At 67.8% G+C, this 43,379-nt stretch carries 29 protein-coding genes; 20 read left to right on the forward strand and 9 right to left on the reverse strand.

What is annotated here, in order from left to right; all coding sequences use genetic code 11:
* The coding region (locus HOP12_01345) for a hypothetical protein (protein NOT32792.1) at positions 1–830 on the forward strand (830 nt) is incomplete at its 5' end.
* Positions 831–1,443: 613 nt separating this feature from the next.
* Here the strand turns inward: HOP12_01345 and HOP12_01350 are convergent.
* Positions 1,444–2,232, reverse strand: coding sequence for a hypothetical protein (locus tag HOP12_01350; protein ID NOT32793.1), 789 nt, complete (start codon positions 2,230–2,232; stop codon positions 1,444–1,446).
* Positions 2,233–2,417: 185 nt separating this feature from the next.
* Positions 2,418–3,107 (reverse strand): hypothetical protein, encoded by a 690-nt coding sequence (locus tag HOP12_01355; protein NOT32794.1) that lies wholly within the window; start codon positions 3,105–3,107, stop codon positions 2,418–2,420.
* Between the two features lie 527 nt (positions 3,108–3,634).
* Between HOP12_01355 and HOP12_01360 the strand changes: the two genes are divergently transcribed.
* The 3 genes from HOP12_01360 to HOP12_01370 are packed head-to-tail and all read left to right on the forward strand — an operon-like array spanning position 3,635 to position 9,491.
* Complete coding sequence (locus tag HOP12_01360) at positions 3,635–4,843, forward strand: TolC family protein (GenBank protein ID NOT32795.1); 1,209 nt, start codon at positions 3,635–3,637, stop codon at positions 4,841–4,843.
* Entirely contained in the window at positions 4,843–6,351 is a 1,509-nt protein-coding gene (locus tag HOP12_01365) for an efflux RND transporter periplasmic adaptor subunit (protein NOT32796.1), read from the forward strand. Before HOP12_01360 ends, HOP12_01365 begins: the two co-directional genes overlap by 1 nt.
* A 14-nt stretch (positions 6,352–6,365) precedes the next feature.
* Entirely contained in the window at positions 6,366–9,491 is a 3,126-nt protein-coding gene (locus HOP12_01370) for an efflux RND transporter permease subunit (protein NOT32797.1), read from the forward strand.
* Here the strand turns inward: HOP12_01370 and HOP12_01375 are convergent.
* Entirely contained in the window at positions 9,439–10,494 is a 1,056-nt protein-coding gene (locus HOP12_01375; GenBank protein NOT32798.1) for an EamA family transporter, read from the reverse strand. The two genes, HOP12_01370 and HOP12_01375, sit on opposite strands and share 53 nt — an antisense overlap.
* Positions 10,495–10,680: 186 nt before the next feature.
* Between HOP12_01375 and HOP12_01380 the strand changes: the two genes are divergently transcribed.
* The gene (locus tag HOP12_01380; GenBank protein ID NOT32799.1) at positions 10,681–13,113 is read left to right on the forward strand and encodes a heavy metal translocating P-type ATPase; all 2,433 of its coding nucleotides are present in this window, start codon (positions 10,681–10,683) and stop codon (positions 13,111–13,113) included.
* Between the two features lie 87 nt (positions 13,114–13,200).
* Here the strand turns inward: HOP12_01380 and HOP12_01385 are convergent, their stop codons facing one another.
* The 4 genes from HOP12_01385 to HOP12_01400 all read right to left on the reverse strand — a co-directional run bounded on the left by HOP12_01385 (position 13,201) and on the right by HOP12_01400 (position 19,259).
* Positions 13,201–16,413, reverse strand: coding sequence for a CusA/CzcA family heavy metal efflux RND transporter (locus HOP12_01385; GenBank protein NOT32800.1), 3,213 nt, complete (start codon positions 16,411–16,413; stop codon positions 13,201–13,203).
* Positions 16,414–16,428: 15 nt separating this feature from the next.
* On the reverse strand, positions 16,429–17,514 hold the full coding sequence (locus HOP12_01390) for an HlyD family efflux transporter periplasmic adaptor subunit (protein NOT32801.1): 1,086 nt from the start codon (positions 17,512–17,514) through the stop codon (positions 16,429–16,431).
* Positions 17,511–18,809 (reverse strand): TolC family protein, encoded by a 1,299-nt coding sequence (locus HOP12_01395; protein ID NOT32802.1) that lies wholly within the window; start codon positions 18,807–18,809, stop codon positions 17,511–17,513. The genes HOP12_01390 and HOP12_01395 overlap by 4 nt, the downstream gene beginning before the upstream one ends.
* A 108-nt stretch (positions 18,810–18,917) precedes the next feature.
* Positions 18,918–19,259 (reverse strand): hypothetical protein, encoded by a 342-nt coding sequence (locus tag HOP12_01400; GenBank protein NOT32803.1) that lies wholly within the window; start codon positions 19,257–19,259, stop codon positions 18,918–18,920.
* A 1,036-nt stretch (positions 19,260–20,295) separates the two neighbouring features.
* On the opposite strand from HOP12_01400, the gene HOP12_01405 reads away from it, so the two are divergent.
* The 5 genes from HOP12_01405 to HOP12_01425 are packed head-to-tail and all read left to right on the forward strand — an operon-like array spanning position 20,296 to position 27,425.
* Positions 20,296–21,462 (forward strand): TolC family protein, encoded by a 1,167-nt coding sequence (locus HOP12_01405; protein ID NOT32804.1) that lies wholly within the window; start codon positions 20,296–20,298, stop codon positions 21,460–21,462.
* On the forward strand, positions 21,459–22,964 hold the full coding sequence (locus HOP12_01410) for an HlyD family efflux transporter periplasmic adaptor subunit (protein NOT32805.1): 1,506 nt from the start codon (positions 21,459–21,461) through the stop codon (positions 22,962–22,964). The genes HOP12_01405 and HOP12_01410 overlap by 4 nt, the downstream gene beginning before the upstream one ends.
* A 2-nt stretch (positions 22,965–22,966) precedes the next feature.
* Entirely contained in the window at positions 22,967–26,131 is a 3,165-nt protein-coding gene (locus HOP12_01415; GenBank protein NOT32806.1) for an efflux RND transporter permease subunit, read from the forward strand.
* Positions 26,128–27,027, forward strand: a complete 900-nt coding sequence (locus HOP12_01420; protein ID NOT32807.1) for a hypothetical protein — start codon at positions 26,128–26,130, stop codon at positions 27,025–27,027. Before HOP12_01415 ends, HOP12_01420 begins: the two co-directional genes overlap by 4 nt.
* Positions 27,024–27,425, forward strand: a complete 402-nt coding sequence (locus HOP12_01425) for a hypothetical protein (GenBank protein ID NOT32808.1) — start codon at positions 27,024–27,026, stop codon at positions 27,423–27,425. Before HOP12_01420 ends, HOP12_01425 begins: the two co-directional genes overlap by 4 nt.
* Before the next feature lie 5 nt (positions 27,426–27,430).
* Here the strand turns inward: HOP12_01425 and HOP12_01430 are convergent, their stop codons facing one another.
* A complete protein-coding gene (locus tag HOP12_01430; protein ID NOT32809.1) occupies positions 27,431–28,249 on the reverse strand; it encodes a hypothetical protein in 819 nt (272 codons plus the stop codon).
* Positions 28,250–28,695: 446 nt separating this feature from the next.
* On the opposite strand from HOP12_01430, the gene HOP12_01435 reads away from it, so the two are divergent.
* The 10 genes from HOP12_01435 (at position 28,696) to HOP12_01480 (ending at position 42,288) form a co-directional block, all read left to right on the forward strand.
* Positions 28,696–28,860 (forward strand): hypothetical protein, encoded by a 165-nt coding sequence (locus HOP12_01435; protein NOT32810.1) that lies wholly within the window; start codon positions 28,696–28,698, stop codon positions 28,858–28,860.
* A gap of 48 nt (positions 28,861–28,908) precedes the next feature.
* Entirely contained in the window at positions 28,909–30,144 is a 1,236-nt protein-coding gene (locus HOP12_01440; protein ID NOT32811.1) for a hypothetical protein, read from the forward strand.
* A 106-nt stretch (positions 30,145–30,250) separates the two neighbouring features.
* On the forward strand, positions 30,251–31,690 hold the full coding sequence (locus tag HOP12_01445) for a hypothetical protein (protein NOT32812.1): 1,440 nt from the start codon (positions 30,251–30,253) through the stop codon (positions 31,688–31,690).
* Between the two features lie 140 nt (positions 31,691–31,830).
* A complete protein-coding gene (locus tag HOP12_01450) occupies positions 31,831–33,216 on the forward strand; it encodes a pyridoxal-phosphate dependent enzyme (GenBank protein NOT32813.1) in 1,386 nt (461 codons plus the stop codon).
* A 64-nt stretch (positions 33,217–33,280) separates the two neighbouring features.
* On the forward strand, positions 33,281–34,456 hold the full coding sequence (locus tag HOP12_01455; protein NOT32814.1) for a cystathionine gamma-synthase: 1,176 nt from the start codon (positions 33,281–33,283) through the stop codon (positions 34,454–34,456).
* A gap of 711 nt (positions 34,457–35,167) precedes the next feature.
* The gene (locus HOP12_01460; protein ID NOT32815.1) at positions 35,168–36,754 is read left to right on the forward strand and encodes a polymer-forming cytoskeletal protein; all 1,587 of its coding nucleotides are present in this window, start codon (positions 35,168–35,170) and stop codon (positions 36,752–36,754) included.
* A gap of 90 nt (positions 36,755–36,844) precedes the next feature.
* On the forward strand, positions 36,845–37,381 hold the full coding sequence (locus tag HOP12_01465; protein NOT32816.1) for a hypothetical protein: 537 nt from the start codon (positions 36,845–36,847) through the stop codon (positions 37,379–37,381).
* Positions 37,378–39,399: a hydantoinase/oxoprolinase family protein gene (locus HOP12_01470; GenBank protein NOT32817.1), complete on the forward strand. Its 2,022-nt coding sequence runs from the start codon at positions 37,378–37,380 to the stop codon at positions 39,397–39,399. Before HOP12_01465 ends, HOP12_01470 begins: the two co-directional genes overlap by 4 nt.
* A complete protein-coding gene (locus HOP12_01475; protein ID NOT32818.1) occupies positions 39,396–41,024 on the forward strand; it encodes a hydantoinase B/oxoprolinase family protein in 1,629 nt (542 codons plus the stop codon). Before HOP12_01470 ends, HOP12_01475 begins: the two co-directional genes overlap by 4 nt.
* Before the next feature lie 76 nt (positions 41,025–41,100).
* On the forward strand, positions 41,101–42,288 hold the full coding sequence (locus HOP12_01480; GenBank protein ID NOT32819.1) for a hypothetical protein: 1,188 nt from the start codon (positions 41,101–41,103) through the stop codon (positions 42,286–42,288).
* Here HOP12_01480 and HOP12_01485 read toward each other — a convergent pair.
* On the reverse strand, positions 42,285–43,379 hold a 1,095-nt coding region (locus tag HOP12_01485), incomplete at its 5' end, for a glycoside hydrolase family 3 protein (protein ID NOT32820.1). The two genes, HOP12_01480 and HOP12_01485, sit on opposite strands and share 4 nt — an antisense overlap.

Raw genomic sequence — 43,379 nt, forward strand, 5'->3', positions numbered from 1 at the left:
GCGAGTGGAAGGCGGCGCGTGAAGCGCTCGCGGCACTCGCGCCCGCGGCCGGTGCGCCGCGCGCCTGGGCGGCACTCGGAATCGCGCATCAGCGGCTCGGCGAGCACGCCGAGGCCGAAGCGGCTTTCGACCGCGCGCTGCTCGGAACGCCGGCGGAGTCGTCGCTGCGTCTCAATCGCGGCGCGCTGCGCGCCCGCCGGCTCGACTTCGATGGCGCGCGCGCGGACTTCGAACCGGCGGGCGAGCGCCACGAGGCACGCTGGAATCGTGCCGCGCTGCGCGTGCTTGAAACCGTCGCGACCACGAGCGGCCCGGCACCGCGAGCGGCGATCGAAGCGGCGCGTACCGACGCCGGCGCGCCGTCGTCTTACTGGAGCGACCACACCGTGGGGCGACTGCTGTTCTCGGCGCTGGTCGAACGGTCGCATCGTGAGTACAACGCTTCCGCCGAGGCCGAGCTGCGTGATGCAGAACAGTGGATGGAGTTCGATACGTTCTGGGATCGCGCTCTGATACTCCACGGTTACGCTTCGCTGGCCCTCGCCACGCGGGTCGAAGCCCTGGCGAGTGAAATGGCACACTCTCAGCTCGTGACGCTACGCGCGGAACCCCCGGTTCGGGGAGCGAGCGGAAGTTGGATCGCGGCCCCGCTCGAAGCCGTGGCCGCGGATCTCGAGCACGGCGAACCGGCCGTGGCCGCGCGACGACTCGCGACGCTCATGGAGCTGCCGGCACTGCGTCACTATCGAGTGCCATGCGTGGCCTGCGGGCGCGGCGCGCTCGGGGTCGAAGCGTGCGAAGAGGAAAGCGAGGAGTTCGAATCGGAGTGAGGCGTTCGAGGTAACCGGGACGCAGGCTCGTTCGTGAGGTAGTTGGTCTCGTCCGAGTCAGCGAGCCGCAACTCGCAGAGGGGCTTGCAAACTTGTTCGTTCGTCACAGTGTGATGGTCGCCGGCGTGACCTTGCTGCTCTCACTCGTCGTGCGACGGGTTCCGTGCTCGGGCAGTCGGGCGGAGGGAAAACCGCGCACTGGGAGCGGATGCGATTCTTCGTCGGGGCGTGGACCGGTTCGGGCACCGGCGAGCCAGGAATCTCCACGATCGAGCGAGAGTACTCCCTTGCGCTTCGCGATCGCTTCATCGAGGTTTGGAACACCTCGACGTATGCGCCTCAAACGAAGAATCCGAAGGGTGAGAGGCACGAGGATCGGGGCTTCATCAACTGGGATCGGGCCCGACATCGATTCGTGCTGCGTCAGTTTCACGTCGAGGGATTCGTGAATCAGTACGTCGCGGACTCGCTCGGCGTGGCCTCCGATTCGAGATCGCGGAACCCGACCGGCCGTTCTCGCTCTACTCCGAGGCGAGATTCACGCGGAAGCCGTGACCTCACTCGAGTTCGGTGCCGGCTGCAGTGCGGGAGGACCGAACGCAGTGGTCGGGTGCTAGTGGGTCCAGCTCAGCGAAACGATGAGCGGGTACGCGACCTGCTCACCCGTCGACCAGGTCTTCAGCGGGATCTGCGCTCGGAGCCCGATCGCTCCCAGGTGCGCGATCGGCCGTGAGACTCCCGCCGTGAGCATCAGATCCGTGCGTCCGAGATTCCCCTCGTCCCCGATCCGGCCATCCCACCGTTCGGGACTCTCGCGCTCCAGCGCAAGACCGCCGGTCGCGCCCCACGCGCCCCCGGCCGTGCGACTCGCGCCGAGCCGCAGGCCATAACGGTTTCCCGCGCGATAGCCGTGCGAGTTTTCATGAAGCGTGAGTTTGAAAGAAGCCGACGCGTGAATGCCGATGGCACCGAGCGGGCGCGCCGCAGTCACACTCAGCAGCGGATCCCAGGTGCCGGTGCCGAATTGAATGTGCTGGTGGGGAAGCCCGAGTCTTCCGAGCTCGAACGGATTGGACTCGGTGCGCCCCACCGGGATCGAAATTCCGAAGCTCGCGGCAAGTGTCCACGCGCTCGCTGCCCGGGTGACGAGGGCGGCGACCTGTGGATCTGCGATGTGCAACAGCGTCTCGTTGCGATGATGCGTGTCGGGCGCCGGAGGCACGAACGGATTCCCCGCCAGGTCCTCGAAGCGGATGCGGTCGCGAAGACCTCGCACCGGTACCGCGAAGGCAAGCCCCGGTCCCGGAGCGATCCCGCGCGCCATCGCAATCCCGAGCTCACCGACCAGCAACCGTTGGCGATGCCAGTAGGGCGTGATGAGCCCCGGGTCCTCGGACTGCACGTGCTCGATGCGAAGCGAGGTCGTGGTGAGTGTCGCTCCGTAGCTCCACGCCCCGGGTTCGGGTGCGATCCACGCGGACCCGCCGACCGGCAGGTTGGGATTCGATCAGCCCGCTCAGGTCGCTCCGGCGACCGGCGAGAATCCGAGCGCCACGCCGATCAGGCCGGCCAAAATGGAACGACGAGTCATCGCGAGCGCAGCGCGGAGGCGAGTTGCCGAATGTTCGCACCGACCAGATCCGTGCGCTTGCCGTCGGGTGAAAAGACCACCAGGTAGGGCAGCGCCTTGAGCCTGGCACCCAGCTCGCGCGCGAGCGGTGACTTGAAGTCCACCACGTCGAGTTTTCGGATCGCGAGATCCCGGCGTTGCTCGGTGAGCGTGCGAAGCTCGGCGTCCACGACGCGACACGGACCACACCAGTCGGCATACACGTCGAACACCGTGTACTTGCCCGCGACCCTGAGCCTCTCGAGCGGACCGACGACGGAGCCGTTCTCTGTCAGGACCACGACATCCGCGCCGGCGGGATACATCCCGAACGGAAGATAAGCACCTTGGCCCGCTCCCACCGTGCCACTGAACCCGGCTCCCGAGCTCGCGATCACAATCAGCACGGCTTCATCCGTGACCTGATCGGCCAGCGTCACCGTGAGCTCGGCCTTCTGAATGTCGAAAGCGGTTCGCTTCACGCCATCGACTCTCTTGAGTGTCGAGCGGATGACGTTGCCGCAATCGCCGCAGTCCAGGCCCTGGATCGAGTAGACACGAATCCGATCGGCGTGGGCGGATGCAGCGACCAGCAGCGCCCCCAGCGTGAGGACCGTGATCCAGCGTCGGGTCGGAAGCGACGCAAGGCCGCGCGAGCGAAGCACCATGCGGGAAGGCTAGCACAGGCTCCCGGGTGCGAGCCTTCGGCCGATGATTGACACCCTTCTGCTTCTGGTCGAGACTGCGCGCCTCATGCTCATCACGCTCCGCCGACTCGCGATCTTCGTGCTCTTGTTCGCCGCCTTGCTCGCTCAGGCCTCGAACGGATTCGTCCACTTGCACGTTGCTGCGGCCCACGTGACGGCGACGGAACACCACCACCATGATTCGCAGCCGGCCGATGCGGAACGGTCGGCTGATCCGGATCCGGATCACTCACACCAGCTGAGTGTTGCGGGCAGCGCGGTGGTGCGGGTCACGGGCAATGCCAGCCCGATTGAGCCGGCCGCAGAAGCAGTTCAGCGGTTCACGCTCGCGCCTCCGCCGCGCGCTCTGACCTCGCGGCGCACCGCCTCGCAGTGCACCGCACCCTCTTCCCGAGAACGACACTCCATCTTGCGCCTCTGATCGAACGGGTCGTCGTCGCACCTCGACCGTGCTCGAGTGTGCCTTTCCCGTTCCGTTCGGAGGATCCATGTGCAGGGGAGTTTTCGTGCTGCTGGCGTGCCTTGCCGCCAGCGAGGTTCGCGCTGCTGCGGAAGTCTCGGAAGATTCGTTCCTCGACGCGGCCACGCGTGACGTGCGGGTGCGAGCCGTGCTCGACGAGCCGCTCCGGGCCGCACGTGCCGTGCGAGCCCGAGCGAGCGTCCTGTCGAACCCGGAAGCGGGCTTCGATCGCGAAGCCCTGAGCGGCGAGCCTCGCCAGGACACCTGGAGTGTGTCGTGGACGCCGCCACTCGACGGTCGGTACTGGGCGCAGGATCGCGCAGCGCGGGAGGGCCTCCGCGCTGCCGAGAACCAGCGCGAACTCTCCGCACTCGCGTTGCGTTCCGAGTTGCGCGAAGCGTTCGCCGCATGGGCGGTCGCCCAGGACGGCGCAGTGCTCGTCGAGCGCCTCGCGAACCTCGTGGACCGGCTCGCAAGCCGGACCGAAGCTCAAGCATCCCGAGGTGAGGCGTCGGTCCTGTCGGCCCTGCGCCTTTCGCTCGCTCGCACCGAGATCAGAAGCGAGGCTGCTCGACTGACTGCCGAACTCGCGCGCACGCGCGGACGGGTGCGGGCATGGATGCCGGGACTCGCGCCGGAGGCGCTCCCCGTGCATCCACCACTTCCCCCGGTCCCCACCGACACCTCGCTCGGAGCGACTTCTCCTCGCCTCGCGGTGCTCGAGCACGTACTCCTTCAGGCCGAGGCTTCGGCGAGCGTCGCGACTCGCTTCTGGTCGCTACCTGAGTTCGTCGTCGGACGTCAGACGGTGCGCGGCAACCTCGTGGATCTTGACGGCGAGACCTACGGAGTCCGCTGGAGGGTGCCGTTGTTCGATCGCCAACGTGGAGAGCGGATCGAGGCTCGCGGGCGGGTGGATGCAGCCCGCGCTCGCCGCGAACTGGAGACCGTTCGGGTGCGCGAGGGACTCGCGGCTGCGCGATCCGCCTACGCCACATTGCGCGGCTCCGCGGCGCTGGCAGCCGGCGCGGAGTCGGCCGCCAGCCGTGTCCTCGAGAGCGCGACGGCGATGTTCGGGGCGGGCGAGAGCAACGTGACGGATTTGCTGGAAACCCTGCGCGGAGTACTGAGCGGCCAGTTGGCGGCACTCGAGTGCTACGCCGAGGCACTGAGCGCTCACCGTGAACTCGAGGTCGCGGCCGGGAGGCCGCTGCCGCTGATCGAAGGAGAAAAGTGATGCGGCGGACCGGCTGGACGATCACCGCCCTCGCGGCGCTTGCATGGCTCGCGAACGGCTGCAGCACGAAGGGAGAGGAATCGCACCCGCACGACCACGAGCCGTGGGCGGTGACCTCGTGGGGCAAGCGCTACGAGATCTTCGCCGAGGCCGACCCCCTGGCGGTCGGTGAGACCGCCAAGTCGCACACGCATGTCACGATCCTCGACGGCTTCGCGGCACTCACGGAGGGAGTCGTCTCCGCCGTGTTGATCGACTCGACCGGTGCGAGTTCAGTGTTCACCCAGCCCAAAGCGCTACGGCCCGGCATCTACTCGATCGAGATCAAGCCGAAAACCGAAGGCGTGTTCGCACTCGTCTTCCGCATCGAGAGCGCGGCCGGCACCGAAGAAATTCCATCAGGCCGGGTTCAGGTCGGCTCGCACGATCGGCCCGGAGGTCTCGTCGAGGCGCCGCCTCCGCCGGCAGTAACCAGCGCTGCGGCCGCAACGGGCGGTGATCCTGTCGGCTTTCTCAAGGAACAACAGTGGCGCATCCCATTCATGACCGCATGGGCAGAGCCCGGGTCGTTGCGGGCGTCGGTGAGCGGGCCGGCTCGAATACGTCCCGCCGCCGGCGGAGAGGCAGTGCTCACCGCCCCGCTCGACGGTGTCGTCGTCCCCTCGCGTCGGCTTCACGTGGGGCTCGCGGTCGCCCGCGGCGGCACAGTCGTCGAGTTGCGCCCGCGTGCGGGCTCGGGTCGCAGCTTCGCGGAGATCGAATCCCAGTGGAAGCTGGCGAGCGATCGACTCGCGCGACTCGAGGAGTTGTTCGCGGCCGATGCCGTCAGCCGTGCCGAGCTGGATCGGGCGCGAGCGCTCGCAGCCACGCTTCGATCGGAGCTCGATGCGGTGAGCGGTACCGGGCGCACGATTCCCGTGCGCGCGCCGTTCGGAGGCCGCATCGCCGAGGTAATGATCACCCCGGGTGCGGCGGTCGTGGCCGGTGCGAGCCTCGTGCGGCTGGTTCAGACCGACCCGCTGTGGGTCGAGATCGGACTGCGTCCCGAGATTGCAGGATCGCTCGATACCGCACCGGTCGGTCTCGTCATCCAGGGCGGGCCGGAGCAGCCACCCGTGGTGTTCGAATCCCGATCGATGCGTCTGGTCTCGCGTTCCCCCGAGGTGGATCGAGCGACCGGGCTCGTGCAGGCCATCGTCGAGGTGCGAGGTGCCGGGGAACTTCGCGTCGGAGCCGCGGTTCAGGCCGAGATTCTCCTGTCCGGAGCGCGAATCGGAATCGTCATTCCGCGGGAGTCCATCGTTGACGACGCGGGAGTCACGGTCGTCTACGTCCAGTCCGAAGGGGAGAGCTTCGTGCGGCGCGAGGTGCGAATCCTCGGGCGGCAGGGCGATCACGTGATGGTCGAGGGGGTCGGGCCCGCGGACCGCATCGTCACCCGCGGTGCTGCGGCGGTCCGACGATCCGCACAGATGTCATCGGGAGAGGTCGAAGGTCACGTTCACTAGCCGGCGGAGGAACCATGCTCAATTCGATCATCGCCGGCTCGCTCAAGCACCGCGTCCTGGTGCTCGCTGCCTCGGCGATCCTGCTCATCATCGGGATGTTCGTCATCCCAGGCATTCCCGTCGACATCTTTCCCGACCTGACTGCTCCGAGCGTCACGGTGTTGACCGAGACTCGCGGAATGGCGCCGGAAGAAGTCGAGCTGCTGGTGACGTTTCCGCTCGAGTCGGCACTCAACGGCGCGTCCGGTGTGCGTCGGGTTCGATCAGTCTCGGCCGCTGGCATCTCGGTAATCTGGGTCGAGTTCCAGTGGGGCCAGGATGTCTATCGGGCACGGCAGGTGGTCGCCGAGCGCGTTCAGGGCGTCGCGCTGCCGGCCACCGTGAGTGCTCCGGAGCTGGGACCGGTCAGCTCGATCATGGGGGAGATCACGTTCATTGCACTCACGTCCTCCGACCCCCAGCTCGGTTCGCTGGAGTTGAGGCGTATCGCCGAGACCACGGTGCGCCGGTCGCTGCTCTCGGTGCCCGGCATCTCTCAGGTCAAACCGATCGGCGGGGACCTGCGCGAATTTCAAGTCGAGGTGGATCCGCAGCGCTTGGCGCAGCTCGGTGTCTCTCTCGATCAGGTTGCCGACGCGCTCAACGATGCCACTCGCGATCCGGCGGCGGGATTCCATGTCGACCAGGGACAGGAATACCTGGTTCGAGGTCTGGGCCGTGCACGCGGCTCCGAAGATCTCGCCTCCGCCGTGATCGACTCACGAGGCGGCACTCCGATCACGGTCGGGAGCGTCGCGACGGTTCGGGTCGGTCCCGAGCCCAAGCGCGGCACGGCTTCCTACGGGACCCGCCCGGCCGTGATCCTGAGTGTGCAGAAGCAACCGGGCGCGAACACGCTTGCGCTCACCCGTGAAATCGACGGCGCGCTCGAACGGCTCGCCCCCACGCTCCCGGCCGGCGTCACGATCGAGAAGGAGAACTTTCGCCAGGCCGACTTCATCGAGATCGCGATCCACAACGTCACCGCTGCGTTGCGCGACGGTGCCCTCCTGGTCGTTGCCGTCCTCTTTCTGTTCCTCGGCAACGTTCGCACCACCTTCATCATGGCGCTCGCGATCCCGCTGTCGCTGGTGGCTGGCATTCTCGTGTTCTCCGCCTTCGGCATCACGATCAACACCATGACGCTGGGCGGGCTCACGATAGGGATCGGTGTGCTCGTGGACGATGCGATCATCGACATCGAAAACGTCCTGAGGCGATTGCGACTCGAGCACCAGAAGCCCGAAGGGACGCGGCGAAACGCCCTCGAAGTCGTGTACGGCGCCTCATCCGAAGTGCGCGGCGCCATCTTCTACGCCACGCTGATCATCGCGCTGGTGTTCGTTCCGCTGTTCCTGCTGCCGGGCATGGAGGGCCGCCTGCTGCGCCCGCTGGGTCTCGCCTACATCACGGCGCTCGTTGCGTCGTTCCTTGTGTCGCTCACCGTCACTCCGGTCCTCTGCTACCTGATGCTGGCTAACTCGCGCGTGGTCGAGACCGGTGAGCCGTGGCTGCTGCGAAAGCTCAAGGCCCTGTACGCGCGAAGCCTCGAGAGCGCAATCGCCCATCCGCGCCGCGTCTATGCATTCACGCTCGTGCTGCTCGCCAGCGCGCTCGCCATCCTGCCGTTTCTCGGCCGCGGCTTTCTGCCCCCATTCAACGAGGGATCGCTCACCGTGTCGGTGGTGAGCGCGCCCGGCATCACGCTGGACGAAAGCGATGCGATCGGTCGCGAGGTCGAAAAGGCGCTGCTCGCGTTCCCGGAAGTCGTCTCCACCAGTCGCCGTACCGGCCGCGCCGAGAAGGACGAACACGTGCAGGGCGTCAACGCCTCGGAGATGGAGGTGGTGCTCCGCAGCGGGCGACCGAAAGAACGCCTGCTCGAAGAGATGCGGAAGTCGGTCGCCGCTCTTCCCGGAGCACAGGTGAGTTTTGGCCAACCGATCAGCCACCGGATCGATCACATGATCTCCGGCAGCAAGTCGAGTCTCGCGGTCAAGATCTTCGGGCCCGATCTGTCGGTGCTGCGCGGACTGGCGTCCGCGGCGCAGCGCGTGCTCGCCGAGGTGCCCGGCATCGTGGACCTCGGCAACCAGGAGCAGGCGAGCATCCCGCAACTTCTGATCGAATTCGATCGTGCCGCCATGGCACGACACGGAGTGACCGCCGCCTCGCTCGCTCGAACGGTCGAAGCGTCGTTCCAGGGGACCGAGGTCGGACAGATCACGGAGGAGGGGGTGATCTCCCGCGTGGTTGCTCGCTTCCCTGCGGGCCTTCGACGAGACCGCGAGCAGATCGCGAGTCTGCCGGTGACGAAGCCGAACGGAAGCATCATTCCGCTCGGCGAGGTCGCACGCGTTCGCTTCGACCTGGGGCCGAGCCTGATCCGACGCGAGGACGTTCAGCGTGTCGCGATGCTCACCGCGAATATCGCGGGGGCAGATCTGGCAGGCACCGTAGAAGAGGTCGCGCGACGGATCGACGCCGAGGTGACGTTGCCTACCGGCTACCGCCTCGTCTACGGCGGCCAGTTCGAGGAAGCGGCGTCGAGTGTGCGAAACCTGGCACTCATCTCGGTGCTGATTCTGGTCGCCATGTACGGCCTGCTCTTCATCGCGTTCCGACGCCTCCGACACGCGACGATCGTACTCGTCAACCTGCCGCTCGCGGTGATCGGCGGCGTATTCGCGATCTCACTGGGAGGCAGCGGGCTCAGCATCGCGGCGCTGGTTGGATTCATCACGCTGTTCGGCATCGCAACGCGTAACGGTGTGCTGCTGGTTTCGCACTATCAGCATCTGATGGGTGAGGAAGGCCTGCCGGTCGAGGAGGCGGTGCGTCGCGGGTCGATGGAGCGCCTCGCACCGGTGGTGATGACCGCACTGGCAGCGGGGCTCGCGCTCATCCCGCTCGTGATCGCGGGCGGCAAGCCCGGTAACGAGATCCAGAGCCCGATGGGGCAGGTCATCCTCGGGGGGCTCGTGACCTCGACGTTCCTCAACATGGTGCTGGTGCCGGTGCTGTTCCTGCGTCATGGAGAAAGGCGAGTCAGTGATCGTGGCGGTGATGGAGGTCCGGCGCATGCGGATGCGAATGGGTAAGGGGATCGTGCGCGTGCGCGTGCGTGTGTCTCACCCACGCCGGTAGCCCGGGATGAACGTGCAGGTGGTGCCCGTCATCGTGCCGGTGCTCGTGCGTGTGCGACAGGACCTCATGAGTGTGCTCGTGTTCGTGGCGCGAAGTCAGCATGAGCGCGATGCCCGCGACCATGAGCCCGGCGGCTCCGAATTGAACGATCGTGGCCGACTCGCCGAACATGAACCAGGCGAGCAGCATGCCGACGAAGGGCGAGGTCGAGAACAGCAGTTGAGAACGACTCGCCCCGAGCTGTTGCGCGCCCGAGATGTAGAACATGATCGAAAATCCATAGCTGAAGGCGCCGACCACCAGGGCGATGAGCGCCGAGGTGAGCGGTGGAACGTGCCCCTCGACCGAGAGCCCGATCGCGAGGTTGACCGTGCCCGCGCCGATGCCCTTGATCACGGTGGTCTGCGCGGGCGTGTAGCCGCTCACGAGTGCGGTGAGATTGTTGTCGAGGCCCCAGCACACACACGCGAGCGCCACCAACGTGCCAGCGCGCCATCCCGCGGCACCTTCCGGGGCAGCCAGCAGCACACCTCCGGCGAGCACCACGGCCGCAGCCAGCACCGTTCGCCGATCGAGATGCTCGCGGAACAACCCCCACGCGATGATCGCGGTCGCCACCGTTTCGACGTTGAGCCACAGGGCGACCGAGGCCGCCGGGGCGGCCCGCAGCCCGAACAGCAGGAGCACGGGACCGAGACCCCCGCCGAAGAGCACCGCGAGCGCGAGCATGCGGTGCTGCCGCCGATCGCGTCGCAATTCGGGCGAGCCGCCGCGGAATGCGAATGGCAGGACGCCGAGCGCTCCGCCCAGGTAGAGAAGCCCGGCAAGCGTGAACGGGCCGACGGAGGTAAGGAGGGCTTTGGCGATGGGCGTTGAGGCGCCGAACAGGATCGCCGCCAGCAGGCAGACGAGCGCCGGCAACAGCGTGTGAATGCGGGGGGCTGTGCGCTCGATCATGACGGCATTGAAGCATGCGACGACGCCCGAGGCCATCGGTTCCATCGCGGCGCCGACGATCTGGGGAGTCGAGGCGAAGAGTTGCCTCGCATCGATTCCCAGGTACAGGATGCATGGTCGGCGCTGCAGCATCGGAGCGAAGCCGAGCAAGATTGAGTGAGTGACCGATTCGACTTTCACTACCCAATGAGCCAGCAGCAGGAGTCACCGATGACTCGCCGCCCACCACCAGTCTCAGCAGAGACGACGAGAACCGAGCGCGATCTGGTCTGTGGCATGACGGTGCGCAGCGACTCGCCGCATCTCTACGTGCACCTCGGAACGAAGTATCACTTTTGCTGCGCGGGCTGCCGCACCAAATTTGCGGCCGACCCGGCCCGCCAAATTGCGAGCGCGCTGGTCGAATCCGCAGCGGTACTTCCGCTCACTCAGGTCGCGATTCGGCCGCAGTCTCATCCTGGCTCCACGGACTCCGCGACCGCGGTGTCGACCTGGACCTGTCCGATGCATCCCGAGGTCGTTCGTGCCGCCTCGGGCTCGTGCCCGATCTGTGGCATGGCGCTCGAACCGGCCGAGGTCACGCTCGAGGAGCCCGAGAACGCCGAGCTGAATGACATGAGCCGCCGCTTCAAATGGTGCGCACTCGTCACCGCGCCGCTGCTCGCCCTGATGGTCGGCGCGCTGTTGCCCGGCGAACCGCTTCATCGCCTGATGCCACCGGTCGCGATGGGCTGGTTCGAACTCGCACTCGCCACGCCGGTCGTCGCGTGGGGCGGCTGGCCGTTCTTCGTGCGCGGCTGGCAGTCGATCACGAACCGCAGTCCGAACATGTTCACGCTCATCGCTCTCGGCGTCGGCGTGGCGTTCGTCTACAGCGTCATCGCCGTATTGGCGCCGCATGCCTTTCCGACCTCGTTTCGCGATGATTTCGGACGAGTCGGTACGTATTTCGAGGCCGCTGCCGTCATCGTCACACTCGTGCTGCTCGGCCAGGTCATGGAACTGCGGGCACGCGGCCACACCGGCGCCGCGATTCGCGCGTTGCTCGGTCTCGCGCCCACCACCGCTCGCCGCATCGGGGCCGACGGCACCGAGCACGACGTTCCACTCGAGCACGTTCAGGTGGGAGATCGGTTGCGAGTGCGGCCGGGCGAGAAGGTTCCCGTCGACGGCATCGTGGTCGAGGGGCACAGCTCGGTCGACGAGTCACTGGTGTCCGGTGAACCGATTCCAGTGGAGAAGCAGGTGGGAGCGCTCATCATCGGCGGCACGGTCAACGGCACGGGATCTCTCGTGATGCGCGCCGAGAAGGTCGGGGCCGACACGCTGTTGTCGCGCATCGTGCAGATGGTGGCGCAGGCACAGCGCAGCCGCGCGCCGATCCAGCGGCTCGCCGATCGCGTTTCCGCGTGGTTCGTACCGTCCGTGGTGCTGGTCGCGATCGGCAGCTTCACCACGTGGGCGCTGGTGGGCCCCGAGCCGCGGATGGCGTACGCGATCGTCAATGCCGTCGCCGTGCTCATCATCGCGTGCCCATGTGCGCTCGGTCTCGCCACCCCCATGTCGATCATGGTGGCGACCGGCAAGGGCGCCAGCATGGGAGTGCTGTTTCGCAACGCCGAGGCGATCGAGCTGTTGCGAGCGGTGGACACGCTCGTCGTCGACAAGACCGGCACGCTGACCGAAGGCAAGCCGAGCGTGCTCCAGGTCGTGCCGGCGATCGGACAGCGCGAGGACGAGCTGCTGCAGCTCGCGGCCAGCCTCGAGCAGGGCAGCGAGCACCCGCTGGCCGCTGCGATTCTCGGCGCCGCGAAGCAACGCGGCGTGGCACTGGAACGGATCGACGGCTTCGCCTCTCACACCGGTCGTGGCGTGACCGGCGTGGTCGGCGGCCGACGGGTCGCGCTGGGGAACGCCGCGCTCTTGAAGGAACAGGGGCTCGCGTCTCCGTCGCTCGAGGAGCAGGGCGAGGCGCTTCGGCGCGAGGGACAGACCGTGGTGTTCCTCGTCGTCGACGATGCCGTGGTCGGGTGGCTCGGAATCGGGGATCCGATCAAGCCGACGACTCCACAGGCGATCGAGGCCCTGCACGCGGTGGGCGTGCGGGTGATCATGCTGACGGGGGATAGTCGCACCACCGCCGAGGCGGTCGGGAAGCAACTCGGGATCGACCAGGTCATTGCCGGGGTGCTGCCGGAGCAGAAGGTCGCGGTGATCCAGCGACTTCAGTCCGAGGGGCGTGTCGTCGCCATGGCGGGCGATGGCGTCAACGACGCGCCCGCTCTCGCTCAGGCACAGGTGGGGATCGCGATGGGCAGCGGCACGGACGTCGCCATGGAAAGTGCGGGCGTGACGCTCGTCCAGGGCGACCTGCGTGGCATCGTGCGCGCCCGGCGCTTGAGTGAAGCCACGATGCGCAACATTCGTCAGAATCTGTGGTTCGCGTTCCTCTACAACGCACTCGGAGTGCCGGTGGCCGCGGGCTTGCTCTATCCCGCCATCGGTCTGCTCCTGAGCCCGGCGATCGCGGCCGCGGCCATGAGCTTCAGCTCGGTCTCGGTGATCGGCAACGCACTCCGCCTGCGCGGATTCGATGCGCGAAGTGGAGCAGACGCATGAGTCGCCGTGTCCGCCCCGGCCGGGAGTCGTGCGAATGACCGAGGACCACCGGCATCATGAAGGGTTGAACGATCGCTTCGGTCTCCTTCATGCCGACTCTCCCGCAGGTGCTGTCGCCTCGTGATCGGTTCCGGCCGCCTTCGCTCGCGAAGCGAGCAGGCGATAGAGGACGGGGATGACGATCAGAGTGAGCAGGGTGGATGAGATGATCCCGCCGATCACGACGGTCGCGAGCGGTCGCTGCACTTCGGCGCCGGTGCCGTGGGCGAGAGCCATCGGGACGAAGCCGAGGCTCGCAACGAGGGCGGTCATCAACACGGGCCGGAGTCGGGTCACCGATCCTTCTCGAATCGCCTGATCGAGTGGTACTCCGCGATCGCGCAGTGCGTTGATGAAACTGACGATCACGAGGCCGTTCAAGACCGCGACCCCCGAGAGCGCGATGAATCCGACGCCGGCCGAAATGGAAAGCGGCAGGCCGCGGATGGCGAGGGCGATGATTCCTCCGGTGAGTGCGAGCGGCACGCCGGTGAACACGAGCAGAGTCTGCGGAATCGAGCCGAAGGTCATGAACAGCAGCACGAGGATCAGAAAGAGTGCCAGCGGCACGACCACGGCGAGCCGGTTCCGGGCGGCCGCCAGATTCTCGAACTGGCCGCCCCACCGAATCCAGTAGCCGGGTGGGAGTTGCACCTCCTGCTGAACGCGTCGCTGAGCTTCCGCGACGAAAGTGCCGAGGTCGCGGCCGCGCACGTTCGCCTGCACGACAACGCGTCGCTTGCCGTCCTCGCGGCTCACCTGGTTGGGACCTTCCAGCAGAGAGATCCGGGCGACGGCCCCGAGGGGGACGTGTGCCCGATGGGCCTCCGAGTGACTCGAGGAAGCGAGCGCGAGTGCCTGGGGCTGCGGCTCGGAGGCTGGAATCGGAACCGGAAGGCTCTCGATCGCGTGCAGGTCACGTCGGATGTGCTCCGGCAGGCGAACCACCAGATCGAATCGCTGATCGCCCTCGAGCACCTCGCCGACCGTGCTTCCGCCGGTCGCCGTCGAAACCAGTTCCTGCACGTCTGCGACGCTGAGGCCGTAGCGCGCAATCGCTTCGCGGTCCACGTCGACGGTCAGCACCGGTAGTCCGGCCGTCTGCTCGACCTTGACGTCAGCGGCGCCCCGAATCGAGGACAGAATTCGCGAGATGCGATTGGCCGCCACGGTCATGGTCGCGAGATCGTCGCCGAAGACCTTCACCGCCAGATCGCTGCGCACGCCTGCGATGAGTTCGTTGAACCGTAGCTCGATCGGCTGGCTGATCTCGAAGTTCTGCCCCGCGAGGAGTTTGACCTTCTCTTCGATCGCCTCGGCGAGTTCCTCCTGCGTTCGAGCCTTCTTCCACTTCGATCGAGGGGTCAGCATCACGTAGGTGTCCGAAACGTTCGGACCCATCGGATCGGTCGCGATTTCGGCCGTCCCGGTACGAGCGAAGATGTCCGACACCTCGTCCGGAAACTCGCGCCGAATGAGAGTTTCGACCTGCTTCTGCATGGCGACGCTCGCCCTGAGGCTGATGGAAGGAATGCGCGCGGGCTGAATCGCGAGCGCTCCTTCTCCGAGCTTCGGAACGAATTCGCTGCCCATGCGTGAGGCCAGGAATCCGCATGCGACGACGAGTACCGCCGCCGCGCCGAGGATCAGTCCGCGGCGGCGTAGCGCCCACTCGAGCGCAGGCTCGTAGGCGCGGCGCGCGAATCGAAGCAGGAAGTTCTCGTCCTCGGCGACGCGGCCGCGCAGGAAGACGGCAACCGCCGCCGGCACGAACGTGAACGTGAGGATCAGCGCTCCGGCGAGCGCCAGGAGCACGACGGACGCCATCGGCTTGAACATTCTGCCTTCGATTCCCGACAGGGTGAGGATCGGCAAGTAGACGATCATGATGATGGCGACTCCGAACAGCGTCGGCCGGGCGACCTCCCGGGAACTCAGAAACGCTTCCTCCAGTCGCTCGCGATGGGAGAGGAGTCGGCCCAGGTCGCGCTGTCGATGCGCGAATCGTCGAACGATGTTCTCGACCATGACGACCGCGCCGTCGACGATGATGCCGAAGTCGATGGCTCCGAGACTCATGAGGTTGCCACTGATGTTTCTCTGAACCATGCCGGTGATGGCGAACAGCATCGAGAACGGAATCGCCATCGCCACGATCAGCGCAGCGCGAAGATTGCCCAGCAGCAGGAACAGCACCACGACGACCAGCAGCGCGCCCTCGAAGAGATTGTTGCGGACCGTCCGGAGCGTTGCTTCGACCAGATAGGTGCGGTCGTAGAGCGTGCGGGTGCGGAGTCCGTCAGGCAGCGAGCGGTTGACGTCTTCCATCTTCTCGGCGACGCGCTTCGAGACCGTCCGGCTGTTTTCGCCGATCAGCATGATGGCGGTGCCGAGCACCGCTTCCTCGCCGCGGTCGGTCGCCGCACCGGTACGCAGCTCCTGACCGATCTCCACGGTCGCAACGTCACGCACTCGCACAGGTGTTCCATCGGAAGTACGCAACACGACGTTCTCGATGTCCGCAAGCGTCTGAACGAGTCCGGTGGAACGAATCAGGTATTGCTCGTCGCCATGCTCGATGTAGCCGGCGCCCGCGTTCGAATTGTTGCGAGCGAGCGCCTCGAATACGTCGCGAAAGGACAGTCCATGGGCGAGGAGTTTCGCCGGGTCCGGCGTGACGTGGAACTGCTTCTCGAAGCCACCGATCGAGTTGACCTCGGTCACCCCGGGGACGGTTCTCACCTGCGGCCGGACGAACCAGTCCTGAATGGTCCGAAGATCGGTCAACGTGTAGCGGCGACCGTCCGGCCTTCTCGCGGATGTCTCGGCCTCGACCGTCCACATGAAGATTTCACCGAGGCCACTCGAAATGGGTCCCATCGTAGGCTCGACCCCGCTCGGCAGACTCTCTCTCGCCTCCTGCAGTCGCTGATTCACGAGCTGGCGAGCGAAGTAGATGTCGGTCCCGTCTTTGAAGATGACCGTGAGCTGCGAGAGCCCGTATCGCGACAGCGACCGCACCTGCTCGACGCCCGGGATTCCGCCCATCGCCCACTCGATCGGGAAGGTGATGCGTTTCTCGACCTCGAGCGGCGACAACGCCTCGACCGGAGTGTTGATCTGCACCTGAACGTTGGTGATGTCCGGCACCGCGTCGATGGGCAGGTGGCCGAAACTGTAGAGCCCCAGCGCAGCCATCCCGAGGGTCGCGAGCAGAACGAGCCAGCGCTGTCGAATCGAGAATGAAATGATGCGTTCCATGCGGTTGGCTTCCTTTCAATGCCCGTGGCCGGCTTCGGACTTCTGAAGTTCGGATTTGAGAACGAAGCTCGCGCGCGAGACGTACCGCTCGCCGGACTTCAGTCCCGACAGGATCTCGATCCACTCTCCGTCGGTGCGTCCCAGCTTGACCGCGCGCGCCTCGAAGCCGTCGGCATCCGCGATGAAGACGCAGTCCCGCTCTTCCACCCGCTGCACGGATCCGTCCGGCACCGCCACGGAAACCTCTCGCTCGTTCACCACGACTCGTGCGGTGACGAACATTCCGGGGCGCCACCTCAGTTCCCGATTGGGAATGGCGACGCGGGCCGTTGCGGCTCGGGTGGCTTCACCGACGACCGCTCCCACGTAGTCGATCACGCCTCGAGTGGAGGGTCCGACTCCGACGGACTCGACGAACACGGTCTGACCGCGACGGACTTGCGCGACATCGCGGGCATAGACGGCGACGTTGACCCACACGGAGGACAGATCGGCGACGACGTAGATGTCCTGATCGTCCCGCACGAACTCGCCGAGCGTCACATGCTTCTCGATCACGGTTCCGGAGATGAGCGAGTTCACGACGTAGGTCGAAAGGCTCTGGTTGCCTTCGATCACCGCCAGCTCTTCGCCCGCATGAACCTGCTGTCCGAGTCCCTTCTTAACCTCACGGACGATGCCGGGGAAGCGCGGAACGATGTGCGCCAGTCGATCCGCATTCGGAACGACTTCACCCGGAAGATCGAGCGTGACGCGCAGGCGGCGAGCGCCGGCGACTTGCACCTCGATGCCGGAGGCAATCTGTGACTCGCGAGACAGTTTGACGTGTCCTTCCTCGGGCTCCGCCTCGGAGTGCCCTGCCTCGGAGTGCCCTGCCTCGGGGTGCCCTGCCTCGGAGTGCCCGCCTTCAGAGTGCGCTGCCTCGGAGTGCTCCGGTTCCGTGTGACCGGGATCCTCGGCGTGTTCGTGAGCGTCTCCCTTCTCACTCGCGGCGCTCTCGGCGCCTTTCGATTCTGGCGCCTGCGATGGCTTGGAGCAGGAAGCAGCGAGGAACACGAGCGCCAGCAGCCCGATGATCCTGATCGTTGCGGCACGACTCATCGGTCGAGTCCTCTTTCTGGATTGGAATTCGCATCGAGTGGGCCACCCAGGAGTCGTTCGAGATCCGCGACCGCCAGATGCGCCACGAGAAGTGTCTGAAGTTCTTCGCGCTTTGCCCGGAGCCAGGTGCGTCGAGCGTCGAGCAGGTCGAGATAGGCAAACCGCCCGCGTTCGAATCCGACCCGCATCTCCTCGTACGCGCGCTGGGCTTCCGGAAGCACGTCGCGGCGCAGGGTCTCGAGCTTGACCGCCGAACGCCGAAGCGAGGCGTGCCCCTCGGCCAGCGACTGCCTCACGTCGAGTCGGGCTTGAGCCTCCGCGCTCGGCGCCTGTGACAGCGCGGCGGAGGCCTGTTCGATCGCTCCACGATTGCGATCGAAGAGCGGAACGGGAAGCGAGATTCCGGCGACGAAGGTGTGCCCGTCGGACTCGGAGAGTTGTCGAATGCCTGCCTGTGCCGTGAGGTCCGGAATCCGGCGAGAGCGCTCGAGCTCGAGCCGCATTTGCCGTGCGGCTTGCTCGGCGCGCCAGCGCGCGAGCACCGGGGAGGACTCTGCTCGAAGCGACAGCGAGTCCAGGTTCGGAAGCGCCGGCAGGCTGCCGAGAGTCCCCGACAGTCGCTCGAAGCGGGGCTGCGGTTCGCCCCACAGCAAGGAGAGTCTCGAGCGCGCGAGCAGGGCGTCGGATTGGAGAATCGTCCGATCCAACTTGAGATTCGTCAGCTCGACGTCGGCGCGTCGACGTTCGACCGGGTGGGCCGCACCCGCGGTGACGCGTTGTGCGGTCGTCGAGGAGGCCTCCTCGGCTGACCGCACCTCCTCCTCGGTGAGTGCCAACGACTGATCGACCGCGAGCGACTCAATGTAGCGCCTCGTCACTTCGCCCATCAGGGCGAACCGTTCGCCCCGAACGTCGAGAGCGAGGACCGATTGGTCCGCGCGTGCGACGCCAAGACGGGCCGAGCGCTTTCCGCCGAGTTCGAGCAGCTGTCCGATCGAAAGTGTCGTCTCGGAATTCGAGAGCCCGGGTTCGGTTCCCCCCGCATTCTCGAGCTCGGCTGAGATCACAGGATTGGGGCGCGCACCGGCTTGCAAGGCACGCCCCTCGGCGATTCGAACCTCCCAGCCCAGCGCTTGAAGTCTGGGATTCGAAGTGAGCGCGAGTTGCAGTGCGTCACTCAGACTGAGAACGACTGGAACGACGACACCGGCCGGCGCTCCATCGGCCGCTCGAGCGGGATGTGGGCGCGCAATCGCGAGCAGGCACAGCGTGAAGAGGAAAGCGGATCGCTTCATGGCTCGTTCCCGGTGAGTGAATGGGCGCGGTTGCGGCGTGGACCAGCCGTACCTCGCGGGGGATCGGAGTGGCGGCACCTGACGGTGAGTCGGTGCGGTGGGCCAGCCTCAGATCAGGAGCGGGCGTGCTCCGGGGCGCAGACAGGCGGGGACGTCAGGGCGCAGTTCGGACGATTGCGCCCACGACTCCATCGGGGCCAGCGTCTGGCAATGCAATTCGGCGGCGAAAGCGACGAGCAGTGCGGGGCTCGCGAGAATCTGCACTGGCGTCACGGCCGAGGTCGCCGACTTCGCGGTTGAGCAGGGGTCCGACCCGCAGTCGGCTTCGTGCGCGCAGCTGCTGGCATCCCCGCACGAGCAGGCGTGGTCGAGGACCCCCGCCCGGCACAGCGAAGGAATCGCGAGGATTCCAAGACTCAGAAACGCGATCACCAGGATGCGGCGAAGCATGCAACGAGCCTACGTTGCGCCACCGTCGATTGCAATCCAATGAGTGCTGCGGATCGCCGTGGGTGGTTCCGAAATCGCGCGGCACGGACGCTTGCGGTCCATGAACTGCAAAGTTCACGCCCTCGGACGATGCGATGCATGAATCGATGTGTCACTTCGGCCGATATTCGTCTTGACCCGCTGACGAGTGGATGCGCATGCTCGCTGCCGGCCCACTCTCATGAACTCGACCTTGATGAATTCCACGCTGCGCGCGATGTGCCGTCCGACCCTGTCGGTCGCGCTGGTACTGACGCTGGTCTTCGAGCTCTCCCATTGCATATGGATGGGAGTTCCGATGGCGCGAGCGGACGCGAGCGCCCGGCCGGGGATTTCAACCGGCGCCACGAGCGATGCCGCGATGACGCATGCCTGCTGCCGTGCGCGAGGCAGCGCGAGTGCGGCACCTGAGGCGCCGAAGTCTGATTCGCGGTCGCCGCGTGGTGCGAACTGTTGCCCATGCATCGACGCACCGCCCGCCGCCCTCTCGCCAGTTGCAGGCGTGGAATCCGGTTCGATCGCGGGAGTCCTCGGAGTCCTCGGACTCCTCGCGGCCGATGCGGCTTTCGTCCTCGAGCCTGGTCACTCGGGTTGGGTCGAGCAGTTCTCCGATCCCCCCGCGCGCGAACCGCAGTTCCTCCGCGCTCGCTCGCTTCGCGGCCCGCCGCAGGTCTGACCTCTCCGACGCCACCGAATCGCACTTTCTGATCGAAGTACGGTTCCTGACTGGCTCTGTTCGGAGCGCGATTGCGCTCCGGGAGGTGGACAGCGGATGGCCCCGTGGCCCATCGCTTCATCGGTTCGAACGAACGACGGCTCGGCCGCACGACTTGCGACTCTAAAGGCCGCGATTGCAGCGTGCGCGCGAGTCATGCTCGTCAGCGCGGTGACAACGTGTGTCTTCGCCGCATTGGCCTGCAGAGCGCGGGCGGCGACCCCAACCGACACCCTCACGCGTGACCGCGCGATCGCTCTCGCGCTCGAACGGCATCCGGCCATGGTGCGAGCACGGGCCGCGGTTGCCGGAGCCCGTGCCGCCTGGATCGTGTCGGGACCCGGCGCTCGACCGACGATGCTCGAACTCGAGCACGAGCAGCTCGGCGGCTCTGCCAGATCGGACGACGCGCGCTCCACGCTCGAGCTGTCGCGCGGGATCCCGCTCGCCAATGTTGCGGACGGACGGCGCGGCGTGGCGCTCGCGCGCTACGAATCGGCTCGCGCCGAGAGTGCAAGCCTTGCGCGAGCGCTGACGATCGAAGTGCGGGCCACGCTGGAGCGCGTTCGCGTGCTCGAGCGCGGCCGTCAGGTGTTCGACCGACTGGTGGCGCTCGATGCCGAGGTGACCGCGGCTGCGCGTGCGCGCGTGCGCGACGAACTGATCACGCCGCTCACCGCGCGACTGGTCGAGCTGGATCAGCTGCGCGTCGAGCGTCGCCGGGCGACCCACGCGATCGCACTCGAGGAAGCCCTCGTCGAACGGATCGGCTGGCTCGGTGCCGATGCCGGCGCGATCGTGTTGGCCTCCGAAGCCGTCGAGCCCGAGTCGCTCACGATTGCGGAGGACACGATCGCGGCGCGCGGCCGCGAGGACGCCCCTGCGGTGCTGCAGGCTCGCGCTCGGATCCGCGAGCGCGAAGCGGCCGAGCGACTGCTCGCACGCGAGCAGCACGGGGATGCGCACGTGGCGATCGGCGCGTTTCTCGAACGCCGGCCGTCCGAGACCGCGACGGCGGACGACGGCGGCACACGTGAGCTGGGATTCCGTGCGCGCGTCGGAGTGCCGTTGCCGTGGGGCACGATCGATCGCATGGCCGTCGAGCAGGCGCGCTCCGAGACCGGACTCGCCGTTCAAGATGAGCGGGTCGTGGCGCTCGCGGCGGCGACCGAAGCGCGCCGAGCGCATCGGCGGCTGCGACTGGCGTGGTCGCAACACACGCGTGATGCGTCGCGCGCAAGCCAGATCGACGCCGACCTGGTGCGGGTGCGCGAGGCCTATCGCGATGGCCGCATCGGTCTCGACGCCTACCTCGCCGAAAAGGACCGTCTCACCGAGTCGCGACTCGAGGGACTCGAATCGGAACTCACTTACTGGGAGGCGCGTGCCGCACTCGAACGAGCACTCGGGCTCTCATTCGAGGCGATCGCCTCGGGAGCGACGCGATGAACCTTGCCTTGATGCGCGCCGTGATCGGCGCCGCGCTGCTTGCCACGACGCTCGCAACCCCATCCGCTGCCGCCCCCGAGCACGCGCCGGCGCCGGGGACTCCCGTGAACCGTCACACGCTGAACGCGGTCTCGGAGCAGTTCGAGCTGGTGATCGCGAATGATCCGTTGCGGCCCGGCAAGATCAGCCGACTCGATTTCTACCTGAGCGATTTCGCGACCAACGAACCGTTGCCGGGCGCGCGACTCGAGGTCGCCTACCGCGCGCGCGGTGGCGATGGGCCGCTGTGGTCGGGGCAGGCCGAGGCCACGCCGAGCCCCGGGACGTATTCGGCGCCATGGCCGGCCGCGGACACCGGTGCCTACGTGGTGTTCGTCACGCTCGAGGCGCGCGGCCGGCGGGGCGAGTTCGCGCTCGCGGGTCTCGAGGTCGCCGCTGCGACAGCCGACCCGGCCGCTGCGTCGGCTTCCACCGAGTCCCGCGCCTCGCGATGGGCATGGTGGCTCGCGGTGATTCCGATCGCGCTGATGGTCGGGTGGCTCGCGCGCCGCCGATCGGCACCGGCGCTGCTCGCCATCGGGCTGCTCGCGCAACTGCCGCCCGGACCGTGGGCGGCGGGTGAAGCGCACGCGCACGAGGGTCACGACGATGCGACGACGCTGGCGCCGGGCGCCCCGCTCGGGCCCGGCGCGGTCGTGCAGCTGCCGAAGCCGTCGCAGTTCCTGATCGGCGTTCGCACGCGACCGGTGCGTTTCGCGCCGGTGCGGCCGCAGATCTCCGTGCTGGGTCGGGTGGCACCGCGCGGAGGTGCGGCGCTCGAAATGACCGCACCGCAGGGCGGCCGCGTGCAGTTCGACGGTGGTCGCACACCGGTGATCGGTCAGCGGCTGCGTGCCGGCGAACGCATCGGCGAACTATTGGTGGTCGATGCCCTCCCGTTGCGTGCCGCGATCGGCGGGGTGGTGACCGAGGTGTTCGTCGTGCACGGGCAGGCCGTTCAGCCGGGGCAGAAGCTGCTCGCACTGCTGGATCCCGCGGTGGTCTGGGTGCATGCCGACATCTTCCAGGCCGACCTCGCGCACGTCGCGCGTTCGACGCGGGCTCACGTCACCTCGGGATCGGCGCCTGAGCGGGTGTTCGAGGGCCGGCGCGTTGCGATCGGCGCCACCGAAGGCGAAGTTCCGGGTGCGGTCGAGGCGTGGTTCGAGGTACCGAATCCCGGCGGCGCGCTGCGGGTCGGGGCGGTTGCCGAGGTGGCGATCGAGTATGGCGAGCCGCAGTCGCTCGCCACGCTGCCGCGCGAGGCGCTTCACGAACGGCAGGGCCGCACCTACGTATTCGTGCACACCGCACCCGAACGCTTTGCGGCCCGCGAGGTCTCGGTAGTCTCGCGACTCGGCGACCAGGTCGCGGTGCGAGGCTCCCTGCTTCCGGGCGACCGGGTTGCGATCAGCGGCGTCGCCGCGCTGGCGGCTTCGCCGGTCGTGGCGCTGGAGCACTAAGCATGCACTTCTTCGACCGCCTGATTGCAGCGTCGCTCCGCCATCGCTGGTTCGTGGTGGCGGCGGCCCTCGTGCTGCTCGGCACCGGCATCGCGGCCATTCGTGCGCTGCCGGTCGACGTGTTCCCCGATCTCAATCGCCCCACCGTGACGATCCTCACCGAGGCTCCGGGACTCGCGCCCGAGGAGGTCGAGCCGCAGGTCCTGCGACCGCTCGAGACCGCGCTGCTCGGACTCCCAGGTGTTCGACACGTGCGCTCGACCGCCGGCATCGGTCTCGCGGTCTCGACCGTCGAGTTCGACTGGGGCGCCGACTTGCTGCGCGTCCGCCAGCAAGTCGCCGAGCGCCTCCAACTCGCACGCGCCGGGTTGCCCGAGGGCGTCATGCCGACGCTCGGCCCCGTCACTTCGATCATGGGCGAGATCATGTTGCTGGGTGTCGAGGCGGACTCCTCGACTCTCACCCCGGTCGAGTTGCGAACACTCGCCGACTGGGTCATCCGCCCACGCCTGCTCACCATTCCCGGGATCGCTCAGGTGATCCCGATCGGCGGTGGGGTGCGAAGGATCGAAGTGATCGCCGACCCGTCCCGGCTCGCGGCTCTCGACGTCACGCTCGATCAGGTCGAGGAGGCGGTCTCGGCGTCCGACGCGGTCAGCAGCGGCGGCTATGCCGAGTCGCAGGGTCGCGAGCTGCTGGTGCGCAACGTGGCGCGGCTCTCGAATCCTGCCGAGCTGGGCGGCACCGTCGTGGTATTGCGCGAGCGAGTCCCGGTGCGGGTGCGCGACGTCGCGGAAGTGCGCGAGGGGCGACTGGTGCCGCGCGGCGACGCGGGGGTGAACGGCCGGCCGGCCGTGATCCTGGCGATCCAGAAGCAGCCGGGTGCCAGTACGCTCGAGGTCACGCGTGCGCTGCACCGTGCATTCGACGAACTACGTGCCACCCTGCCTGGCGGCGTGGTGTTGACGCCGGTCTTCGAACAGGCGCGCTTCATCGAGGCCGCGATCCACAACGTGGAACACGCGCTGCGCGACGGAGCGCTGCTCGTGATCGTGGTGTTGTTCCTGTTTCTGTGGAGCGCTCGCACGACCGCCATCACGCTGACCGCGATTCCGCTCTCGCTGGTGGTGGCGGCGCTGGTGCTGCGGGCGTTCGGCGTCTCGATCAACACCATGACGCTCGGCGGCATCGCGATCGCGATCGGGGAACTGGTCGACGACGCGATCGTCGATGTCGAGAACGTGCATCGGCGATTGCGCGAGAACGCGCGACTCGCACAGCCGCTTCCGACGCTCCAGGTCGTGTATCGGGCGTCATGCGAGGTGCGAAATTCGATCGTCTACGCCACCGCGCTGGTGGTGCTGGTGTTCCTGCCACTCCTGTCGCTCGGTGGAGTCGAGGGACGGCTGTTCCAGCCGCTCGGATTCGCATACATCGTGGCCATCCTCGCCTCGTTCGTGGTCTCGCTCACGGTCACGCCGGTGCTGTGTTCGTGGTGGCTGCCGGGCTCGATCACTCGCGAGCGCTCCCACGACACCTCGATCGTGCGAGTGCTGAAGGGCCTCGATCGACGTGTACTCGGCTGGGCGCTGCCGCGGCCGGGCTGGGTGCTCGGGATCGCGACCGGGCTGGTGCTCGCAGCCGTTGCGGCGGTGCCGTGGCTGGGTCGCGAATTCCTGCCGCCGTTCAACGAAGGGACCGCGACCCTCAACCTGATCGCGCCGCCCGGAACCTCACTGACCGAATCCAGTCGAATCGGCGCGTTGGCGGAGCGGCTGCTGCTCGCCGCCCCCGCAGTCGTTTCGACCGGCCGACGCACCGGACGCGCCGAGACCGACGAGCACGCCGAGGGTGTGCACTACACCGAGATCGATGTCGACTTCCGAGCCTCGAAGCGCACCCGTGCCGAGATCTTTGCGGACCTGCGCGCACGGCTCGCCACGATTCCCGGGGTGCGTGTGAGCATCGGTCAACCGATCGCGCATCGACTCGAGCACCTGCTCTCCGGGGTGCGCGCTCAGGTCGCGGTCAAGCTGTTCGGCGACGACCTCGATGTGTTGCGAGCGACGGGTGCCCAGATCCAGAGCGTGATGCAGGACGTTCCCGGCGTGGTGGATCTGCAGCTCGAGGCGCAAGTGGAGATCCCGCAGCTCCGCCTCACGCTCGATCGAGAAGCGATCGGTCGCTACGGCCTGCGTCCTGAACGGGCGACCGAGTGGCTCGAGACGGCACTCCACGGGAGAGCGGTCTCGCAGCTCGTCGAGGGCCCGCGTGCGACCGCGGTGTGGGTGAGACTCGAGAATCCGAGCGGCGGAGATCCCGACGCGGTGCGCTCGATTCGCGTCGAGACTCCGGACGGCGCACGCGTGCCGCTCGGCGAGCTCGCGCGCATCGAGATCGTGCCGGGGCCGAACCAGATCCTGCACGAGGACGGTCGCCGCCGAATCGTGATTTCATGCAATGTGGCGGGACGCGATCTGGTCCGCACCGTCGAGCAGATTCAGCGCGAGGTCGGTCGGCGCGTGATTCTGCCGCCCGCCTACGAACTGGTCTACGCCGGACAGTTCGAGAGCCAGCGCACCGCCGGTCAGCGCATCGCGTGGCTCGGTCTGCTGGCATTCTCGGCCATGCTGGTGCTGCTCGTCATGCACTTTCGCTCGTGGGTGCTGGCCTCCCAGGTGCTCCTCAACCTGCCTCTCGCGCTGATCGGAGCGGTGGTGGCGGTGTGGAGCAGCGGCGGCACACTGTCGGTCGCGACCCTGGTCGGCTTCATCACGCTGACCGGCATCGCCGCACGCAACACGATTCTCATGATCACGCACTACCTGCATCTCATGACCGAGGAAGGCGAGTCGTTCGGCGTCGAAATGGTGGTGCGCGGCTCGACCGAGCGACTGGTGCCGGTGCTGATGACCGCGCTTGCAGCGGGACTCGCGCTGGTGCCGCTGGCGCTCGATGCGCACGCGCCGGGCAAGGAGATCCTGCATCCGGTCGCGGTCGTGATCCTCGGCGGTCTCGTCAGCTCGACGCTGCTTGACATGGTGGTCACACCGGTTGCTTTCCTGCGTTTCGGCCGAGCCGCGGCCGTCGCTCACCTCGCACGTCATCGCAAGCTCGGCACCAAGCCGGCCGGCGAACGCGCTTTCAAAAAGGGAGACATCGAATGAAAGACGGTTCCGCCTTCTTCTCGACCTCGATCGCGGTGTTCGCCTCGATCGTCGCGCTGCTCGCCGCCTCGTGCGGCGGTGGTTCGAGTCCCAAGTCCACCACGGGTGCGCCGCCTTCGAGCGCCGAGCATCACGCGTCGAGTGGCGGCGATACCGCGACGCCGAGCGCCGTGACCGCGCGTCCGGAGGGGCACGCGGCGGTCGGGGAGGGCATCGAGCCGGCGACGACCCCCGCGGCGATCCTCGAACAGCTCGGCCAAGTGCGGAAGACGCTGGCCTCCGCGATCGAGGCCGGCCGGCTCGACGAAGTGCACCAGCATGCGTTCGACGTGCGCGACCTGGTGGTTGCGCTGCACGAACGCGCACAGGGACTCGATGCGGCCGCGGCGAAGCGGCTCGACACCATCTCCGAGACGGTGAAGCAGCTCGCGATCCAGCTCGACGTGGCGGGCGACGCGGGCGACCTCGGCCGCACCCGCACTCACTTTGCGGCATTCGAAGCTGCGCTCGATGGCATCGGCGCGGTGCAGGGCCTTGCGTCCACCACGCTGGCGCCGGCGCGCCCCGATGCGCGCACGAAACCGCAGATCGTCTCGATGACGGGCGAACTGATCGATCCGCAGTGCTGGTTCACGCACGGGGGCGAGGGCGAAGCGCACATCGGTTGCGCCACGATGTGCGCGCGCGGCGGGCAGACGCTGATGTTCCTCGAGAAATCCAGCGGACGGACCTACCCGCTGATCGCGGTGACGCACGGAAAGGACCCCGACGACGAGTGGATTCCGTTCATCGGTCGCCCGGTCCAGGTGCAGGGCGTGCTATACGTTCACGGTGCGGACCACGCGCTGGTGGTTCGGAAGGTCACCTTCAAGGATGCCGATCGGAGGAAGTCATGATGTGTGCGGAGCTTCGGGTGGTGGGACTCGTGACGATGCTGCTGGCCGCCGGATGCGCCTCGCCGTCCTCTCAGTCGACGGGCGCTTCCACCGAATCGCAGGCGACGACCGCGACCGATGCGACGACCCCCGCGCCGACCGAAGTGACGGTGCTCGCGACCTCGCAGGGCTTCGAGCCCGCCGAGATCGCAGTGGCGAAGGGGCAGCCGGCGACCATCGTGTTCAAGCGCACCACCAACGAGACCTGCGCGACCGAGGCGGTGTTCGGCGGCGTGGTCGGAACGCACACGCTGCCGCTCGATCAGGAAGTCCGCGTGGAACTCGCCGCCGATCGAGCGGACTCGGTGCGTTTCGCGTGCGGCATGGACATGTGGAAGGGCGTCATCGTCAGCCGCTGAGCGGCCTACGCCAGTCCCCACTCCTCGAGGTCGTCCTCGTCGAGGCCGAGCAGGTGGCCGACCTCGTGCTGCACCGTCACGCGGATCTCGCGCGCCAGTTCTTCCTCGTCACGACACGAGCGGAGCAGGTTCTTGCGGAATAGATGAATGGTGCCCGGCGTTCCGGGTGGATCCGCGCCCGATCGATCGAGCAGATGGCGTCCCACAAACAGTCCCAGAATGTCGGGTGCGAGCGTTGGCGACTCGGCGGTGAGGATCTCGCGGCTCGGCAGCGGCTCCACCAGCACCGGAACGTGGTCGAGCTCGCGTCTCACGCGTTCCGGGAGTTCCTTCACGCACGCCTCGACGAGTTCATCGAAGCGTGCGTCGGCGACTTCGAGCGGCAGGGGGAACGCCTCGGCATCGAGTGCGGCGGCATTCTCGGCGTACTCGTGCGCTTCGTCGGGATTGCCGACGTGATCGGCGATGCGAGACAGCAGGTCGTGCGACTCGGCGAGCCCGGGCTGGATCGCGATCGCGCGCAACGCGTCCTCTCTCGCGACTTCGAAGCGCGCCAGTTCGTACGATGCGACGGCGCGCAGGTGGAAGAACGCGGAGGGGTCGGCGGAGCGTTCGGCGCCGACCAGCGTGCGGAGCGCCCCCTCCGGGTCGCTTTCCTCGATGCGCACCGCCGCGTCCACCATGCACAGATCGGCGTGACCGGGTCTCGAGAGCAGTAGCGTATCGATTTCGCGTCGCGCGGATTCGACCTCACCCTGATCGAGCAGGTCGTAGACCCGTTCGACCGACGACCACTCGTGTTCGCTGAGAGTCTCGAAGTCCATGAAAGCGCTCGGGTGGGATTGCGCGACGATCCGAAACTAGGGCTGTCGCTCACGCCTGTCGAGCGGTATCGGTGAGTGTGTGACGAATCGCAACAACCGTTTTTCGCTTCGCCACTGGCTCGATCATTTGCGAGCTGTGACGCGACTCGCGGCGATCGAGTTCGTCCAACTGCTCCGCCGAACTCAGCGTCTCGACTGATTCGGTCTTCCACGGCCTTGCGGCTTCAGGAAGCCGGGGTAGGTACGCCGAATCTCGGCCTGACGGGGCGCCCGGGTGCCGAGCGCCAGCCCGAACACCGATTGGGGCGAAGACGACATGGATGGGTCAAGCCCGAAGGGGGGTGCTGCCGATTCTTGACGGTGCCGAACCGGACTGCCTAAAATCCCCCCGCTCATTCGTTTCCGCCGCTTCCCCTCGCGCTGTTCTCAGGGAGCAAACACCCGACATGAAGATTCTCTCCGCGCGCTTTTGGTTCGCCGGTCTGCTCGCCCTCGTCGCGTGTCTCGCGCTGATGGCGGCGAGCACTCCGACGACCTCGATCAAGCAGCCAGACAAGCTCGTCATCCTCTCGACGACCGACGTCAAGGGGAAGACGAGCCCGTGTGGTTGAAGTACCCCCAAGGGGGGCCTCGCCCGGCGGGCGAGTTTCGTCGACAGTGTGAAGGCGGAGTACGGCCAGGTGGCGCTGGTCGACAATGGTAATTTCTTTCCCGAGAACGAGCTGGAGCAGGACAAGGCGTGGTTCCTGATGGACGCCATCAAGCTGCTCGACGTGAAGGCGGTCGGCACCAGCCCGAACGAGCTGCGTTTCGGTTACGGCTATCTCAAGTATCACGTGGCGCGAACGCGGCTGCCGCTGACGAGCGCGAACCTGATCGACGTTCGCACCAAGAAGCCCGCGTTCCAGCCGTACATCATCGAAAAGATCGGAAGCGTCAAGGTCGGCTTCTTCAGCCTCATGAACGAGAAGCAGGACCTGAACAACAACCGGGACTCCTTGCGGATCGACGAAGCCGTCGCGACGGCTCGCCGCGTCGTCCCCGAGTTGCGCAAGAAGGGCGCGGCGGTGGTGGTGCTGCTGTCGCAGCTCGGCAAGGTCGAGAGTGAAGATCTGGTCACGGCGGTGCCGGGAATCGACGCGGTGATCTGCGGGCACAACGTGCCGGTCCTGACCAAGGGCCGCATGGTCAAGAGCACCGTCGCGTCCTATGGCGGTGAGCAGGGCCAGTACCTGAGCCGCACCATGCTGACACTGGCAGGCGGCAAGGTGATGTCGGGTGAGAACGAATCGTTCATGCTCGGACCGGAAGTCGGCATTCGTGCCGACGTCGAGCGCCTGGTCAAGGCGTTCGAAGACGGGCAGAACGAGAAGATGCGAAAGGCCGAGAAGGAAAAGGCCGCCGAGAGCACGATCGCACAGGAGAAGAACGCCGATCACTTCGTCGGTGCCGATCTGTGCGCGCGGTGTCACAAGAACGAGTACGACCAGTGGAAGACCACGTCGCATTCACTGGCGTGGAACACGCTGGTCCACGAGAAGAAGGAAGCCACTCCGGAGTGCATCACGTGCCACGTCGTGGGCTACAAACAGAATGGCGGCTTCCAGACCGGCGCCGATGCGCCGCGGCTGGCGAACGTCCAGTGCGAGAACTGCCACGGCATGGGGACCAGCCACGAGGCGTTCGCGCAGCCGCCGCACCAGGTGGGCGAAGCGACGTGCGTGAAGTGCCACCACGGCGAGAACGACGCGACCTGGAACTACGATTTGAAGCTGCCGATGGTGGTCCACGGCAACACCACCGGCATGACGATCGAGCACAAGAAGGTGAAGGTCGAGGTGATTCCAGACACCGCCGCGGCTCCGGCGCACGGTCACGAGGGACACTCGCACTGAGCGCGGGCTCGACCCGGCTTCACCCTGATGGTTTCGACTCTCGAACGCGGCGTTCCGGTCTCCGGGACGCCGCGTCTGTCATGAACGCCAACCCGAGGAGCTGAACATGCACCGACCCCTGTCACGGGGGCTCTCCCTGCTCTCGGCACTCGTCGCACTCGGCCTGCTGGCCGGCGCCGATGCGCCCCCGAGCAGCCCGACGAAGCCGTCTGCGAATGCGCTCGTGATCCTTTCGACCACCGACGTCAAGGGTAAGACCAGTCCGTGCGGATGCAGCATTCCGAAGGGCGGACTGTCGCGTCGCGCCAGCTTCATCGACAGCGTGCGGATCGAGAGCCCGCTGACTCTCGCGGTCGACAACGGTAACTTCGTGCCCGAGGACGAGCTTCATCGGCCGGTCGCGTGGTTCATGATGGACGCCATGAAGATCATGAAGCTCGACGCGGTGGGCGTGAGCCCGAACGATCTGCGCTTCGGCTACGCGCTGCTCCAGTCCGAAGCGCGGCGCACCGCGCTGCCGCTCACCTCGGCGAACCTGTTCGATCGCCGGTCCCGCAAGACCGCGTTCGCGCCGTACCTGATCAAGACCGTCGGCAAGGTCAAAGTCGGCTTCTTCAGTCTGATGCCGGCTGCGGCGGAAATCGGCGCGGCGCGTGATTCGGTGCGGGTCGAAGATCCGAACGCCATCGCGCTCAAGCTGGTTCCGGAGCTGCGCAAGAAGGGTGCGACCGTCGTGGTGCTGCTGTCGCAGCTCGGAAAGGTCGAAAGCGAAGACCTGGTGACCTCGGTGCCGGGGATCGACGCGGTGGTGTGCGGACGGAACGTGCCGATGCTCGCCAAGGGGCGCACGGTCAAGAGCACGGTGGCGTCCTACGGTGGCGAGCAAGGCCAGTATGTGAGTCGCACGATTCTCAACCTCGACGCGGCCGGCAAGGCCACCAGCGGCGACAACGAGACCTTCATGCTCGGACCGACGGTCGGCGAGAATCCCGAGATGCAGCGGCTGGTGAAGTCGTTCGAGGACGGTCTCAACGAAGAGCTGCGCAAGAACGAGAAGGAACGCGCGGCCGCCGTCGAGCTGGACAAGCAGAAGAACGCCGATCACTTCGTGGGTGCCGAGCTGTGCGGGCGTTGCCACCAGCCCGAGTACGAGCAGTGGCAGACCACCTCGCACTCGGTCGCGTGGTCGACGCTGGTGGCCAAGCAGAAGGACGCGACGCCCGACTGCATTCCGTGTCACGTGGTCGGCTACCAGCAGCCGGGTGGGTTCCAGACCGGATCGGATGCTGCGCGGCTCTCGAATGTGCAGTGCGAGAACTGCCACGGCATGGGCACCAAGCACGATGCGTTCGCGTCTGCCGCGCACACGGTGGGCGAGGAGACGTGCGTGAAGTGCCACCAGGGCGACAATGACGCGACCTGGAACTGGGAGAAGAAATTCCCTCTGATCGCGCACGGCAACACCACCGGACACACGATTCAGAACAAGAAAGTGAAGGAAGCGATCCCGGCCGGACGCATGGGGACAGCGCACGGCGGCCAGTAGATTCGCGGGTTCCTCGCCGACTCACTCTTGACGCCCACCGGGGCGCCTCCCTACCGTGCGTCCCGGTCTCGCGGGGATCGCGACGACCGGCCGAAGGCCATCGCATTCACGCGCCGCGCGCGCGAGGGAGCCGTCCTGCCGTGAGCCCCAGACTTGAAGGCGTCCAGTACTTCGAGAGCATTCTCGACACCGTCGGACACACGCCGCTGGTGCGGTTGCGCCGCGTCAGCGAGGGCATCGCGTGCCCGGTGCTCGCGAAGGTCGAGTCGTTCAATCCCGGCGGCAGCGTCAAGGACCGCATCGGTCTCGCGATGGTCGAGGCGGCGGTGCGCGACGGCAAGCTCAAGCCCGGCGGCACGATCGTCGAGTGCACCTCGGGCAACACCGGGCTCGGGCTCGCCATGGTGGCGTGCGTGCAGGGCTATCGCGCCGCGTTCTGCATGCCGGACAAGGTGTCGAGCGAGAAGGTGAACCTGCTGAAGGCATTCGGCGCCGAGGTCCACCTGAGCCCCACCGCCGTCGCTCCCGAACACCCCGACTCGTACTACTCGGTGGCGAAGCGCATCGCGGCCGAACGGCCGGGCGCATTCCTGATGAACCAGTATCACAACCCCGCGAACCCCCAGGCGCACTACCAGTCCACCGGTCCCGAGTTGTGGGAGCAGACCGGCGGACGCATCACACACTTCGTGACCGGAATGGGGACCGGCGGCACCATCAGCGGGACCGGCAAGTTCCTGAAGGAGAAGAATCCGAAGGTTCAGGTGATCGGGGCGGACCCGGTCGGGTCGATCCTCAAGCACTACAAAGAGACCGGAGAACTCAGCGAGGCCCACACCTACAAGATCGAGGGCGTCGGCGAAGACTTCATCCCGACCGCCACTGATTTCTCGGTGGTCGATCGCGTGATCTCGTGCAATGACCGCGACGGGCTCAACATGGCACGCCGCCTCGCGCGCGAGGATGCGATCTTCGTCGGCGGCTCCGCGGGCATGGCCGCGTGGGTCGCGCTCGAGGTGGCGAAGGCCGCGGGCCCGAACGACCTGGTGGTGGTGCTGCTCCCGGACACCGGCGAGCGCTATCTCACCAAGGTCCACAACGACGAGTGGATGCGCGACAACCACCTGTTCGATCCACGCGCCTCGTCGGCAGGCGACGTGGTCGGCAACAAGGGTCGGAACGCTCAGGCGCTGCTGAGCGTGCAGTCGGGCGAGCCGTTGCGCGCCGCCCTCGCGCTCATCGAAAAGCACGACATCAGCCAGATCCCGGTCATGAAGGGCCGCGAAGTGGTGGGGACGCTCGAAGAGAGCGAAGCCTTGAAGGCGGCACTCTCGGATCCGCGCGCGGTCGAGATCCCGGTCGATCGCTGGATGACCGGGCCGCTCTCGGTCGTGACCGCGGACGTGCACGTCGAGCAGCTCACCCGCCTGCTCGCCAAGGAGCCCGCCGTGCTGGTGCGGCGCGACGGCGAGCTGGTGGGCATTCTCACGCGTTTCGACATGCTGCAGTTCATCGCCGGAGCCTGAGCTCCGACGCGAAGCTCTCGATTCATTCGCGCGGGCCGAGTCGCCCGCGCCCCGGAGGACACCCATGGGCGGCGATTCCGCTCTTCAACCCGGCGCCGGATTCAGCACCCGCGCCATCCATGCCGGCCAGGAGCCGGACCCCACCACCGGCGCGGTCGTCACCCCGATCTATCAGACCTCGACGTATGCCCAGGAAGCACTCGGGAAGCACAAGGGCTTCGAGTACGCGCGCACCCACAACGCGACCCGGCAGGCGCTGGAGCGCAACCTGGCCGCGCTCGAGGGCGGGCGCCACGGACTGTGCTTCGCGTCGGGACTCGCGGCCACCACCACGCTGATGCTGACGTTGTCGGCCGGCGACCACGTGATCGCCGGCGACAACCTGTACGGCGGCAGCTACCGGCTGTTCGTGCGCGTGTTCGAGCGACTCGGACTGCGCTACACCTTCGTGCCGTCGGATCGCACCGAGGCGTTCGAAGCCTCGTTCACTCCCGCGACCCGGCTGGTGTTCGTCGAGACCCCGACCAATCCCATGATGCAGATCACCGACCTGGCCGCGGTCGCGAAACTGGCGAACGCCCGCGGTGCGAAGGTCGTGGTCGACAACACGTTCATGACGCCGTTCTTCCAACGTCCGCTCGAACACGGCTGCCACGTGGTGCTGCACTCGGTCACCAAGTACCTGAACGGTCACAGCGACCTGATCGGTGGCGCGCTGATCACGTCCGACGAGGCGATGGCCGAGTCGTTGCGCTTCCTGCAAAACGCGGCCGGCGGTGTCCCCGGTCCGATGGATTGCTGGCTCGCGCTGCGCGGCACCAAGACGCTCGCGGTGCGAATGCGGCAGCACGACGCCAACGCGCTCGCGATCGCCCGCTACCTCGAGGGTCATCGTGCGGTCACGCGAGTGCTCTACCCGGGACTCGAGAGCCACGCGCAGCACGCACTCGCGCGGCGCCAGGCGTCGGGTTTCGGCGGCACCCTGTCGTTCGTCCCCGGCGACGGCTCGCTCGAGGCCGGGCGCCGGGTATTCGATCGGCTGCGTCTCTTCACGCGAGCGGAGAGCCTCGGGGGAGTCGAAAGTCTGGCCTGTCACCCGGCTTCCATGACCCATGCCTCGGTTCCCCGGGAGCATCGGCTCAAGATCGGCTTTGCGGACGGATTGATCCGCCTGTCGGTCGGAATCGAGGACCTGGCCGATCTCCAGTCCGATCTCGACTACGCGCTCTCGGGCGCGTAAATCCGCGGGTTTCAAGCACCTCGGGCATCGTGGCGGGGGCGCGCCGAGGGTAGTTTCGAGTTGACAACCCCGGCCGGCTGTCCCTACCCTGCCGGCTCGTTTTGCGCGCCGTCTCCGTGGGCAGGGGCGAACGCGTAGGGGCGTCGTAAGCAAACGCAACGGACGCACGCCAGGGGCCGACACCCGTTCGGTGTCGCTCATTCCCGAGCGATCAGCCCGATTCTGCCGCCGGCCGCAAGGTTGGCGGTGACTCCATTGAGGGGGTGAAGAACTAAGGATGCGTAAGCTTTTCGCTCTATTCCTCGTCGCCATGATGGCGCTCGCGCTGGTTGGATGCAGCCAGACGCAGACGACTTCTGAGGCTCCGCCTGCGGAGACCCCGGCCGAGACTCCGGCTGTGGATGCTCCGACCGACACCATGGCAATGCCGGCCGATACCACGGCCAGCCAGCCTGCGTCGCACTGACGTGAACCCGGTGATGCCGGGTTGAAGTTCCCGAGGGGGGTCCGCAAGGACCCCCCTTCGGTTTTGGGGTCGAACACCCGGTCCAAATGGCCGGGAGTGGCAAGTACCGTGCGCGCCCGCAACCTGAATCGTCACCTTGCCGTAGAGCGCAACGTCAGTCGGGAACGAAGCAGCTCGCTCCACTCAGGAGCTCGTGGGCCCCGGTCACATCCCACCCGGGGGCGGACGAGGCAAGGAGAGGAATCATGAGAAACGCCGCCCGAGTCACCGCAGCGATCCTCGCGCTCGGCACCGCACTCGTTCTGGGTCTCGGCGTCGACGCGACGCTCGCGCCCGAGGCTCTGGCGCAGAACCCGCTCCGATTCCGCTCGGTTCCCGAGGAGAGCTCCAGCGCGTTCCGTCAGCGGCAGCGCGCTCGCATCGTCAAACCCTCCAGCTCCACTTCCAGCTCCAGCTCCGCCCGGGTCGCGCCGGCCGCCGGCGCGACTCGCGCCGAGCCGGATCCCGAAGCGGTGCTCGCGGAACCCACCATTCCGAGCCCGCCTTCCGAACCCGAAGCGCCCGCCGTGCCGACCACCGGCGACATGGTGCGCATGGGCTCGGACATCACGATCGAGAAGGGCGAAGTGGTGGACGGCGACGTCCTCACGTTCGGCGGCAACATCAAGGTCTACGGCCAGGTGCGCGGCAATGTCTCGGCGACCGGCGGTGACGTGTTCCTCGGCAGCTCCGCGCGCATCGACGGCGACGTCCTGTGCATGGGCGGAAAGCTCGAAGAAGAGAGCGGTGCCTACGTGGGCGGGCAGCGTGTGACCGGGCTGCAGAGCCGTCACAGTCGCAGCGAGCGCGCGAAACGCGTTCGCATCGACCGCGACTGGGACGGCGACCGCGATCGGGACTCCGAGCACGGAGCCACCACCACGATCGTGCGCCGGCTCACCTACCTGCTGTTCTGGTTGCTGGTGGCATGGGTCGCCACCCGCTTTGCGCCCCGCCGCACCCGCGGCGCGATCGAGAGTCTCCGGCGCGAGCCGGGCATGTCGTTCGGCCTCGGCTTCGGAATGGCGCTGCTGCTCGCTCCGTCGCTGATCGCGCTCGCAATCGCCATGGTGATCCTGGTGGTCACGATCATCGGCATCCCGGTCGCGATCGGTGCGTTCTTCACCTACATCGCACTCATCATCCTGGTCGCCGGCTGGGGCTACGTGGTGGGAGCGGCCGCACTCGGCGAGCGCGTTGCCGCCAACCGGGGGCAGGCGGCACCGACGCTGCTGCGAAGCGCGATCACCGGCATCGTGATCATTCAGGGCGCCATGCTGGTGAGCGAGATGCTCCATCACATGCCGCTCCTCGGCTGGATCGGCGGCATCCTGTGGGTGCTCGCGATGGTCGCCTACAGCGGTGTCGCACTGCTCGGAATCGGCGCGATCGTGCGCTCCAAGTTCGGTCAGGGTGAGGGCGGTCAGTGGTGGCCGCCGGCACGCCTGTTCGGTTCGCTGTCACCCGCCGGCCCGAGCTACGGTGGACCGGTGCCGCCGCCACCGTCCGGCGCACCCGCAGCTCCGTCCGCTCCGATCGCACCCGCGGCACCGAGCGCCCCATTCGATCCGACTGCGGCACCTGGCAGCGCGCGTACCAGTCCCGGCTACAGCGAACAGGCAGCGCCCCAGGCTCCGGCGGTTGCCCCACCGCCGGTCGCACCGCCTCCGCCTGCGCCTCCGAGTTCCTACATGCCACCAAGTCCGGGTCCGCAGGAATATCCGGCACCGCCGCTTCCGCCGGCTCCGCCTGTTCCGCCGGTACCGCCCGCGCCACCGCCGCCGATCGGCTAGGGCGCCGAAGGCGAGCCACTTCGCCGGCTCATCGTACGCAGGGCCCGCGCAATCGCGCGGGCCCTTTCGCGTTCCGCTAGACTGCGCGGCGTGTCGGCCGACTCGCTCGTGGTGCTCTGCCTGTTGCTGTTCCTCGATGGCGCGACGTTCGCGTTCTTCACCACTCCGTTGCTGCTGCACTACGGCCGGCTGCAGGAGCCGTGGCAGCTCGCGGTGCTGGGAGGGGCGGCGAGTGCGCTGGGAAGCATGGTGCAGCTCGCACTGCTGCGGTTCGGGCTGCATTCCGATCGCCCGTGGATGAAGCGCTTCCTGCCGGCGCGCGAGCGAGTCACCGAAGCCCTCGCGCGCTTTCCGTCGGCCTCGTTCGTCGCGATCCTGGTGGCGCGTGCCACGCCGCTGCCCGATGCCCCGCTCAAGATCGTGGCTGCAGTCGCCGGCTATCCGCTCGCGCTCTACGGTCTGGCCATCTACCTCGGAGCGCTGCCCTACTACTTCGTGCTCGCGCTGGTGGGTCGCAAGTTCGAGATCCCGACCTGGATCCTGGTCGCCGCCGGAGTCGCGATCGTGCTCGGCGCGCTGATCGATCGGCTGCGTCGCTCACGGCCCTCGCCGGGTGCGTCGCGATGAGCCCCGCGACGAGCCGCGCTCCTCGCGTGGTCGGCATCGACACCGGTGGCACCTTTACGGATGTCGTGGCGCTGGTCGGCCGTCGCCTCGTCACGTTCAAGCTGCCGTCCGATCCCGCGCATCCCGCGCGCCCGGTACTCGAGGGGCTGACGCGACTCGCGGTGGCTCCGTCGACTCGCGTGCGTCACGGCTCGACGGTCGCGACCAACGCGCTACTCGAGCGACGTGGCGCCCGGGTGGTGCTCGTCACCACCGAGGGCTTCGAGGATGTGCTCGAAATCGGCCGCCAGCAGCGTCCGTCTCTCTATGCCCTCGGCCCGCACCGCGAGCCGCCGCTGGTGCCGCGCGAGCGCCGCCTGGGTGCCCGCGAGCGCAGTGGCCCTGCGGGCGAGACCTGGCGGCGACTCGATCGCGCCGCACTCGCAACACTGGTGCGGCGCGTGCGTGCCGCGCGCCCCGAGGCGATCGCGATCGGGCTGCTGCATTCCTACGCGAATCCCGCGCACGAGCGCTCGATCGCGCGTGCACTCGCTCGGCTCGGCGTCAGCGTGACCGCGTCGTCCGAGCTGTGCCCCGAGTACCGCGAATACGAGCGACTCGCGACCGCGGTCACGAACGCCTATCTGGTGCCGCGCGTCGGCGCCTATCTCGAGGAACTGGGGCGCGCCTCGCGGGTTCGCATCGAAGTGGTGCTCTCGCACGGCGGCACCGCTCCGCTCGCCGAGGCGGTCCGCGAACCGGTGCGACAGTTGCTCTCGGGACCGGCCGGCGGGCTCGCGGCCGCGCGCGAACTCGGGCGTCGCTGCGGCTTCGAGCGAGCGCTCACGCTGGACGTGGGCGGCACCTCGACCGACGTCGCGTTTCTCGACGGCGGGCTGCCGCGCACGCGCGGACGCGAGATCGGCGGATTCCCGGTGCTGCTGCCGCTGCTCGACGTCCACTCGGTCGGTGCCGGCGGCGGCTCGATCGCCCGCGCCGGCCACGGCGGTCTGCTGCGGGTGGGGCCTGAAAGCGCCGGTGCAGCCCCCGGGCCTGCTGCCTACGGCGCGGGCGGACCCGCGACCGTGACGGATGCGCTCGTGGTGATGGGGCGCATTGCGACCGCGTCGCTGGCCGGCGGCGCTCGCCCGCTCGACCGTGAAGCGTCGCAGCGTGCGCTCTCGAAGCTCGCGCGCTCGATCGCGGCGCGCTCGGCGCGCGAAGCGGCGGCCGGCGTGGTGCGGGTCGCCGAGGCGCACATCGAGGCCGCCCTGCGCACCGTTTCGCTCGAACGGGGACACGATCCGCGTGGTGCGGCGCTGGTGGCGTTCGGAGGCGCGGGCGGTCTGCATGCTGCCCCGGTCGCGGAAGCGCTCGGCTGCGACGTGGTGCTGTGGTCGGGATTCGCGGGCGTGTTGTCGGCGCTCGGTGCGCTGGTGACGGGAGACCGGCGCGAGACGTCGCGCACCGTGCTGCTCGACGCGCGAGACGGAGTGGCTCTGGGGCGGGCGTTCGCCGAACGTGAACGGGCGACGCTGCGGCGCTTCGGCCGCGCGGAGCGGCCGCGCGTGCAGCTCGAGCGCTGGGCCCAGATGCGCTATCGCGGTCAGTCGCACGAACTCGAGCTGCCGGCGCGCGGTGACCTGGTGAAGCAATTTCATGCCGAGCATCGGCGGCGCTTCGGCTTCTCCGAATCCCCGCGCGCGATCGAAGTGGTCACGGTGGAGGTGCGCGGCGAAGTGCCGGGCCTCGCGTGGCCGGTGCAGGCCTCGGCGATTCAGCCGCTGCGAGGCGCCACCCGCGGTGCTCGGCCGCCGCACGAGCCACCGCGCCGCACGCCGGTGTGGGATCGGGGGGGCGTGATTCGCGCGACCCGTGTCTCGTTCGACGGGTTGCGGGCGGGCGCCGCGGTGCGCGGCCCCGCGATCGTCGAAGCCACGGGCGCCACGCTGTGGGTACCCCGCGAATGGAATGGTCGCCTGCACGCGAGCGGCACGCTGGTGGTGACGCGCGCGCGCGGCCGCAAGGAGCGCGCATGAACCCGCGTCTCGATCGAGTCGAGCTCGCGGTGCTCGAGAGTCTGCTCTCCTCGTGCGCCGAGGAGATGGGCGTGGTGCTCATGCGCACCGCTCACTCGCCGAACATCAAGGAGCGCCTCGACCACTCGTGCGCAGTATTCGACCGCGAGGGGCGGCTGGTCGCCCAGGCCGCGCACATTCCGGTGCATCTCGGCAGCCTGCCGCGTGCGGTCGAGATCGCACGCGAACAGGTTGCGATCGGACCCGGCGACGTGGTGCTGCTCAACGATCCGTTTGCGGGCGGCACCCATCTGCCCGACCTCACCACGGTGTCGGGCGTGTTCATCGGACGTTCGAGCCGGGCGGACTTCTATCTGGCGAGTCGCGCGCATCACGCCGATGTCGGCGGGGCCGCACCCGGTTCGATGCCGCTGGCGCGCGAGGTCTACGAAGAGGGATTGCGGATCCCTCCGCTGCGCATCGTGCATGCCGGTCGCGTGGTGGAGGACGTGATGCGCCTGGTGCTGGCCAACGTGCGGACGCCGGACGAGCGCCGCGCCGATCTGGCCGCGCAGCTCGGAGCGCAGGCGACCGGCGAGCGAAGGCTGCGCGAACTGGCCGCGCGCTGTGGCGCCGCGCGGCTTGCGCGTGCCTCGGCGGCGCTGATCACGATCGGCGCGCAACGCATGCGCGCCGCGTTGCGCGTGATCCCGCGCGGCACGTGGCGCTTCGAGGACGTGCTCGACGACGACGGGCTGGGTGCGGGGCCGATCCCGATCCGGGTCGCGATCGCGCGGCGCGCCGGCGGACTGCGCGTGGATTTCGGCGGCACCGCGCTTCAGACCGCGGGACCTGTGAACGCCGTCGAGGCGGTGACGCGCGCAGCGGTCGCCTACGCGGTGCGGTGCGTGGTGGGCGACGTGCCCATCAATCACGGCATGTTCCAACCGCTCGACGTGATCGCTCCGCTCGGCAGCGTGGTCAACCCGCGCCCGCCGGCCGCCGTGGCGGCGGGCAACGTCGAGACCTCGCAGCGCATCGTCGACGTGGTGCTGGGGGCACTCGCGCGTGCCCTGCCGGGGCGCGTACCGGCGGCGAGCAGCGGCACGATGAACAACCTGCTGATCGGCGGACGCGATCCGCGCACCGGCCTGCCGTTCGCTTACTACGAAACGCTCGCGGGCGGACACGGCGCGGGGCCGGGCTGGAATGGCGAGCACGCCATGCAGGCGCACATGACGAACACCCGCAACACACCGGTCGAAGCGCTCGAGCATGCCTATCCGCTGCGCGTGGTCGCGACCCGCATTCGACGCCGCAGTGGTGGGCGCGGTCGGTGGGTGGGTGGTGACGGCATCGAACGCTCACTCGAGATGCTGGCGCCCGCGCGCGTAACGGTGATCTCGGAGCGGCGCACCCGTGGGCCCTACGGCCTCGCCGGCGGCGAGGCGGGTTCGACGGGATCGAACGAAGTGATCTGGCCACGCGCCGCGCGGCTCGAACGCGGGTCGGTGCGCGGGGGCAAGGGGTCGGAACCGTTGCCGGGCAAGTTCGTGGTTGACTTTCCGAAAGGCGCGGTGCTAACCGTCGCGAGCTCGGGCGGCGGCGGCCATGGTCGCGCCGCCCGTCGTCGTGTCCCGCGCTGACGGCGCTCACGCCGTCCTGCGCGCCGTGTGCCGAGCCGTCGATCTGTTTCGAGTCTCATTTCTCCCGGAGGTCTGCATGCGTCCGCTGTTGCGCATCGTTCCCGTCGCGCTGGTGGTCGCATGTGTGGCTTCGCTGCTGGCTCCGCGCGGAGGCGAGACGGTGCCGCTCTATGCCGCGCGCACCGGCCTGATGTGCCAGAACTGCCACTTCGATCCGAACGGCGGCGGGCCCCGCAAGGAGTTCGGCTTCGCGTACGCCAAAAACCGCCACGAGATCGAGCCCGAGGATTCGTCGAGCAAGTGGTCGAGTCTCGAACTGGTGAACCGGGTCGGCGACGCGATGCCGCTCTACTTCGGTATCAATCAGCGCGTGCTGTTGCTCGCGAACTCGACCCGCAGCTCGGACTCGCTCGATCGCGTCGGCTTCTTCGACATGGAGAACGCGCTCCACATTGCGTTCCAGCCCCACGACCAGCTCACGCTGGTCTACACGCGTACCGGCTCCGCGTCACGCGACGCCTACGGCATGTTCGCCGGGCTGCCGTGGGACGGCTACCTGAAGGCGGGTCGAGTGCGCACCGCGTTCGGCCTGCGGATGGACGATCACACGGTCGCCACCCGCAACAGCTTTCTCGACTTCCAGACCCAGCAGACGTTTCTTCCCTACGACCCGCGTCTCACCGACGTTGGACTCGAGTACGGCATGGCTTCGGGGCCGTGGTTCGGCCGCGCGCAGTGGCTGAACGGGGAGTCGTTCGTCTTCAACGGCGAGTACGCCGGCGCGACGGTCGCCAAGCTCGGCTACAGCGCGCCCTGGTACCAGGGCGCGGTCTCGGTTTACGACGACTTCCGCAAGCAGACCTTCGGACCGACCCGTCGTGCGACGCGCTGGGGCTACTACGGCATGACGCACTGGCAGCGCTTCGCACTGCTCGGCGAAGTCGCGGCCGGGACCGACGAGGCGGTGACGGGCGAGAAGCGCAACTCGCTCGCTTACTTCGCTGAACTCGACTACGTGCCGTCGCGCTGGGCCACGTTCCGGGTGCGCTACGACCGGCTGATGCTGGATCGCGGTGCTTCCGACGCGGTGAGTCTCTTGAACGACTACAACCGCTATGCGATCGAGGGCGAGTTCCAGCCGGTGCCGTTCGGTCAGGTCCGCTGGACGTTCCGGCTCATCGATCCGCGCGCTGAAGACGACGGCTTCGGCACCGAGATTCCGAACGAGAAGCAGGCCTACGTCCAGTTCCACTTCTCGTACTAGGCGCGACCGCCGCGTTCGCTCAGCAGCCGCGCCACCACCCGCTCGCGCGTCAGGTCGGTGGCGTCCGAGGCCGCGATGCGCAGAGCGGCCTCGGGGACCTGATCGAGGACCGCGTCGCTCTGCAGGCTCACGAGCACCAGCGGCTGAGCGGCGGCGAGAGATCGCAGGCGCGCCACTTCTTCGGCGGGCACCGGCACGCGCGTCATCACGGCGACGAGCCGCACCGTGGCGCGCGCGGGCTCGTCGGTGAGAGGCATTCCGGCATTGCGCAGCCGCGCGAGCAGCGACTCGCAGCGCGGGTACTCGGGCTCACTCACGTGCAGTGCGGCATCGCCCGCGAGCGATGGCCACGCACCGCGCACTGCGAGCCCTCGGTCGATGATCGCCCGCAGTCGAGGCACCCAGTCGGCGGGTGTCAGGTTTTCGAGCGGGCGCTCCAGCTCGAGTCCGCTCGGCTCGAGGTGGTCGCGATCGAACTCGGCCAGACGCGGCCGGCCGGCATCGAAGCTCGGGCGGTCGAGCCCGCCGTCGATCACGGCGTTCGCGAGCATCAGGCGCGCGCGCCGAATGGCTTCGTCGTGGAACGCGAACAGCAGCAGGTCGCAACCGGCCTCGATCGCAAGTCGGCCGCGTTCGGCCGCATCGAGATCGCGCGCCGCGCCCTTCATCTCGAGCGCGTCGGTGATTGCGACGCCGCCGAAGCCCAGGGTGTCGCGCAGCAGCGTGCGTCCGATCGCGGGCGAGTAGGTGGCGGGCCGCTCGGCGTCGAACGCCGGATAGACGACGTGCGCGGTCATGATCGAAGCGGCCGCCGACAGGTGATCACGAAACGGGCGCAGTTCGCGCGCCTCGAGCGTGGCGCGATCGGCGTCGCAGCGGGGCAGTTCCAGGTGCGAATCGAGCACGGTGTCGCCGTGACCGGGAAAGTGCTTAAGGCACGCGGCGAGCCCCTCGGCCCGAAACCCGCGCAGCCACGCGCCGACCATCGCCGAGACGGCCGCCGGATCGTGGCCGAACGCGCGGGGACCGATCACCGGATTGAGCGGTTCCGAGTGCACGTCGGCGACCGGCGCGAAGTCCCATTCGAAGCC

It is taken from the genome of Candidatus Eisenbacteria bacterium, from assembly GCA_013140805.1.
Classification (GTDB): domain Bacteria; phylum Eisenbacteria; class RBG-16-71-46; order RBG-16-71-46; family RBG-16-71-46; genus JABFRW01.

Excerpts from the sequence above, each read along its gene's own strand:
- HOP12_01355 (NOT32794.1), bottom strand. The coding sequence starts at position 3,107 with ATGGTGCTTCGCTCGCGCGGCCTTGCGTCGCTTCCGACCCGACGCTGG.
- HOP12_01360 (NOT32795.1), top strand. The coding sequence starts at position 3,635 with ATGTGCAGGGGAGTTTTCGTGCTGCTGGCGTGCCTTGCCGCCAGCGAG.
- HOP12_01365 (NOT32796.1), top strand. The coding sequence starts at position 4,843 with ATGCGGCGGACCGGCTGGACGATCACCGCCCTCGCGGCGCTTGCATGG.
- HOP12_01370 (NOT32797.1), top strand. The coding sequence starts at position 6,366 with ATGCTCAATTCGATCATCGCCGGCTCGCTCAAGCACCGCGTCCTGGTG.
- HOP12_01375 (NOT32798.1), bottom strand. The coding sequence starts at position 10,494 with ATGATCGAGCGCACAGCCCCCCGCATTCACACGCTGTTGCCGGCGCTC.
- HOP12_01380 (NOT32799.1), top strand. The coding sequence starts at position 10,681 with ATGAGCCAGCAGCAGGAGTCACCGATGACTCGCCGCCCACCACCAGTC.
- HOP12_01385 (NOT32800.1), bottom strand. The coding sequence starts at position 16,413 with ATGGAACGCATCATTTCATTCTCGATTCGACAGCGCTGGCTCGTTCTG.
- HOP12_01390 (NOT32801.1), bottom strand. The coding sequence starts at position 17,514 with ATGAGTCGTGCCGCAACGATCAGGATCATCGGGCTGCTGGCGCTCGTG.
- HOP12_01395 (NOT32802.1), bottom strand. The coding sequence starts at position 18,809 with ATGAAGCGATCCGCTTTCCTCTTCACGCTGTGCCTGCTCGCGATTGCG.
- HOP12_01400 (NOT32803.1), bottom strand. The coding sequence starts at position 19,259 with ATGCTTCGCCGCATCCTGGTGATCGCGTTTCTGAGTCTTGGAATCCTC.
- HOP12_01405 (NOT32804.1), top strand. The coding sequence starts at position 20,296 with ATGGTGCGAGCACGGGCCGCGGTTGCCGGAGCCCGTGCCGCCTGGATC.
- HOP12_01410 (NOT32805.1), top strand. The coding sequence starts at position 21,459 with ATGAACCTTGCCTTGATGCGCGCCGTGATCGGCGCCGCGCTGCTTGCC.
- HOP12_01415 (NOT32806.1), top strand. The coding sequence starts at position 22,967 with ATGCACTTCTTCGACCGCCTGATTGCAGCGTCGCTCCGCCATCGCTGG.
- HOP12_01420 (NOT32807.1), top strand. The coding sequence starts at position 26,128 with ATGAAAGACGGTTCCGCCTTCTTCTCGACCTCGATCGCGGTGTTCGCC.
- HOP12_01425 (NOT32808.1), top strand. The coding sequence starts at position 27,024 with ATGATGTGTGCGGAGCTTCGGGTGGTGGGACTCGTGACGATGCTGCTG.
- HOP12_01430 (NOT32809.1), bottom strand. The coding sequence starts at position 28,249 with ATGGACTTCGAGACTCTCAGCGAACACGAGTGGTCGTCGGTCGAACGG.
- HOP12_01435 (NOT32810.1), top strand. The coding sequence starts at position 28,696 with ATGAAGATTCTCTCCGCGCGCTTTTGGTTCGCCGGTCTGCTCGCCCTC.
- HOP12_01445 (NOT32812.1), top strand. The coding sequence starts at position 30,251 with ATGCACCGACCCCTGTCACGGGGGCTCTCCCTGCTCTCGGCACTCGTC.
- HOP12_01455 (NOT32814.1), top strand. The coding sequence starts at position 33,281 with ATGGGCGGCGATTCCGCTCTTCAACCCGGCGCCGGATTCAGCACCCGC.
- HOP12_01460 (NOT32815.1), top strand. The coding sequence starts at position 35,168 with ATGAGAAACGCCGCCCGAGTCACCGCAGCGATCCTCGCGCTCGGCACC.
- HOP12_01470 (NOT32817.1), top strand. The coding sequence starts at position 37,378 with ATGAGCCCCGCGACGAGCCGCGCTCCTCGCGTGGTCGGCATCGACACC.
- HOP12_01475 (NOT32818.1), top strand. The coding sequence starts at position 39,396 with ATGAACCCGCGTCTCGATCGAGTCGAGCTCGCGGTGCTCGAGAGTCTG.
- HOP12_01480 (NOT32819.1), top strand. The coding sequence starts at position 41,101 with ATGCGTCCGCTGTTGCGCATCGTTCCCGTCGCGCTGGTGGTCGCATGT.